Genomic DNA, 45,283 nt, shown 5'->3' with positions numbered 1-45,283 from the left:
TGGGGGCCACTTTTAGTTTAATTTACTGGGTTTTGTCCCAGCCTCTTTTATTTTAGTTGGATACCTTCAACTTCCTATGGCTTACTCCTTATAAGAGGCATAATATGGAAGGCGGCCCATCTTTTCTTCTGTTAAAGCACGGAAACATCCTCTTTTCCAGACCAAATAACTATTTATCTCGAATCCAAGCCTCCCATATCATGGGGCTTATCAAAAATAGGAAGAACTACAGTGTCTTTTTCTTAATCACAAGCTTGGATATTTGTTATACTATTCCAAACGAAAGGATGAGATTATATGTGGGATAAACTAATGCAAGATCTCGATGGATTGTATGAAGAAATGGTACATATTAGACGATATCTTCATCAATATCCCGAGCTTTCTTTTCACGAAACAGAAACCGCTAAGTACATTGCTTCGTTTTACGAAGAGTTAGGCATTCCTTATCAAAGCAACGTAGGTGGAAACGGAGTGGTCGCAAAGCTTGAGGGTGGTAAACCAGGGAAGACAGTTGCATTGCGAGCAGATTTTGATGCTCTTCCTATTCAAGATGCGAAAGACGCGCCATACAAATCAACCGTACCTGGCGTGATGCACGCTTGTGGTCATGATGGCCATACTGCTGCTCTTCTTTGCCTGGCAAAAGCACTTATCCCTTATAAGGAAGAAATACCTGGAACTGTCGTCTTCCTTCACCAGCATGCGGAAGAAATTACACCAGGTGGCGCAAAACCTATGATTGAAGCTGGAGCATTAGATGGTGTCGATGCAGTTTTTGGAACACATCTATGGATCAACACACCAGTAGGAGCTGTAGAAACAGCACCTGAATCGTTCTTCGCTGGTGCAGATGCTTTTGAGATCACCATTCAAGGAAAAGGTGGTCATGGGGCTCAGCCGCATCAAACAAAAGATGCGATTTTAATCGGTTCCCAGCTTGTTACCTCTCTTCAGCAAATTGTCAGCCGAAAGATTGATCCGTTGAACTCTGCCGTTGTAACAGTGGGTACGTTCGAAGCCGGGAAAGCATTTAACGTCATCGCTGACACAGCTACACTGAAAGGGACAGTTCGTACATTTAACCAAGAGATTCAAGAAACCGTTATTCAAGAAATGGAGAAACACATTAAAGGCGCTTGTGTCTCTCATGATGCTTCCTATGAATTTTATTATACAAGAGGCTATCCTCCTCTGGTGAACCATCCAAGAGAAGCTGATTTAGTGCTAAATGCCGCTGCGAACACGCCTGGCATTGAACGGGCTGAATATGTATCCCCTGTTATGACAGGAGAAGATTTCTCTTACTATATGCTTGAACGACCAGGAGCTTTCTACTTCACCGGTGCACAAAAAGAAGGTCACGTCTATCCCCACCACCATCCTAAATTTGACTTTGATGAACGTGCCTTACCTTTAAGTGCGAAAACTCTATTTCAATCGTATATAGCCTATCAGAACCAACATTAAGAAGAGAGCATACGGAGACGGTATCCGTTCATAGCCGTCTCCCCCAATTGCTCTAATAAGCGATAATTCCCCCATGCTCCTACTAGAGCTCCAATTCCAGGTATTAGCTGCATCATTTTCACAAAATCAATCGTATCTCGGTATTCCATTTGCAGCGTTTTCCAATCGACTTCTCTCCACTCAAGCTTTTCCTTCTCCCAATGTAGCACCGTTTCAAGCACTGACTTTTTCTGCTCATCACTTGAGAAAGCAAGAATAAACAAATGCAGTAAATACATTCTTTCCTCATATTTCGTTACATCGTATCCATATAGTTGACCGACATCAAACAAAAATTTCATTTTAATACTAAGCAAAAGTGGGAAATCTGCTGCACCTAGTAGAATTCCACCCGCACCTGTACCCGCTCCTTCTAGAGCGGCTGTTCGTTTATATTGTCTAAGTCTTTCTTTAATCATATTCTCTCTCTCTTCAAGCGTTGCATCTTCCTTAATTTCCACTTTGTAAATGTATTTTGAACTCGTTAAGGCTAGCTGAATCATCTGTTTCACACTCTCGGTGACAACACTATGAACTCGGTCTGGTACCTTTTTGTTAATGAGGGATTGAATGTGTTTGGATCTCCTTTGAATGATAGAGGATTTCTTCTCCATTTGCTTCACCCATCGATTTGCTTCCTCTAATACGTTAGCTTCATATTGTGCTTCTTCCAATGTCGATCCTCCCTGATATGAGTGTAAAAAAACTCGCCACGAATACGTGCCGAGTTTTGTCATCAATTCATGCGATGAACCAAATACTTATAAACCATTACATAACTAAAGATTGCTCCACCAATCCATACGATCGCAACTCCTATTAAGTTCCATAATAAAAGAAATACTATTCCTAATACGAACGTTTTCACTATCATTAATTGGAACAGCCATTTTAATAATGCTTGTTTCCTTCGTTCTAATGGTACTGGATATAAATCGAGCCACTCTAACTGTTTATGATGGTGCCAAAGGGTGACCATCTGAAAGCCACTCATGTATAAGAATAGGAAAGCAAATCCTAATTGGAACCAGAAATTTGGGACCCAATAAACAAGCGCTCCAGCAATGACTAACAGTCGAACATACATCCCTAAATAATCACTAGAACGTACAAAGGTTATACGATACATATAATCAAAAGTCTGGTCCTGCTGAAATGGGATTGGCGATTTTAATAATCCAACTAGCCAATGACGTTTCTTGATTGTTTTTTTCAAATGAGGAACATCTGTAAATAAATTGGCTATTCGGTAAAACGCCTGCATTCTTGCTTGTTCCTTTTCAATGAGTAAATCCCATGCTATACCTCTTCGCCTCTTTGCAAGTGTATAGTCATACATCATGACACCAAAGAAAAGGAGTGTAGTGATTACAGCAAACACCCATGCATTCCCAACCACAATAAAGTAAATAGTCAAGCCGTTTAGCAGTGTACGCAATATAGGGTCAATATACCCAGTCCATCCAACACGACTGTTGATTTCCCACCAATGGCTCAAAATATTCCAAGCTTTAAACACTACCACAACTATACCTAATACAAGAAAATCAGACCCACTACGTTCTGGATAAGTTGTAAAATATAAAGGGCCTAAAGCTACAAAAATGAACAAAAGTGTAAATAGGTGCGTGATATAGCTATAAATAATCCCATTTCGAAAAAAGGAGCCTAATTGAGCCTCTGCAGGCAAAAGAAAAACCAAGTCCGCTTCTTTTAACATCGTTCGAATGGGACTATACGTAAGAACCAAACCAAGAATAATGGCTATGACCAATGCAGATGGAAAACCCTCCGGTAAGTCTGCAAGCCACTGCTGATAGACATATGCTAATCCAGCTAAAAAGAAAAACATTGCAAAGGCAAAGTGATCATTAAACATGAGGCGTAAATATCGCCCCATTTCTTTTGAATGATGATTTAATCGATTCCTCCAAAGCTCTTGAGCATTAAGCATGTTCATCTTCCTTTGTGAGTTCTACATAGATGTCATCTAGAGTAGACCCTGGCATATTAAAGGAAGTTCGCAATTCTTCGAGCGTCCCTTTGGCACGAACCTCTCCATCATGAAGAATAACAAAACGATCACAATAACGTTCAGCAGTAGCTAAAATGTGGGTAGACATTAAAACCCCTGCACCCTGTGCCTTCATGTTGTTCATTAACTGAAGATAAGATTGAATCCCTAATGGGTCCAAACCCACGAAAGGTTCATCTACAATATACAAAGAAGGTTCTACTAAAAAGGCGCACATAATCATAACCTTTTGACGCATTCCTTTGGAGAAATGAACCGGGAACCAATTTAGCTTCTTTTCCATACGGAATTCTTTTAACAACGGCTGTAATCGCTCTTCAAACGTGTTTTCCGAGAGACCATATGCCATTGCTGTTAAACGTAAATGCTCTTTTAGAGTGAGTTCTTCATATAATACAGGCATCTCTGGTATATAAGAAAATTGGCTACGATACTGCTCTGGGTCTTGTTGAAACGTTTGACCGTTAATCTTAACCTTTCCTTCTTTTGGTTGCATAAGTCCAATGATATGTTTAATGGTTGTACTTTTTCCGGCTCCATTTAAGCCGATAAGTCCCATAATTTCCCCTGGCTGGATATCAAACGAAATCCCATGGAGAACGTTTTTATGTGTGTACCCACCCACAACATTTTCTATATGTAATAATGAATCCATTGTTCATCCCTCTTTCCATTCTTTCACTTCTTCAAATTTTACCATTCCCCTGCAACTTTGCCAAAAAAAGATGATTTTATTTCGGATAGAATTCAAATACTTGCACATAATACTATTGAAGGCGACAGGATGAACTGTCCAAAAGCAATCACTGTAACTTGTTTAAGGGTTATTAAGTTTAGGCTTAACAATCGAAATGAGGTGTCAGTGAAAGACCAAGCTGATTATGATCTCCACCACTCGGTTTGAGATTGATTCACACACATTTACTAATTAAATGAGGTGTAGACAGCAGGTATATTCGCAAGCTTTGTTCACGATCATTTGTTAAATCACTTATCGTTGATTTAACATCCTAGTGGCAACCCCACGCGTGGCAGAGTAGTCCCCGTACTATCCACTCATACTGGATAGATGTAGGACAGTTCATCCAAGTCTTCCCCCGCAGAGTACCTCTCCATGAGGTGCTCTGCTTTTTAATTGGAAGTGATACATATCTTTGGTAATATGAACTCAACAATACTGCAACATATTTGGTAGAGGAGGAAATAACATGAGTCAAGATTGTATATTTTGTAAAATCATTGATGGAGATATCCCATCCGCTAAAGTATATGAAGATGAGTATGTATATGCGTTCCTGGATATCAGTCAAACAACAAAAGGTCATACGCTAGTCATACCAAAACAGCACACAAGAAATATTTTTGAAACAGATGCAACTACTGCAGAGCAACTGTTCTCACGCGTACCAAAAGTTGCTAATGCAATTAAAGAAGCGTTTCATCCAGTAGGCTTAAACATGCTCAACAACAATGAAGAAGCTGCAGGACAATCTGTATTCCATCTTCATATTCACCTCATCCCTCGTTATGGAAGTGATGATGGCTTTGGAGCGAAATGGGAAACACATACTGAGGACTATTCTAATGAAGACCTCCAGTCAATTGCTTCATCTATCTCAGAACAAGTTAAGTAACGTTTACTTTTTTATATTATCTGTTAGAATGATACTAGACTTTCGCAACTGGTCACGAGGACACAGTTGGAGAGTAGACGAGTTTAGATTAGAAGAGGAGAGATAAACATGAATAATCGTTTGGACACACGTATCTTAGTATTGTTGTCATTGCTTGTAGGTATTGGAGCTGTTTTACACATATTTGCTCCACCGATTTTATTTGGTATGAAGCCGGATATGCTTCTTGTCATGATGTTTCTTGGAATTCTATTATTTCCTAAGCTTCCTTATGTATTGTTGCTATCCTTCGTAACAGGTGGAATTTCTGCTCTAACGACATCCGTACCAGGTGGACAAATTGCAAATGTAATAGATAAACCTATTACCGCTCTACTATTTTTTGGAGTATATGTTACTCTGAACAAAGTTATGAGCTCGAACAAACTAGCACCTATCCTGACAGCTTTTGGTACACTTGTAAGTGGTACAATCTTTTTATTTGTTGCTGTAATGCTTATTGGCCTTGTAGAAGGCACATTTAGTGCTCTGTTCTTAGCCGTTGTACTTCCAACTGCAGCCTTTAATACAGTCGCAATGATTGTCATTTACCCAATCGTCCAAAAGATCTATGCGCGCACAAGAATTGCGCAAGTTTCAACAAAAGCATCCTAATTTTACTTTTCCACCCCTGACAAGAAGTCAGGGGTTTTTATTTAATTCATATAGGGAATAATGATATAAGTAAGAGCCACCTGTAGTAAAAATGTATAATTCTTCATACATAAGCTTATAAAAACTTTGAATTTTCTAAAAGGAAATGACGTTTATACCTCTACAGGCACGTGAAAAACGGATATAATAGTAGCTAAGAAAGGAGTTTTGAATATGGCAAAAAGTAAATCATTAGTACTAGGATTTGTTGTAGGAGGCGTTGTAAGTGCAGCAGCAACACTACTCTCTACTCCTTCTTCAGGAAACCAAATCAGAAACCAGGCAAAAGATACTTCTTCACGTTTGAAAGATACGCTAACCAATTTAAAAGGGGAAGGTAAGGAACTTACCGAACAAATAGCTCAAACCTCGAAAGAAGGAGCTATTCTTCTAAAAGATCTTTCTTCTGACATTAAGCAGTCAATCGAAAGCTGGAAACAAACGATTGAGCCCCACCAACGTAATATTCAAAAACACCTTCAAGAAATTGAGGATAGCTTAAAAGAATTAGAAGAAAAAGCAAACCAAAACCAAAATGAAATCCAAGTCCAAGAGCATCCTCCAGCTCCTGCACCTACCGAAGAGGAAGAACAACACTAAAAACCAACGCAAAGCCTGCTACAATCTGTAGCAGGCTTTTTATTGCGGCCTACACGACGTGGGGTGGTTCAATGTTGATACACGTAACGTAGCGCCCTTATCGAACTTCCTCTTCCCCCGAATGAGATTTCCTATACGAAGAAAAAGCCCTACTCTTTAAACTGAGCAGGGCTTTTGTGTGCAATAATTATTCAGATTTTAAATCTTCGATAGAGTTGATATCCATGTATTTTGGAACAACTAGACCGATTTTTGCACCTTCAAGGTTTGCACCAAGATCTTCTAGGCTGTCTTTATTTGACTCATAAAGGTCGCCGTGAGTACCTGGTAACCATGCTGCTACCATACCATCAGCTTCGCCTTGAGCAACTGCTTGCCACATTGCAGCGTTTTGCAGTTGTGTAAGATCAACTTCGAAGCCTTGTTGACGAAGTACTTCGCCAATTACGTTTGTGGAAGCAATTTCAGAGTCCCAAGATACATAAACAAGTTTCGCTTTTGTACCATCTACTTTTTCAGTACCTTTCGTCCATTCGCTTACCTTATCAGAGTTCTCTTCAACCCAATTCTTTGCAGCTTCTTCAATTGGAGTTCCGTCTTTACGTGCAAGCATAACTTTACCCATTTCTTCTGCATTCCATTTGAACTGATCTAGAATTTTATAAAGGTTAGGCTTTTCTTCTTTAAGACCTGTTTTTACCATTGTCTTAATCTGCTCTTCTCCACCAAATACACCTTTTGGATCTTCTAGATATTTAAGGTCATACTTAGCAAATTTCCAGTGTGGAGTCCAGCCTGTTACAATGATTGGCTCTTCGTCTTCAATTGCGTTACCAAGTGCTTCTGTCATTGCACCACCTGAAGATGTTTGTACTTCCCAGTCTTCAAGTCCATATTCTTCTACTGCTTTTTCAGAAGATTTAACAACACCAGCACCAGCGTCAATGCCAGTGATTGTGTAGTCCATTTCTTCTCCAATAGCAGCTTTTGAGTCTCCACCTTCACTATCTCCATTAGATGAATCAGATGATCCTCCATCAGAAGAACCGCAACCTGCAGCTACGATTGAAAGTGACAAACCAGCCGCCAAACCTAGGCGTTTCCAGTTTAAGTTAAACATAATTGATACTCCCCTTTTTTTAAAATGTACTTCCCTATATTTTGACTTTTCCTAAAGAAGGAAAAGAGCAAAAACAATTCATTATTCACCCTTTTGCGTGTTAAGGCTTTGAGTGAAGCGGTCAATAATAATCGCTAGAATAACGATACTCACACCAGCTACGAAACCTAATCCTACGTTGTTACGGGATAAGGATTCAATTACTTTTTGACCTAGACCTTCTGCACCAATCATGGATGCAATTACAACCATGGATAGTGCAAGCATTACTGTTTGGTTAATACCTGCCATGATGGTTTTCTTCGCCATAGGCAGCTGTACTTTAAATAACTTCTGAAATCCTGTTGTACCAAAGGCTTCAGATGCCTCAATCAATTCTTTCGAAACTTGTCGAATACCTAAGTTCGTAAAACGAACAGTTGGAGGTACTGCGAAAATAACAGATGCAAACACCCCTGGAACCATTCCGATACCAAAGAAGGCAACGGCTGGAATTAAATAAACAAAGGCAGGCATTGTCTGCATAAAGTCAAGTACTGGCGTAATTATCGCCTCTACAACCCTACTCTTCGCCATCCAAATCCCAAATGGAACACCTACAACCACCGATATGATACTCGAGGTTATAACTAGTGAGAATGTATCCATTAAGTCTTGCCATAAATCTTGGTTAAATATAAACCATAAACCTATGAAAGCAAAAATTGCTAAACCAATACGTTTTCCTGTAATAAAGAATGCCAAAATTGCAATCAATGCAATAAATAACCATGGATTTATCCATTGTAGTGTTTCACTTAGCCATTCAATAAAGGCACCTAAGTTATCTTTGATTGGTTCGAATAAGAATTCAAAATTGTCGGTAATCCAGTCTGTTAAATTACTGATCCACTGTTTCATCGGAATCGTTTCGATGATCTTCATTCAATGACACCTCACTTCCAGCTAGCGCTCCTATTACAGCACCACGTACAATAACCCCTCGTAATTTCCCATCTTCTACAACAGCAATTGGTACTGGAGAATCATGAATCATGTCAAAAATCTCATTCATGGATGTTTCAAGAGAGGCTGTTGGTACTTCTGTTTCCATAATTTGATTTAGGTCAGTAATATTGTTTTGCTTCGCTTCAGAAGCTTTATCAGCTGTTACATACCCCTTAAGATTACGAGAACGATCCGTAACATAAATACTAGATAGACCTTCTTCTCTCATACGCTCTAAAGCAACGCGCGGGCCATGTTTCTCTATGTTCACCGTCTCTGGGCGCTTCATAATATGTTGTGCAGTTAAGACCTTGGAACGGTCTACATCTTCAACGAATTTCTCAACATAATCATTTGCAGGGTTTACTAAGATTTCTTCTGGGGAACCGATTTGTACAATCGATCCATCTTTCATTAATGCAATACGATCTCCTATACGTAACGCTTCATCCAAATCGTGCGTAATGAAGATAATTGTTTTTTGCATACGTTCCTGAATATCTAACAGTTCATCCTGCATTTCTTTACGAATTAGCGGGTCTAGCGCTGAGAAAGCCTCGTCCATTAACAGTACTTCTGGATCATTGGCTAATGCACGTGCTAAACCTACACGCTGGCGCATACCACCTGAGAGTTGACCAGGATACTGATTAATGAAGCTTCCTAGGCCTACTAACTCAAGTGCTTCTTTTGATTTATCAGCACGCTTGTTTTTATCAATACCTTGTACCTCTAGACCAAATTCAGCATTTTCCAAAACAGTACGGTATGGGAATAACGCGAAGCTCTGGAAAACCATACTCATTTTTTGACGACGAATATCTCTTAAATCTTTGCTACTCATTTTTGAAAGATTATCGTCATTAATATAAACACTGCCTTCTGTTGGTTCGATTAATCGATTAAGTAAACGAACCAGTGTAGATTTACCACTACCAGATAGCCCCATAATAACGAATATTTCGCCTTCTTCTACTTCAAAATTACACCGGTTTACACCGACCGTGTTTCCTGTTTTTTCTAGAATTTCTTCTTTTCCATAACCTTCATCAAGCAACTTTTGTGCTTGGGAAGGATTCTTACCGAAAATCTTTGATAAGTTTTCTACTTTGATGATCGGCACTAATGCTCACCCCTCTTACATTTTAACTAGTACTTTAGGACGTCTTTTAGTAACTACGTGTATCGTGCTTTGTTATCAACTACCTTTTATACTATATATGATAAATCACAAATGAACAAACTATAAATACTTTTAAATACGAATATTTTAAACGTACAGTTGAAACTGAACAAACTTTTGAATATAAATGCTCCATTTTGCTTCGTTTTACTACAAAATGCTACCCAATCTGTTATTTTCTATTTTTTTTCAATTATAGTAGGGTAGGAATAGTACGAGAGAAGGAGGACCTTCCAATGCCCAATATGGACAACAATACTGTACTAAGTGAAGTACAATATAATGCTGTCACAGAATTTTCAAAGACATTAGAAATGTTCAGTCTTACTCCTTCAGAAGCGAGACTATTTGTAACATTATACATAGAAGGCGAACCGATGACCCTTGATGAAATGAGCGAAGCGCTAGCGAAAAGCAAGACTTCCATGAGCACTGGAATTCGAACCCTTCTCGACCTAAACTTAGTCGAACGCGTTTGGAAAAAAGGAGTAAGAAAAGATTTGTATCAAGCGAATGATGACCTCTTCCCAAAGTTTATGTCCTCATATGTTCAACGCTGGCTTGATGCAGCTTGTAGGCAAAAGCAGTCATTAGAAGAAACAAAGACGCTTTTAGAAAGAGAACAAGGAAACATACAGCCTGAACATCTAAATGATCTTAAACAGCGTCTAGATGAAATGATTGAATTTCACTGTTTAATAACAAAAGCATTTGAAAAACTGGATCATTAAGCTTTCCTTACACATCTTTACTACTCTCTTTTATTTAATTATCCCCCCCATTTGAATTTTTAGTTGTGGGGGATTTTACCATTTCAAAAAATCAATTTATTTATGTACTTTCATATCAACTCTTACAGGATTTTAATAATTTATTATGTATTTTTTGCACATGATTATTTTCAACTTAGACGTTTTCCTGAGATAATATAAGTGAATAGTGTATAGGTAAGGTTATTTTTTTATGCGAGGGAGGGGTACTAGATGAGTCAAGAGGAGCATTCATCCATACATGAAGCCATCTTGTTCAGCCATAAAATGGCTCAACTAAGTAAGGCTCTATGGAAGACAATAGAAAAAGATTGGCAACAATGGATCAAGCCGTTTAATTTAAATATAAATGAACATCACATTCTTTGGATTGCGTATCACCTTAAAGGAGCAAGTGTTTCTGAGGTATCTAAATTTGGAGTTATGCACGTTTCCACTGCATTTAATTTCTCTAAAAAACTGGAGGAAAGAGAACTACTTACCTTTTCGAAAAGAGAGAATGATAAACGGAATACGTATATTCAACTAACAGAACAAGGAGAAGCCTTACTCCTGGAGACAATGAAAACATATAACCCAGAAAATAACTCCTTGTTAACAGGGACACAACCCCTAAAAGAGTTATATGGTAAATTTCCAGAATTCTTAGATTTAGTAGCACTTATAAGAGAGATTTATGGACCGGAGTACTTGGAGATATTAGAACGTTCAATGAAAAATATTGAAGAAGAATTCTATGACGAAGAAGATTTCTTCACAAATGCAAGTATTCTTAAACAGGAATAATCTCTTTTATTCCTGTTTTTTTGTTCTTCGCTTTATCTCGCCTTTACAGGAAATCGTGTTTCTACATATCTGTCTTTAATAATAATCTGCTTAAATTCCTCCATTAATTCCACATACATACCTTCTTTACGTAAAGCTTCTATTGTGTCATCTGGATGAAGTTTCATATTTAACATACCAGCAAAATGAATGAGTAGAGAAGTGTAATCTAATAATCCTTCCTCTTTTTGATCCTCGTACTTATTGTGTAATGTATGTAATAAGAACAGCACCTCTTGATACTCCTCTTCTTTTAACCCTTTCTCCAAAATCATTTTCATGAAAGGGTAGTGATCTGCTCTAGACATTTGCGATAGAAGTCTGACATGAAATGCTAGCATTTCTGTGTCGTACCCTTTATTCTCCACACCTATTCTCTCCTCTTTAGCACTACAATTTAACTGCTTACGACCCTCGTCACCACGCGTCTCAAGTCTTTTTTTAACTTTTTACAAAAACCCTATTGATTTCTTCTTCAAAACATCGTATCATTCCATAGGACTGATGATATTAAAAACAAATTGCGCACTTTGAAACTCTCTCTACGAAAGGAAATGCATCACTAAATTTCCTACTTATTTATGTACAAATAACATTAATATTCTACAAGATATTTTACTATAAATATGAATTGATTGTCACAATAAGGGGGTTGATGAGGATGAACTTAAACTGCTGGAAATCCTTTAACATCACTAAAGAATTTGGTTCGAATCGAATTTATTTACTAAGTCTTATACTTGGTACTTTTTCATTTATTCTCTTATATTTACCCGTTTCGATGCTCCATCAACATCAAGCAGTAAAAGATTATGGTTTATTTCCAATAGCAGTGGCGTTATTCTTACTTCCCACTATTCACAAGCTAATGCACATGATTCCACTTTTACTGCTAAACAAGCGTGTGCGTATACGCTGGAAGTTAAAACGTGGCATCTTACCGACATTCACTTATCGTACTTTTTCAACTTTATCAAAGAAAACGTCTATTCTAATGGCATTAGCACCAACGTTATTTTTGACGATTCCGGGAATCGTAACTAGTTACGTATTCCCGAATTATTACGCATATATCCTAGTATTTACTGCAGTAAACATTGGCATGTCTTTTACTGATTTCTTGTGTGTGAGACAATTCTTACTTGCACCAAAAAAATGCATTATTGAAAATGCAAAAGATGGATACGACATTTTGATTGACAGATACAAGCAATGATGAGAATGTAAATGTAATATCTAGGTTTTATTAGAACAAAAACACCCTGCTTAGGGTGTTTTTTTCAATAGTTAAAACTTTAATCTGTTCAACAGATGGAATTTTTGATACAGTAATTTCATAGGTGCAAAAGGAGGTTCTTAATCGTGACAGTATTTTTTGTACCATTTGCGCTGTTAATTTTATTTATGTTTAATTCACTTACCCATTCTTTGTGCCTGAAAACAGAGATGGCAACTGAAAAACAACCTAAAGTATTTCGAACCATCAATATTTTAATCACAATTTTACTCATTTCCTCTTACGTTGAAGTGCTGTACACATAACAAAAATGAAGGAATAGAGACCGATTAGAAAGCACGTGACTTTTCGTGCATACGAAAGAAGAACTACCTAATTAAAGGTAGTTCTTTTTTTGTCGCTGTATTTAGGAGGCTCCTAGTACAACCAAGATGCACCAACGATGATTAACAAGATGAACAATACAACAATCAAGGCAAATCCTCCGCCATAACCTTTACTCATAAGAACACCTCCTTTTCCAACTAACTAAGATATCTTATGCGTAAGAAAAAAACCTGAATAGGCGAATGACCCGATTTCTCAAAAGTTTTGTGTATGTGTATGTATCGTGCTGCTATTGATTTATTCCTTGATATGGTATAGTATTTTGATGAATTAGTTGTCCATAAAAGACAAGCACAAACAACTGTTCACCTTTTTAAAAATGTAAAATATGAAAATTAAACAATATATAGGAGTGTTTACGAATATGAAAAAAATCACTCTAGCTACTACTTTTGCAGCTAGCATTCTAGCCTTAACAGCCTGCTCTCAATCTGATGCTAATCAATCAGAGGTAGTTGTTGAGTCTGAAAATGGTAACATAACTAAAGAACAATTTTATGAGGAACTAAAAGATCGTTATGGCGAACAGGTTCTGCATGAAATGATTGTTAAAGAAGTACTAAATGATGATTTTGAGGTAACAAAGGAAGAAGTGGAAAAAGAGCTTGAAAAGTATAAGAGTCAGTACGGTGATCAATTTGACCAAGCTCTCCAACAGATGGGTTTCCAAAATGAAGAAGACTTCAAAACAGTATTAGAATACAGCTTACTGCAACAAAAAGCAGCTACAGCAAAAGTTGAAGTTAGTGACGAAGACATACAACAACGCTATGACCGTATGAAGACTGAGCTTCAAGCGAGCCATATCATTGTGGATTCAGAAGAGAAAGCTAAAGAAGTTGCCAAAAAAGTAAAAGAGGGAAATAAAAGTTTTGCTGAACTTGCCAAAGAATATTCAACTGGTCCTTCTGCTTCAAAAGGTGGAGACCTAGGTACATTTGGCCCAGGAAAAATGGACCCAGCCTTTGAAGATGCTGCATACGCACTAGAAGAAGGCGAAGTTAGTGAACCTGTTCAATCCTCATTTGGTTGGCACATCATTAAAGTAACAGGCAAAAAAGAAACAGATGTAAAACCTCTAGACGAAATGAGAGATCAAATTAAGTCAGAGCTTCAAAAGCAACAAATCAATAACGCAGATGCTAAAACATCTATAGACCAAATAATCGAAGATGCGAATGTAGACATTAAAATTAAAGAATTTAAAGATATATTCGAAAAGAAGAATGAATCAGCACAATAATGAGTAAGAGGATATCCACAGTTGGGATATCCTCTTTTGTGTTGTCCACATGTGGATTACTACAGACTTTAATCTTATTAAAGTTAAGCCCCATTCAGGCTATGTTTCGGTTCCTCCCAACAATAGCAAAGGTGGCCTGGGAACGACGAGACTCCCGCCGGAGAAAGAGGTAGGCGAGATCCCCTGAGGGCGTTTTCCCCGAAGGTAGCTTGCCAGCTCGCCGGCAGGACGCGAGTTGTTCCCAGGCCACCTTTATACTATCAAAAGCAACGGAAACATTCCTCTCACACATAATATCTCGAATCCAAGTATTCAAGATTATGCCTCTAATGTTGAATAAACCACTTTGCACCCTCCTTACACCACAAAAAAACAAGCGCTAAGTAGGCGCTTGTTTTTAGGATCCAGAAGCCATAGTATGCTCTTTGTCTTCGTCCTTTTGTTGTCTAGCTTCTTCAATACGTGCCATATACTTTTGACCCTCTTGCTCAATAAAGTGATTCTCCATTTTCTGTTCCTCACGCATAGCACGATAAGCCATATATCCACAGAAGATTATAAACAAGATGATAGCTAACACCCACCAAGGAAAACCGGCAATTACCATCATTTGTGTACCCCCTTGTCCACGTTTACTACATGTATATGCACATAAGTACGTCTTATGACTTAAGAGATTGTTTATTCCTTATTGTGAACATTTAAGATAGGCTTCTATTCTTTGTACTGATCCGCAAACAAAGGCTTATAAAAGCTACGATTATCCATAGCGAATAAACGTTCCGTAAATTCACCAGGCTGTACCTTATCTAATGAACGATTCAACATATTCATCTTCGCATCAACCAAATCGATTAAATGGAGCATTTCTGCTTCTCGAATAAGTGGAGGTTTAGGACTGCCCCACTCTGCTTTTCCGTGGTGACTTAGCACCATATGTTGTAGCATGGTTACCTCTTCACCTTCTATCCCAAGTTCATTCGCCACGCCGCCAATTTCCTCTACCATCATAGGGATGTGTCCAATTAATTTCCCTTCTAATGTATAAGATGGGGTCGCCGCTCCGGATAATTCTTTCAGCTTTCCGAGGTCATGCAAAATGATCCCAGCATAAAGAAGATCTTGATCTAAATCTGGATATAGCTCTTTCAATTGTTTGGCTAAATTTAACATTGATACAATATGATGAGCTAGACCAGATACATATTCGTGATGATTCTTTACTGCTGCAGGATAGGTCAGCAAAGCTTCTTGATACAATTTCACAAAGTGACGTGTAATTCGTTGAAGATTAGGGTTCTTCATTTCAAAAATAGCTTCTGTTATTCGTTCCATTAAGTCCTCTTGTGATACTGGGGCTTTCTCTACAAAATCCGAGGCCTTTACTCCATCTGTAGGTTGGGCAGGTCTAATAGACTGAATTTTTAATTGTGCTTTACCGCGAAACTGATTGACTTCTCCTGTAATTCGAGCTAATTCTTCCGCTACAAAGGTTTGCTCATCTTCTTTCGTAGCTTCCCACAGCTTTGCTTCAATTTCACCTGTTGCATCACGCAAAATTAAAGTTAAAAAAGGTTTCCCATTACTGGCAACCCCTTTGGTAGATGACTTGATTAACATAAAATCATCAAAAGCATCTCCTATTTGATGATTGGATATCCCCTTTTTCATATTGTTCCTCCTCTCGGACGTTAGAAATGTTTTTTATGTAAAATGAAATTACTTATTACTAATTACTTTTAGAGTAATGAAACTTTTCCTTTGTGTAAAGAAAAAAGATGTCCACTACATGGTATGCTTTATTGTCAATTCTTAATGGCATGTAACCTAAGCATATTCTTACTTCTCGATTTCACTAGTATAATGTAAAAAAAAGAAGAGCGTGTATGCCACGCTCTTTCTCTCATTAATCTTCTCTTGGAACATACTTGAAAATTTCACCGGATTCAACAACACGGATAAATTTCATAAGCCAGCGATAATAGCTTTGAGCATATTCAAGGCGATCAATGTCGCGTTGGATTTTACCAACTAGCTCTTCATCATCACAGTTATCCGCAATGGAACGCAGCTCCGAAATAGTTTCATTAGCTTCTTCCATATTTGTTTCCGTATGGTGTCTCCAGCGATTGCCGAATAATGCGGTGAACGCTTTATACCAATCTTCTTCAGACTTGTACAAATCCTTACGAATCCCTTTACGAAAAGCAGGTTCCACCATTTTCATTTCAGAAAGAGAACGAACTCCAGTGGACATACTCGTCTTGCTCATCTCTAGCGCATCACGCATGTCATCGAGCGTCATTGGGTAGTCGGAGAAATATAACGTTCCATATAAACGTCCTACAGAGGAAGTAATCCCATATAGGTTCATATTCTTCGCAATCACCTGGATAAACTTTTCTATTGTTTCTTCATATTCTGCCCATTCTTGTTTTTTATCTACCAATGGACGACCCTCCACTAGCTTTATTCGACATGTACCTAGAGTATTTTATCACTATTATTCCAAACATGCGAGGACATGACAAATAAAAACTTATTTTTTTATAGAAAAATAATCTGTTGTTTGTTCAGTATGTCTTGAATATACTGTCTGCATGATAACACAATTACTTGTTGTGTATGCGAAATATTTGTAAGTAAAGACAAAAATTCTTTTGTTCGATCCTCATCGAAATTAACAAATGCATCGTCAATAATGAATGGCATCCCATGTTGATCACTCATTACCTGACTTAGCGACAATCGTAATGCTACATACAATTGTTCCTTTGTACCTTGAGATAACTGATTCGCAGTGTAACGATCTCCAGATTGTGTTTGTACGACCAACCCTTCTTCTGAGGATGGAACAAAAACATGTACATATGTGTTATTGGTTAGGATGGAGAAAAACTGCTTACAATATTCAAGTACCATCGGCATACGTTCCTGTTGAAATTTAGATTTAGTGTTTCTTAACATAGAATAGGCAACTTTATAGACAGCCCACTCCATGGCTTGTTCCTTTAATAAACTTTTTTCAAACTCTAACTCATGTCGGTACTTGGATATCGATTCGTCTCCCTCTAACGTTCGTAAACGTGATACTATATCTGAAAGATGTTGTCTGGTGGAATCAATTTGTTCTGATAGCTCTTGTTTATGATTAGCCATCTCTTTTCTCTCTTGTTGAATAGACGAAGCATCTAAACAAGAACTCAATAATGATTCTACCATGTCATTATTTAGATATATGGAATAAAGTTGCTCATAGTATTGCTTTTTCTGATTCTTAATGTCATGTAGTCTTTTGACTTTATTGCCTTTGTGTATATAAACTTCCTCATCTTCAGCATTCGCAAACCTTAAAAGTTTACGAATTTCTTCCTCAAAAGGCTTTATCTTTTCTTGAACATCTTGTTTCTGTTGTTCGATTGTAACAAGCCATTCTGAATATGTTTCCTTTAATTCTAATTGCTTTTGAATAAAAGCTTTGTGTTGGAATAAACGATTTTCTTGTTCTTCTATAGAAACATTCTTGTCAACATCTACCTGATTAGCTAATGTTTCCACCTGTTGCTCGTATGAAGATATATAGGTGTTCAATTGTTGAACATCTTGTTCTTGCTGTCTAACATGTTCGATTGCTTCCTTAAGACTTATTACCTTTTGATACGCTTTAGGCCAATAATCTAAATCCACATGACGTAAAAAAGGATGCAACTCCATTTGTTCATCCACTTGTTGATAAAATCGTTGCCGCTGTCTATCTAATGAAGCAAAGCGCTCGTCTAGCTTCATCATCTCCCCCTGAAGTTGTTGAAGTTGATTGAAAACCTGATCAAGCTCTGTTTTAATCCTATCATGAGTTGCAAGCTGTTCCTTATACCAAGTTAAGGAAGTTGTTGATGGTTCATTCCTATCAACTATTTCCTCACCGATACTGGTATCCACACCAGGGAGAGATTTTCGAATTATAGTCACAGCCATTACTACAATTCCAAACAGTCCAACTGTTCCTCCCCCCAACCACCAATTATTCAAAAGAAAACTCATCGATATACCAATGACAGCGAATGCAAATACTCCTACCAATAGTTTATTTGTTAGTGTCATGGCTCGACGACGATAATCTTTCAGTGAATCTTGTTGTTGCTTATGCTGATTATCCACTTGTTGTTGAATTTCTTTTTGATATTGCCTATCTACTTCTTCTTGATAATCGTTATACTCTTGCTCAGATAAAAGAGATTGTTCGAGAGTCTCTTTTTCGGAAATGAGTTGATGTTCCCGTTCCTTATTCACCTGTTTTTGTTGCTGGTATTGTTCATCTTCTGAATCAATATCCCGCTGTTGCTTGGAAAGCATTTGCCAATGTTCCTCTATGTAAAACGGAAAATGTATGGTTGCTATCTCATCCATAGTAAGCTCAATACCTAGTGAGTCAACTTCCTCTTGCAACTTCTTTTTTCGTTGTTCAAGCTCTTGATTGATTTGATCTCTTTGCTCTTTTTTTACATCAAATCGCTGCTTCTCCTGTTCAAGCTCCTTTAATGATTCTAGAATACGTACATCAACTTCATCAAGTTCATTTTGCTTATCTCTGTAGGTTCTCTCATTTTGTTCAATGATTTCCAATTCACTTTTTAAGGGTAGGTATTGATCTTTTAGGTGATAATAACGTTCCACTCCATTCTCAGGAAACGTAAGATGTTCTCCTATATCTTTTTCCTCTTCTCGTAACTCCTGATAAGCCAATAAAGGTTGTACAGCTTGTTGCTTTCTCTCTAGTCGGTCAATGGATGCTTCTACATCCTTATAGCTATTCTGAAGTGAAGCTAGTTTATTTTGTAGTTCATCTTCTTGGTGTTTTAGATAGGCGTACTGCTCCTCTTCCTGTTTAGAAGCCTGATAAAGTTCTTCCTTTTCTTTTACAGATACCAATTGTTGATTCAGTTGTGGATTTTTACCTTGTTTTTTAAATCGTTGATCTAATTCCTTTTCAAGCTTCTTCTCAACATCATAGATTTCTCTGGAACCTGTCATACCAATTCCAAATAAAATATCTCCGATGTCATCTGAATGTAACTGCTGTACATGTTGAATATCATGAAGTCCGAATGAAAATATCGCCTCATATGTAGAACGATCTATACCATTTAGAATTTCTTTTAAAAAGGATTCTTGTTTTTCTTCCCCGTTCTCCAAAAAACAACGTGCTTCCCCGTCATATTTATCTGGTTGCCTTTCAATAGTGACTCGTCCCGAATCAAGAGTTTCAATGACAAGACTTCCTCCTACTGCTCCACCTTTTTGAGGTTTAAATACTTGAAGCTTTCTTGGAGGGAGTGAGAATAAGATATATAGAATGAATTGATGTAATGTGGATTTACCGGCTTCATTTTTACCGTACACATAAGAAAGTCCCTCATTAGAAAAAGGAATAGTTTCATTCACCCATTTTCCGAACCCATAGATGCGTACTTCTATTAGCTTCATGTCCTACTCCCCCTTCACAAGTTCCTGAAGCAACAGCTGTTCTGCTCTGTTTAATATGTCCTGTTTTTCTTCCTCTGAAAAGGGCTGCAGATATTTTCGCATATGCTTATGATATAACAATTCATGCACATATTCTTCGATATCCTGATAATTGTCAAATTGTCGAATTAATTCACCTATAAAATGAGCCCCATTTTTCAACTGTTCCCTATCCCAATCAGGAGTAATGGAAGTATGAACACGAGTAATCCATACCCAATCCGCCACTTCTTCTTCCTGTTCATTCCATATGTCCTTCAGCTCTTCTATCATTGAATTTTCTTGCTCTTTTGGAAAAGGTAATGACCCTTGAAACGTTACCTCTATAAATGCTTTCCCACATTCCATTCGTTTATCATTTTTCCACGATTGAACAATTGTCTCTAAGTCATGTAGGTTCGTTTGCTGCTCAATTTGAAGTGTTTCATCAATAAACTGGATGTTCTCTGTGGGGCAAAATGTAAGGGAAGTAGTGTTTTCGAAAAGATCTACAATATAACACCCTTTCTCTCCCTGTTCGTTTCTATGCCGTCCCTGAATATTACCTGGATAGACGATGTATGGGTCCTTATGTAGGATTTGTCTTTTGTGAATATGGCCTAAAGCCCAATAATCCATACCTCTTTGTAGAAGTTGCTCTACTGAAAACGGGGCATACACATCATGCTCAGTATTTGTAGATAAACTACCATGTAACATCCCTATGTTATAAATCTCTTCAGAGGATGGAATAAAGTCCTGATGTTTGGACTGGTGAACTGCTCGCTGTTCATAACTAAATCCATGTATATCGGCTAACCTCTCCCCATTTTTATAAAAAGGAATGGACTGCACTTCTTCTGTTTCAAATACATGTACATAATCAGGATAAGTCATTGGATAAAAAGTAGCGCTCATATAATCATGATTACCGTGACTGACGTATGTATGGATATGATGTTCCGCTAATCGTTCCAGACCTTTTTTAAAATGGAGTTGTGCTTTCAAGCTTCTGCCATCTTGATCAAAAATATCTCCTGCCATCAACACAAAGTCCACCTGCTGTTCAACAGCATGCTCAATTAGTTTATCGAATGCCTTAAACGTACTCTCTCTCACATCACGAAACAGTGGGCCAGGTAAATGATAATAGCCTTTAAAAGGACTATCTAAATGCAAGTCAGCACAATGCAAAAATCGAATGCTTCCCTTCATACAAAAGAAGCTCCTCTCTGTTCAATCTCATTGATTTGATTGTATCAAACGAAGCACACGAATGCACGTTCGCTTCATATATTTCTTATAACTGGTGAAGCTATTCCTGTGGAGGTGAAACGAATGGCTAAACGAAAAAAGAATCCATCTGAGCGTGGAAAGAGCGCAGCAAGTGTGAAAGGCTCCCCTAATAGTGGACCAGTAGAAAAGTTCCGTGATGAACCTGATCATCAAACCACCAACATGCAATATAAAAAAGAGAATACTGCAAAAGATTAATTTACATTCACATTCAATATGTAAAATATTACGGATAAGAAGAAGAGCAGAAATCCTATGTGGATTCTGCTCTTTTTCTCATGTTTCCTACTATTCTTTTTTAGATAATTGCATAGCCTTTTTCAAATCCTTCAACGATGATGAACGCCCATAGAGGAGTACACCTCCACGATAAACTCGGGCACCGATGACAGCTAATACAATAATAGTACCAATTAATAGTAAAATACCAAGGCTGGATTCCCAAAATGGAATCTCCAACATTCCTACACGAAGGAACATAAGCATTGGAGTAAAGAATGGAATGAATGAAGTCACGGTTACAAAAGTAGATTCTGGAACATTTAATCCGAACATAGCTAACATAAACGCAGCTACAATCAGCAATGTCATTGGTGTAATTACTTGTTGTGCATCTTCAATCCGACTCACAATAGACCCTAGCATGGCAGCCAACGTTGCATACAACAAATAGCCGAGTAAGAAAAAGACTATTGCATAGAGGAGTGTACTGATTTGAACATTAGAAAATCCGAAATAACTAGTAAACCCTCCACCACTCATCGATTCCATATTACTCTTAATGGATTGATATCCAACTAATAAAATTAAGCTGAATTGAGTAATACCTAATAACGCGATTCCGCAAATCTTACCGAACATCTGTGTTACAGGTGAAACACTAGAAATCAATATCTCCATAACTCGAGATGATTTTTCGGTAGCGACTTCCATTGCAATCATGTTGCCATACATTAATACACCAAAATAAAGCAAGAACAACATAATATACACAAGGCCTCGTGTCTCGTTAAGTTCTTCAAATGATTTTGAATCCTCTGCTAATGACACCTTTTCAAAGGAAACAGGGGAATAAATCTGCTGAATAGTTGATTGTTCAATACCTGCGTTTTCTGTTGCCACAGCGACTTTCAATTGCTGCAATCCTTGCTGAAGTTTCCCGCTAACACTCAATTCACTCATTTGATTTGAATAATACGTACCTTCAGGCAAATCATTCTCATTTATAGAGAGCGTTAGCAGACCTTTATATTCCCCTTCTTGTACAGCCGTTTTCGCTTCTTCTTCTGAGCCATCAAATTCAACAACTTCCATGACATCTTCTTGAGCTTTCACTTGTGACTGGAACCTAGAGAACAATGAATCTGTTTCATCAATAACCGCAACCTTATCTACTTGTTCCTCTTCACTGGTAAATGTATCGATGATGTTCTGGAAATTGGCAAGTCCTACAATAAGTAGAAGCGTGATAACAGTTGTGATTATAAACGCCTTGGATTTTAAACGGTTTAGATAAGTATGAGCTAATATAACAAAAAATTTATTATTCATAAGAAGCACCTACTTTCTCAATAAATATGTCATTTAAGGTAGGCTCTTCAAGATCAAAGGTACGTACAAAACCCTTTCCAGATAGAGCTTCAAATATGCGAGCTGCAACATCCTCACTCTCGATTTGCAGTTCACATCCTTCCGTGAAAGGTTTATAGCGAACAACTCCTGGGACATCCTTCAGATAATTCACATCAAAATCCGCACGTACCACTACATTTTTCTTCCCAAAGGACCGTTTCACTTCCTTAAGTCCTCCATGAACAACAGGTGTACCGTGATGCAGAATACATAAGTGCTCACATAGTTCCTCCACATGTTCCATTCTATGAGATGAAAATACGATGGAAGTTCCAGCTTCTTTTAACTCAACAACGGCTTTTTTGAGTTGTTCCACATTAACCGGGTCAAGACCTGAGAAGGGTTCATCTAAAATAAGTAGCTTTGGCTTATGTATCACAGCCGATATAAACTGTATCTTTTGTTGATTCCCTTTCGAAAGCTCTTCAACCTTTTTGTCACGATATTCAGGAACGTGAAATTTCTCAAGCCAAGCATCCATTTCAGAAATAATGTCATTCTTCTGCATTCCTCTTAATCTCCCAAGATAGACAAGCTGATCCTTAACGGTTAACTTTGGATATAGCCCTCTTTCTTCTGGAAGATAGCCAATCAGGTGGCTTTTACTATAATTAATGGAGTCATCGTTCCAAGAAATTGAGCCCTCTGTAAGATCCATCAATCCTAATATCATACGGAACGTTGTCGTTTTACCTGCCCCGTTTGCTCCTAAAAAGCCAAATATTTGTTTCTCTGGTATTTCTAGCGAAAGATTATCTACAGCAGTAGCTGAACCAAATCGCTTAGTTACGTTAGTTAACTTAAGTGTCATGACACACCCTCTCCTCTCCTACTTCACATACGTCTTACATAAGTGATTTGTTTCAAAATCTTTTTACTATTTAGGTTTATACTTTAAATGTATAAGGAAGAACATGTAAGAGCAACAAAAATATTATTTACGTTCATTGTAAATCAAGTCTATCTTTGTATATCTGAACAATTCCCACATTACATTTATCGACAAAAATCAAAAAATATGCAGGAATCATACAACCTAATGCGAAATAGTTAAGATGTACAAATATCAGGAGGGAATAAAAATTATGAAAGCATATGCATTAACTGTATTTGCACCAGATGGTACTCATTTATTAGATGAAACATTCGAAGCAGAGAATGATCAAGACGCAAGTAAAATTGGTAAACAAAAGCTTGAAGATCAAGGTTATGAAGAACATACCCATCGCTGCGTTGCCCCAGATGGACATATGGTATTGTTTCATCGATAAAATCTATAACTCAAAAGCGCAAGCGCCAGGTTAGCGACGTATGTGCTGCTGCCCACACGACGTGGCCGCATCACTTTTTTTAGTTATACACAAGCGTTTAATTTTATAATTTCCTGGACGACAAATAGATCCTGGCATATGCCAGGATCTTAATTTTGCTTATCTGCCTTTAAAATCAGGCTTGCGTTTTTGAAGAAATGCTTGAACTCCTTCTTGATGATCCTCTGTATTTTTTAAATCAAACTGCCATATACGCTCTTCTTGCAAAATTTTCGATAGTTTATCTATTTCATTGCGGTGGTACACTTGCTTTGTTCCGATCATAGCGTGAAGCGGACGTTGTTGCCATTGGTGAGCAAGTTTAAATGCTTCTTCTTCTACATCTTCAGAGGTAACAGCATCTACCAACCCTTCCTCAAATGCTTCTTGGCCAGTAAGAGTTTTACCTTCCCAAGCAAATAGCTTCGCTTGTTGTGTACCAAGACGTTCTTGTAACCAGAAATGGCCACCACCATCTGGAATTAAACCAATCCCTATAAAATTCATCGATAGTTTAGATGAGTCATGTGCTAAAACATAATCAGTTGATAAAGCAAGACTTAATCCTAAACCTACTACCGGTCCATGAACTGCAGAAATAACCATCTTTGGCATGAGATAAAACTGAGTCATCACATCCTCAATATCATCCATCACATGCTGAAAGGAGTGCTCCCCTCTCGTTTCTTCCATCATATTTATATCCCCGCCAGAGCAAAACCCTTTTCCTTCTGCAGAAATAACAACTAGTAAATCGTCATTTTCTTCAATATCACAAATATGATCTTTTAATTCTTGAAGACTTTCATGGTTAAGCGCATTCATTTTATCAGGACGAGTAAGCTTCAAGTGTGATATACCGTTCTCACTCTTTAACGTAAAATAACTCATGGTAACCCTCCTATTACATACTTACCAAAGCAAAACACTGGTATAAACTAACTTCTTTATTGCTTTCTATATTTCCTGCTGAGATAGGAAAACTAAGAGTAGATATGTTTATTCAGAAAAAGTTAATGATTAATAATGCTTGTTTAGTTAGAGTATTAAAAGAGTTTCTAACGTTAATTCACGGAATTTCTTTTTCCCCATTATCTTGAAGACTTGGGTTCGTGGTATTCACTAAGTGTGGGGTGATTAAGGAGACAAAGTGATGCTATGCTAACGGACATACAGTATCTTATTCTTCGATTTGAGGGGGATTTTCCATTCGCAACGGACATCCAGTACGCTATTCAGCTTAAATCACCATAATGAAGTGTGTTTTTTCACAAATAAGATACTATATGAAGCTGTCTATTAACTGTGGAAACCATCTACCGATATAATATTTGGAGTTAATAATGGTCAAAGCAACCCCACAATTAGGCTTTTTTAGAGTGATATATCTATTTTTTACCATGAAATTGGAGTGAGTTTGAATGAGACTCAAACTTATCCAGAGTTAATAGACACCTTCTATATGTCCGTTAGCCTCTCCAAAAGAGGGTTTTTACAGAAAATAAGAGATTATATGTCCGTCACAAAAATATGTCCAACGTATTGCCGATTCCGATAACAACATAGCATACTAGTCGCTGGGCGCTGGAGCTGGACGTGGCTACTTCAATTCTTCAGTTATACACAAGCTTGAATTTTATAGTACGCTAGACAATAAAAAAATCCTCCCAATAAGGGAGGATTTCAACTTGCTTTATTGTTGTCCTTCTTCGTCTGTACCATAAAGCTCTTCTAGAGGCTTAGTGATGATTTTGCTTACATCATTAATTGTTTGGTTTAGACGTTGCTCTTCTTCCATTAGCTTAGAGATTTGCTCATGCTGTTGTACTGTTTCCACAACTTTGCGAGCTTGTTCAACTTCTTCTTCAGAAATCTCTTGTCCTTGCATTTGTTTTTGTTGCAATTCGATTTGAGTATTACGGAAGTTGTCGAACATTTCTTTCGCTTGCTCATCCGCCATTACTGCTTCATAAGCCTGTTTAAGGCCTTGAAATTCGTCGCTTTCGCGGATTGCTTTTTCTAGGTCGTATGCGTAATCATAAATATTAGCCATGAGTGTTGCCTCCTAATTATTTGTCCTTTTAAGCTCATTCCCTAACACTATAACAAACGAAACGTAGTGTGTATAGGAATCCGATAAAATCGTTATCCAATAAGGATAGCGATAATTCCTTGAACAAGTCCAATGACTCCTCCAAGCAATGCGCCGAGGTAGGTAATCATCTTAAATTCTCGACGAGAAATATCTAATACCATCGTCTCTAAACGCTCTACAGAAAAAGATTCCACCTCTTGCTTCACGATATCAGAAAGGTGTAGCTTTTCCATAATTTCAGGTATTCGTTCAGATAAATAAACACCAATATGATTAACCATGCTCGGAACCATTGTGTCTAACACATATGGACGAAGGGTCTTAGTATGTTCCGCTATAGAACGATTCATCCATTCTTGAACAGGGACGGCATTTGTGACAACAGATGCCAACGTTTTTGCAATGACATCTGATCCTACCTTTTCTTCGTAGAAGCGCACATCCTTGTTTGTCCACTTATCCCATTCGCTTTCAAGTAGTGAAGTTAACCAGCTTTTCGTTTCGTTTGAATGAAGATAGTTACTAATAGCTGGCTGAATTTTATCGACAAGCCCTTCATTACCTAAGAAGTTTGAAATCATATTACCCAAAAATCCCTGGCCTTCCAAATACCGTTCAATAATATCCCCAAGTTTTCGTTTACCTTGCTCACTTGATATATATTGATCTAATTGATCAAGGATATACGAGCTAACCGTTTCCATACTCGCTTTTCCTTTTTGATCCAAATGGGATGGCATCAAATCTTTGATAGAGTCTTCTCGATATTGGTCCATTACTTGGTGATAACGTTTTTGCGTGAATTCATAAATGGATTGTTCCATCTTTTCTACATCTAAAGGAATATTGTAACTTGCTAACCAATCCTCAAGTGTTTGTTCAGAATGAAGAAAACGGTCCACCTCCGTTTTAGCCCATTCCTCCATTTGTTTTTGAAAAGTGGCGTCCAAGAACTTCCTTCTTAACCCTTCTGGAGTTAAAAGGTGTTCCACCACCATTTTCCCTAACTGATCAGCTAGTTCATTACGGCGTTTTGGAATTAAACCGGGTGTGAATGGTAGTTGTTTCTTGCCAATATATTTTGGATGAAAAGGTCTGAAGAGCATCTTAATTGCCAGGGAGTTTGTAACTCCACCAATTATAGCGCCAATTACCATCATTAATAATATAAGTAAGAAAATTTTCATAAGACCGACCTTCCTATCTTCAATTGTTCATAACGTTCAACTTCCTTAAACATATAGTATATCCAAAAGCTTGGATGAAGAAAAGGAAAAGCATGATTTCAAACAAGCGTTCATAGGATAGTTATGAAAAGGTAGAACAGGAGGAAAACATATGGAATCTTTCCACTTTCATCTACAATCCTATCGAAGTCATAAGAATCGTGTGATTGTCCCTAAACAAGTGTACCCTGCATTTAAACAAGCCCAAACGATAAAATATGGAATTAAACAAGCTTCTATTGAGATTATGACACATCAAAAAGATGACGACATTTTATATATTTCCGAAGACTTAGTTACGCAACTTCATCTTGTGCACCAGCGAACGATTTCTTGTTTTGTACAAGGTTCGCATATTCTTCTTCAACCTTTACTCGGTGTATTTACAGCCGGTTTTCAACAGGATGAAACCCAAGCGCTTGGGGAACGTACTCCTGTGTTTGAGTCGATGGCAATGACCGGACAATCTTATGGCTTTGATACAATTTTCTTTGGTTATCAGCATATAAACTGGGATAACCAAACGATTCATGGATTGGTTTTTAGTGATGGCGAATGGAAAGATTATACCTTCCCTATCCCTTATGTCATCTATGATCGAATTCCCAATCGTAAAGTTGAACACCATCCTTCTATAGAAGAAGCTAAACAAAAGCTTCAAGAACATACCATTTGGTTTAATTCAGGATTTTTTAATAAATGGAAAACCTATGATCAACTTATTCAAACAGGTCAGGTTGCACATTTACTACCTCCAACCGTTCTTCACCCATCAAAAGATAAAATTACTGAGATGCTCGACACTCATAAAAGTATTTATATTAAACCGATACATGGCAGCAAAGGTACAGGTATTAAAAAGTGCACCATTCACGCTGAGTCAACTGGAATCGAATGTATGTATTATGATCAAGATAAAAAGGTCCATCAGCGCTATCAACAAATTGACCAAATGCTGAAGCAGCAATTCCCTAATGGGCTCTATGGGTACATCGCTCAGCCAGAAATACCTCTAAAATCGAAACGATCTAGTCCAATGGATTATCGTGTTCATGCAAATAAGAATGAAAATAATGAATGGGAAGTTACAGCGATATGTACGAAATTCGCAGGTAAAGGAAGCCTCACTACTCACGTGAAACGAGGTGGTTCTTTGCACACACTTGATGAGTTATTCGATGATAAAGAAAGCCAGAATATATACAAAAAATTAGAACGTTCAGCACTTCTTGTCAGCAAGGCACTAGATCATAAATCATCTTCACCACTCGGTGAACTCGGATTCGATTTTGGAATCGATGAAGAAGGAAAAGTATGGCTGTTTGAAGCAAACTCTAAACCAGGCTATGCCCTCTATGACCACCCTGCTTTTCAAAAAGAACAATCCATGATTCTCTCGTATCCATACCGTTACGCAAAACATTTTTATTTATCTTTATTAGCGGAATAACATAGGTACTACCCTCAAGTAGTTCAGTTTTAGAGTATGTATTTCTAATTGAACTACTTTTTATTATGGGGATGGAATAATATGCTGATACTCCATTATCAGTATCATTATGTTGAAGACTTGTGTTCGAGATAATTTTGGTGTTTGCTTAGAAAGAGTGATGTTTCCGTAGCTTTTATTAGAATAAAGGTGGCCGTGGAACAACTCGCGTCCTGCCGGCGGCCCTACACGGTGTAGGGTCGTTCGATGTTGTCACACGATGTGACGGTTTTAGTCGAACCTCTCCTTCTCAAGCCTCCTCAAGCCCAAAAGCGGGGCTTTGCGGGATCTTGCCTACCTCTTTCTCCGGTGGGAGTCTCGTCGTTCCACGGCCACCTTTGCTTTTGTTGGGAGGAACGGAATCACGGCAAGGTTAGAGTGGGACTGTTTCGGAATCATGGTATTCACGAAGCGAGGAATCAATTATGACACAAGGTGATTCTATGCTAGCGGACATATAGTATCTTATTCTTCGATTTGAAGACTTTTTTGCATTCGCAACGGACATCCAGTACGCTATTTAGCCTAATTGACCTTAATGTAGTGTGTTTTTTCACAAATAAGATACTATATGTCCGTTAGCCTCTCCAAAATAGGGTTTTTACTGAAAATAAGAGATCATATGTCCGTCAAAAAGTTCTCCTACGTATTGCCGTTTCCTACCCACCCCAACTCTTCGGACCACTCCAATTATTTCGAGTCCAAGTACTCAACATTATGCCTCTTATATGAAAATAAAGAGCTATAAATCGCATAAGCAATTCATAGCTCTTATTCAAAAGATAGTGTTCCTACTATTTCATAACCAACAGTTCATCTACATGTTTATGCAAGAACCGGAAGTATCGGTCCATATCTTCAATGGATGTGTATGGTGATATACTAAAAAATTTGTGAGAAGTGATATTAACCTGCTCATTAGTATCTATTGCTCTTACAGTACATTGTTTTCTAGTACTGCCAAAATACAGATCCTTTCGATCCACACCCATTGATTCGATTAGTTTTTCATTTAACTCGTTTGTGGATTGAATCTGTTGTTGTGTAGATAAGCCATACTTCTCCTCTTCCCAATTCACTCCGTCTTGATAAAAACGAAAAGTGGTAATTGGGGATAGTTCATTCGTGATTGCTACGAATTTAAATTCAGTTTTCAACCTTTTACGAAATGCGAGGTTTATGGATAGATAATTAGCCAATAACCTTTGATACCCTTCCACACCAAACGTAAGTAATGAAGCATAAATAGGAATGGAGGTGCCTGCTCTAGAGCACTCTAATGTATAGCTAGTGTGATAATGACCAAATCCTTTATTTCCTACATAAGGAGTTTCTTCTGGATGTAAGTCTACTGCTTGTAAATCTGATTTATTTTGTAATAGAAATAAACTTGATACGTAAGGCGTCTGACCAAGTTTATGAAAATCAAATACCAGACTATCGGCAAGCTTCACGTGTTGGTATTTGTCATGAATGTTTGTTAATTGATCTAATACATCTTTTTCAATATTTAATGGGTTAGCGGAAAAATCATACTCATTGAAAAATGCAAACATACCTCCCATAGCTGTATCAGCATGAAGATAAATGTCATTTAACTTGTATTTATGTTCCAACTCAGTTAGCAGTTCTTTTACTTCTTTGATTGAATCAATCCCAAATGTATCTGTCGTTCCCATTGTAGTCAGTACATATAAAGGAACGCCACCATCTGCAATAACAGTTTCCATTTGTTTACGTAGATCATCAATATTTATGGAGTGATCAGCGTTTGCCTTAATCTTAATCAAGTGGTCTGTTCCAAGGCCTGTCGCTTCCATTGATTTATGCAAGCTATAGTGTGATAGTTCAGAACAGAAGCAGTATAGATTACGAGGTACTCCGCTTTTATTTGCCTCCGGATATCGTTTCGATATGGCTATGCGGAGTGATGTAAACGTTGCACCTTGTCCACCCCATGTTGTGTAGCCGCCACTTTTCTTTGCATCAAACCCTATTAGCTTTGATAACATGCTAACAATTTGAGTCTCCACATTTGCTGAAGTAGAACCTTCCACATCCCATAAATTATTTCCGTTCAATAAGGTCATCAGAAAATTAGCTACTAAACTCGCTGTATTAGGCATGGAAGAAGCATTGGCCAAGTAATTGCTATTTGATACTCGATGCCCTTCGCTTAATTTTATTAATTGATGTAAGGTCTGATCTATAGCATGACCTTTCTCTGGTATAAATGCTTGCTCTGCTAGCATGTGATAATATGTTTTACTGTCGCTATTTAATTGCTCTTCGCCAAGAATAAGACTATTAGGATCTTTCATCTTATCTAACTGTTCTAATACATACTGAAGATAGCTAACCATTTCATCACGACTAGCTTTGTTCCCATCAATACTAGGATATAAGGTATGTAAGGAATCCATAAAATCCCCCCTATTTGTTGATTACATAAAGAATAGCTAATTGCACCCGGTTAACGAGATATAAACTGCTGCCACAGTACATCGATTGGTTCTATATTGACTTATCGTAAAGAGTAAGTTTGTTAGTATCTGGGCGCTGGATCTAGTCACTTAAATGTCAGAACTCATGCATTCTTTATTCAAAAAAATGCTCCACTCTTCATTATACATCAACCTCCTGAAAATAGCTTAAAAATTTTTGAATTCGCTTACATATAATTAAATATGTATGAGATGAACGAGTAGCCGGAAAAATAAGTCTAGAAAGGAGGGCATGCTATATGGCAGATCCCAAAAAAGACCAACAAAAAGAAAGTCGAGAAGAATATGAAGTAGATGTAGATCGAATGATTAACGAAGGGCTTGCAGGTGGTACGGTGAACTCCTCATATAACCGCGGACAGATAGAGGAATCCCGCGATCTCCCTCACGAGAATGAACCCTATCCTGCCGAAACGAAAAGACTAAAACATAAATAAGTAAACATAAAACTTTCGTAAGAATAATAAACCAATACTTCAATGACTTATGGACTAATGAAAACACAACGTAGGTCAAAAAAGAGATAAGAGAACAAAATAAAAGGGGTGCATCCACTAATGGAACACCCCCTTTCTTAGCTTTATCGGCTTTTCACAATCATTTGTACAGCCTCTTGAATCAACTCGTCAGTAGGCTCTCCATTCTCCTCAGAACTACGGATACATGCTTCCAAGTTTTTGGCAACAATATACCCAATAGAACGATCGATGGCAGAGCGTGCTGCAGATAATTGAGTAATGACGTCTTTACAATCTTTCTCTTCTTCCATCATCTTCAGGACGCCACGTACCTGTCCTTCTATACGTTTTAAACGGTTTTTCATATCCTGAGAATATTGATTCATCTCTTGTGTTTCCAAGTTAGGTCCCCCCTTATCACGTTCTATCTATTAAAGGTAGAGCATTTTAGTATAAAATCCTTATATTTCATTATACAATACCAACGCTTGGAAAAAAAGTTTGAGTATTTAGTCGAAACACCACGATTGTTATAATGAAAGAAAAAACTCTAGGAAATCACTTAGGAATTTATTAGCTGCATTCACCAAGATGTAATGTATATTCATGATGCTTCCTACTGATTAAAGATTATTTAGGGGGAATTTATCGTCTTCATAAGGTAAGAGGCATACTATTTGCTAGGTACTGGAGCTTTAAAAAATAAGCCTTCATTTCACACTTCCATACTTTTAATAATAAAGCTATGTTAAAGTTTGGTGTTGATTTTGGAATCATCGAATCAAAATAGCTTATTCAAGATAAGAAGCATTCATCTGGAATAAGGAGTGTTGGTGGTGAGTGGTTGATTCGGTGGGAATTTACTCGCTTTCCGCGGAAAGCGAAGCATTTCACCGCAGCCCCTTCCTCACAAAAGTAACGGGTCCAGCTTCACCAATTATTCAAGATTATGGTGCTATTAACGAAGAACATAAAACTATTTCATTATTATATCAACAACAAACTTTAACACAGCCAATAATAAAAAGAGAAAGAGGTCTTCCTATGTTTAACCAATTAAAAGCACTATTTCCTGAAATACAACTCCTTACTCCACATTTAGACGTTGATACAAATGAATACATATGGTTTAAAACGGAAGACAATCAAGTATTAGGGCTTCCGCAAGACACTACTACAAATCGTGAAATTCAGTTGCTCTCCACTTTTCTACAGCCTTATGATATTCGTCATTCTACCCTTTCCACACGTGAACAATTATGGCAGAAATGGATTTATCATACCGATAATGAGGACTTAACGAATGTGAACGAAAAATTCCCACACAAATACCGATACGTATTCTTCTCCATTCGTGGAAAAGATGTTGATTTAGATGCTTTTCAAGAAGCCATTCAATCCTTATTCCCTTATAAAATGCCCTTACTTTGGGAGAGTCAGGATCAAGGCTTTATCATTGAAGAACACTTTGACCACTTTTCGGAACCCATTGCATACGAAGATATTATTGACGTTCTCATGAGTGACTTCTATATTACATTACAGTTATACATCACACCCTATTACTATGATAAATCAGACATACAAAATGGTTACAATTGGGGATCCAAATGCTTCGGAATGGTCCCTTTCAATCCGTCTAGGCCTGTCCTTTTATATACAGATGTCATGCCTTACCTATACACAAATAACTTAGATTACATGGACAAAGAGTATATTCATTCGACAATATTAAAACCTGTTATTGACGAACCCGATTTACTTCATACCATTCGAGTATTCCTAGCCTGCAATTCAAACGCTACACTCGCATCTAAAGAATTGTATATGCACCGTAATAGTCTTCAATATCGAGTGGATAAATTTATTGAAAAGACCGGTATTGATGTAAAGCAATTCCAAGGTGCTTTGATAACGTATCTTGCCCTTATTCAACACCACCATGATGAAATGTAGGTAGGATGCACAAAAGCGCTTTCATAGTTTTGTGCACACCTTCCATTTACCATGTCCACAATATTCGATAGACTTAAGTTAATTCAAAACGCTCTACATATTGGGGAGGAATTAAAATGGCTGAAATCGCTTTAAAGAATATCCAAAAAGTTTATGATAAAAATGTAACTGCTGTAGAAGATTTTAATTTAGATATTGATGATAAAGAATTTATTGTGTTTGTCGGTCCTTCTGGTTGTGGTAAGTCCACTACGCTTAGAATGATTGCTGGCTTAGAAGAGATTACAGATGGGGATTTCATGATTGATGACAAACGCATGAACGAGGTAGCTCCAAAAGACCGTGACATTGCGATGGTTTTCCAGAACTACGCTCTTTACCCACACATGAATGTATATGATAATATGGCTTTTGGTTTAAAGCTTCGTAAATTTAAAAAAGACGAAATCGATCGTCGTGTAAAAGATGCTGCTAAAATTTTAGGTCTAGAAGATTACCTAGATCGTAAACCAAAAGCACTTTCTGGTGGTCAGCGTCAGCGTGTTGCACTTGGACGTGCAATTGTACGTGATGCAAAAGTATTCTTAATGGATGAACCATTATCGAACCTTGATGCTAAGTTACGTGTACAAATGCGTGCTGAAATCCAAAAGCTTCACCAACGTCTACAAACGACTACCATTTATGTAACACACGACCAAACAGAAGCGATGACTATGGCTACTCGCCTTGTAGTTATGAAGGACGGTATTATTCAACAAGTAGGTCGTCCTAAAGACGTTTATGATCAACCAGAAAACGTATTTGTCGGCGGATTTATTGGTTCACCAGCTATGAACTTCTTATATGGCAGTCTTTCAGAAGGATATTTTGAACTTGAAAATTACAAGCTTAAAGTACCAGAAGGCCGTATGAAAATGCTTCGTGAGCAAAACTATGTAGGCAAAGAAATCATTCTTGGAATTCGACCAGAAGATATTCATGATGAACCTGTCTTCATTGAATCAAGTTCAGAAAGCAGCTTAAAAGCGACTATTGACGTAGCAGAATTGATGGGATCAGAATCCTACCTTTACTCGTCTGTAAGTGGTCAAGAATTTATCGCACGTGTAGATTCTCGCTCTGATATTGATGGCGGTCAGCAAATTGACCTTGCACTTGACATGAACAAAGCACATTTCTTTGATAAAGAATCCGAGCTACGAATTCGCTAAAGAAAAGCGCAAGCGCCCTGCTTGCGACGTATGAGCTGCGGCCCACACGACGTGGGTTGGTTCGATGTTGCTGCGTGATGCAGCAATCTTAATCGAACTTCCCCTGATACCGCAGGAGATAAAGAAAACACGAAGAACGAAGTGATTTGATGTTGACTTATCGGACGGAGGTGAGGGAAGCACACTAGTCGCTGGGCGCTGGAGCTAGACACGTAAGCGTCAGAAATTTATGCTTTCTTTACTCATAAAGAAAAGCGCAAGCTCCGAGATTCGCTTATTTGTAAATAAAATAATGCGCACGCAAAATAAAATGGTTAAACCGGGTACCCAAAGTGGATACCCGGTTTTTTACGTCCAAAATAATGTCCTCACTACAATCCTTACCTATGTAATTCATGTATTGGAACATGACGATCCTCATTACATTGAGAGCATTGATATAAATGAATACATTCATGTTCTTCTGTAGAGTTTTGATCTCCGTCAACTAATTTTAAACCTTCATCATCTAAGTAGGGGCTATAATCATCTAAAAAATCGACCACTCTTCCTTGCTCATTCATTTCCCCATTGCATGTGGGACAGTGAACGACAATTGTTTGGAGCCCATTGCATAAAGGACAGACAAACATCCTTTTCCCTCCTTATGTATATCTTGTTTCTCACTTACCCTTTGCCTTATATTACTAACCTTCCAGAATTCGTTGAAAAGAGGAATGGTTCCCCATCCCTCTTTATCCATTACGTATAAAATTATTTTGCTTGACCACCGTATTGTTGCTCAGCCATTTGAACTAAGCGTTTAGTGATTTCGCCTCCAACAGATCCGTTTTGACGGGAAGTGGAGTCTGGACCAAGTTGAACTCCGAACTCTTGAGCGATTTCGTATTTCATTTGGTCTAATGCTTGTTGTACACCAGGTACTACTAATTCATTAGAGTTGTTATAAGCCATGTGTTTTCACCTCCTGTGTATGAATATTGTCACCCAATCCTGATTATTATATGAGAAAATAATTTTGGTAATTTTTACACTCTGTTTTTTTATATAATCTGTTGTTTATTTTCTTCTTACACTATTCAAAAAAATTTAGATTTGCATTTTTATATGTGAAAGTGATTTTCGTTTTCCTACTTTATTCAAAAAACTTTCTACTTATTTATTATTATTTTTCATACTATCGTTTCTAGAAAAAGTGGAGATATTTACCTCTTATAATAAGAATGTTACTTCACATAATAGTAATACAAACTTATCAACCAAACATAATGCAAAGGGCTACTTAGTATTAGCTGGTGCAAATCCAGCAAGCCCACCAAAAACAAATAAAGAGGTGAATTGTTATGGCGAACAATAACTCTAACCAGCTTGTAGTTCCTGGTGTACAACAAGCTCTAGACCAAATGAAAACTGAAATCGCACAAGAATTTGGCGTAACTCTTGGTCCAGATTCAACTGCACGTCAAAACGGATCTGTTGGCGGAGAAATCACTAAGCGTCTTGTTCAGGCTGCTGAACAACAGTATGGCGGACAACAACAATAATTAAATAGCAATGGAAAAGCCCTCAAACAGTTGTTTGAGGGCTTGTTTTGTTTAGTTTACTTTGCATTTGGCTTCGTCATGGCTTTCGCATCAATGTACTCATCAAATTGCTCTTCCGTTAGAATTTCTGTTTCAATTGCAGCTTCTTTAAGCGTTAGACTATTTTCAAATGCATACTTTGCAATCTTTGCAGCTTTCTCATAACCAATGTGAGGATTTAATGCTGTAACAAGCATCAATGAATCCTTTAGATATTGTTCAATTTTCTCATGATTTGGTTCAAGTCCTTCCACACAACGCTCATTGAAGGAATTCATGCTATCAGCTAGTAGCTGACAGGATTGCAAGAAGTTGTATGCAATAACTGGCTTAAATACGTTAAGCTCAAAGTTTCCTTGACTTGCTGCAAAGCCAATTGTTGCGTCATTCCCCATAACTTGAGTCGCTACCATTGTAACTGCTTCACTTTGAGTTGGATTGACTTTACCAGGCATAATAGAGCTCCCTGGTTCATTTGCCGGAATGGTAATTTCACCAATTCCACAACGTGGTCCACTAGCTAACCAACGTACATCGTTTGCAATTTTCATTAAGTCCCCTGCTAGCGCTTTAAGAGCACCATGGGTATGAACAAGCTCGTCATGGCTTGTAAGCGCATGGAACTTATTCGGTGCAGAGATAAACGTTTCTGAAGTTACTTCATTAATAGCTTTGCATACTTGCTCTGAGAAATCAGGATGCGCATTCAATCCAGTCCCGACTGCAGTACCACCTATAGCTAACTCATATACGTATTCTAAACTTTGTTTCAGCATGCCTTCTGTCTTTTCTAACATACGATGCCAACCGCTAATTTCTTGTCCTAATGTAAGAGGCGTAGCATCCTGCAGATGAGTTCTACCTATTTTCACAATTTCCTCGTAGGCTTCCATCTTTTCTTTTAGTGTTCCTTTAAGATTGGCAAGTGCTGGGAGTACCTCTTGTTTCACCTTCATAACTGATGCAATATGCATAGCTGTAGGATAGGTATCATTAGAACTTTGTGATTTGTTTACATCATCATTCGGATGAAGTTTCATATCATAATTTTGTTCCGTTAACCATTCATTACCTACATACGCCATCACTTCATTGACGTTCATATTGGATTGGGTACCACTACCAGTTTGCCAAACGACTAATGGAAAATGTTCTTCTAGTTCATCACTCGTAATACGATCTGCCGCATGGGAGATTGCTTCTGCTTTCTCTTTTTCTAATAATCCAAGTGCATAATTGGCTTTTGCAGCACTTTTCTTTAAAATAGCGAATGCATGAACAACTTCTTTCGGCATCCGTTCATTACCAATTGGAAAGTTTTGAACACTTCGTTGTGTTTGGGCACCCCAATACTTATCAGCTGGAACCTTAATCTCACCTAGGGTATCTTTTTCAATACGATATTCCATAGTTATCCTCCCTTAATTAACACCGCTATTCCATGCTCCCTATATGTATAAAACGTTTTGTTCGCTTTTCTTTGTTAGGGATGCATTTTTGTAGGATGCGCTTTCAAAATATCTGTTTCATTTTTCTCACATTTCACTTTCGATGTCTATTATAACATTCCTTCCTTTTAATAGCAGTTTTCAAGTAATGAATCCATATTTTTAAAGAGGATTAGAAAATGAGAATTGTTCACAGGATGTTAGAGTTTTCATTCTCATTCGGCGGGAATTATCCATTATAATAAGGGTAATCAGGTCATCCTTACCTTAAGGAGGGAGCTAACTATGCCTAATATTTGGACTCACATTTTATTTTGCGAGGATCTTATAGATTCTATTGGAGCAACAGAGGAATGGACAGCCGTTCAACCTTACTTTAACTTAGGTGCCCAAGGACCTGATCCATTCTTTTATCATAATTTTTTGCCATGGAAAAAAGATGGTTCGGTTAATGAAATTGGTAATGTCCTTCACCATCACTATTGCGGACCCGTTTTATTATCAATGATTGAGCAAGCAAAGCGTTCATCTTCTTTATCTACGAAAGCTTATGTAGCTGGCTTTGTTACCCATCATATCTTGGACCGGAATACACATCCTTTCATTCATTACTTAGCAGGATACCATAAAAATAAACACCAAGAGCTCGAAGTTATCATCGATACAATCATGATGGAACGTTATCGAAACCTACAAACCTGGAAAACACCTGTATATAAGGAAATTAATGTTGGACGTTCGTTAGATGCTGAAATTGAATTATTACTTGATAAGTCCATAGAACTTTATTTTCCTAAGGAACGAAAAAACGTGCCTTCTCATTATATTCAAGCCGCTTATAAGGATATGAAGCGAGCCTTGCGTGTGCTGTACGATCCATATGGATGGAAAAACATATTACTCGGATCCATGATCTCATCCTTTTCTCATCAACCTGTAAAAACGGATAAAGACTATTTGAATGAACAGCAAAAGATGTGGAGGCATTCAGCAACAAACGAATCATTCACAGAAGGATTCTTGGATTTATATGAACACGCACGAGCCGAAGGAATTGAAGTGCTATCAGAGCTATTTAGCTACTGGGAATCACCTACAGAAGGGAAACGATATGCTTTACAAACAATATTGTCTAACATCTCGTATGATACTGGAAAACCTATAGACTTGCAGCTAACTAATCAATATTGTGATCCCATTGTATAACTAGAGAACACATTTTTTTGTGTTCTCTTTTAATTTGCTTTGTCCCAAAAAGCTTTTGGTGTATTTGATTCAAAATGGACCGTACTTTTGGATATCGGATGTATGAAGGTAATTTCCTTAGCATGAAGACCTAAACGTCCGATTGGATTTTGAGTCGCCCCATATTTCTTATCTCCAACAATGGGATGCCCCATATCTTGCATATGAACACGAATTTGATTTTTTCGACCAGTATCTAGCCTCAATTCTAAAAGGGAAAAACTAGTAGTAGATTGAAGTAATTTATAATGAGTAACAGCTTTTTTACCTTTATTAGGCTGGTTACTTGAATACATTACATGTGTCTTTGTTTCGTTTAACCATGATGTAATCGTTCCCTCTGTTTTTGTTACCTTTCCTTCTACAAGTGCAATATAGACTCGTTCCTTCACCATACTCTTCCAGTCTTCTTGGAATTTATATTTTACTTGTTCAGATTTCGCAAAAATCATGACTCCAGATGTATCACGATCGAGCCGATGAACAATATAAATTCGATTTTTAGGATGCTTCGTTTTTACATAATCGGAAAGCTGACGATAGGCTGTCATTGTTTTTTCTTGAGATGATGCCATAGATAATAATCCTGATTCTTTATTAATCACAATAAGATCTTTGTCTTCAAAAAGTATCGTCATTCCTTGTAATCCAGTACCTCTATTATGTTTAGATATCGTAAGTGTTTGCCCACTTTCTAACGGGTGATTATGCTGTGTAACAGTTTCACCATCAACAGCAACTTGCCCTCTCGACAAGATTGATTTAACTGCGTTTCGGCTCCGATTCGTCAATACTTTTTGTAAATACGGGAGTAGCGTCGTCTTTTCATGTACAGCATATTGTTTCGGCTCTGCTTTCCCGGTTTGTTTTTTATATTTATTTTTCATTTGTTTAACTCCATTCTATGAACCCTAATTGGTTATACTTTATCGCAGTAAGTACAGGAAGTACATACAAAATATTCCTACCACATTGTATTTCACAGATTACGAAAGCGTCTTTTTACATCTAAGAAGCTGGAGACTAATATGTACGTGCTATAATATATAATTAAATTCAATAAAAATCCCAGATCACCTTTTAAGGGGTAATCTAGGAAGATTTAATACATATTTTTCACGTATGAACATCTGTTGTATTGGCTTCAAATGTGGCTTCTTGTGCTTCTTTCTCTCCTTTTTCAACATCAACCTTTGTTAATAGGATAATGCCCGCAATAAAGAAGACAACAAGAGAGAATATACCAAGTCTACTTGACCCAGTAAGCGTGCCTACAAGAGCGAATAAAAAAGGACCAAATATAGCAGCAAATTTTGATGAGATACCATAGAAACCAAAAAACTCTGCGTGGCGATCATCTGGAACCATACGTCCAAAGAGAGACCTACTTAGCGCCTGTGCCCCACCCTGTACAAATCCTACACAGGTAGCAAGAGCATAGAAATGCAGAGCAGTGGTCATGAAGTAACCTAATATGACAATTCCAATGTAAATGTACAACGCTAACAATAGAGCTTTTTTGGCAGAGATTTTCGTAGCAAGCCATCCAAATAAGAACGAGAAAGGAATCCCGACAAATTGTGTAATCAGGAGAGCCATGATTAAATCAGATGTTCCAATCCCAATTGATGTTCCGTAGCTCGTTGCCATTTTGATGATGGTCGAAATACCATCATTGTATAACCAGAAAGCAAGAAGGAATAACAGCAATTGCTTATACTGATTAAGCTCTTTAAACGTAGAACCTACTCGTTGGAAACCAATTTTGATATAGGAGGTATTTTTACTAGGCGTCGTTTTTCGTTCTTCGTGAATGTTTTTAAATAAAGGAATCGAAAATATAAACCACCATACTCCTACCGAGACAAAAGAAATCTTTGTTCCAACATTCGTGGAAGGCAGACCAAACCATTCGTATTTTTGAATGAGAAGAAGGTTCACTGCCAAAAGAAGTCCTCCACCTATATAACCAAATGCAAATCCTTTTGAAGAAACTCGATCAATATCTTCTCCTTCCGCAATCTCAGGAAGGAAGGCATCGTAGAAAACATTTGCTCCAGAAAATCCAACTGTTCCAATAATCATAAGTAGAGAAGCAAATAAATATTCACCTGAATCTACAAATGCTAACATTACACTTGCAATCATCCCCATATACGCAAAGAAACGTAGAAATTTTTTCTTGGCAGCTGAATAGTCACTTATCGCTCCGAGTATTGGAGCTAAAATCGCAACAATAAGAACTGCAATTGATTGTGTGTACCCCCAATAACTAGTAGCCACTGCTCCATCTAAACCTGAAGCAGCTACTTGTGAATAGTAAATTGGTAAAACAGCAGCCATGATAGTAGTTGCAAAGGCGGAATTTGCCCAATCATAGAGAGCCCAACTTCGAACGAGTTTTTTATTCATATGTACCCACACTTTCGTAAGGTTGTATATCAAGAATAGCAAATGTATGGACAAACACCTATGTTTTTACGAAATTTTACAATAATTTAATGTTAATAGGGAGGAGAATAGAATGAAATTAACCATTTTTGGGGCAACAGGACGAGTAGGTCAAAAAATGGCCAAGTTAGCACATGATCAAGGATATCAAGTTCAGGCACTTGTGCGTGACAGCTCAAAGGCTAGAAAACTTATTCCTTTCGCTGAGCTTATAGAAGGGGATGCCACAAATTCACATGACATTCATAGAGCACTTATTGGCTCAAAAGGTGTATTATCTAGCCTTAACACAGATAAAACTACTACTCTAACTACAGCTTATCCTTTAATTATTGAGCACATGAATCAACTCGAACTCAAACGTATCGTGACAATTGGTACGGCTGGGATATTAAACAGCCGTTATGAAGAAGGAAAATTCCGCTTCCAGTCATCTGAATCCAAACGAACCAAAACCTTCGCCGCAGAGGAACATGCAGCTGTTTATAAGATGCTGGAACAGTCAAATCTAGATTGGACAATCATATGCCCTACCTATCTTCCAGAAGGAGAAGCTGAAGGGGAGATACGCTATGAACGGAACATGCTCCCTCTTGATGGCAAAAAAATAACAACAGAGGATACTGCTAGGTTTGCTTTTGAAACATTTCAAGAGCATCGTTTCTCACATAGCCGCGTTGGAATCTGTTATTAAAGCTCATAGTGCACTTTCTGTAAGCAATGCATATGTAATTTAATATGCTTCCCATTTTCATCTATGAAAGAATTATAAAGTTAAAAAAGGATGCCTTATTAATAAGGCATCCTTTTTACTGAAATTATTCTGGCACTAGACCAAAATATTCTTCGAGTGTTTGTTTGTTTTTGTATATTTCCGTTGCTGTTTCCTCGCCAATATAACGTAAGTGCCAAGGTTCGTAGCTATAACCTGTTATATCTTCTTTTCCTTTAGGATAACGAATAATAAATCCATAATTATGAGCATGATTGGCGAGCCAATCTCCTTCTTCTGTTTTTCCGAATTCCTGTACTAGTTTAAAAGATACTTGAGCTACAGTTACATCCATTGCTAATCCTGTTTGGTGTTCGCTATGGCCAGGTTGTGCTGAGAATTTATTGGCTTCTTCTCTACCATAAGCATCTACGTTACTTTGATAGATTTGTTTTTGGCGCTCATAAGAACGATAGCCTGAGGCAGCAACTAATTCTAATCCCTGTTCACTCGCAGCTGCAAATAGTTCTTCTAGATGAGTTGCCGCTTCTTCTCTCATTTGTTTTTTAGGTAAGAACTGTTCAAAATAAAATGGAACATCAGGAACCGTCAAATCTGAAGGTATATAGCCTTTAGGTAATTGACGTTGTTTATTGATGATAGCTTCCACACTAGTATGATCCTCTACTACGTCCTTAGGCGCAGAATTGGAACTATTGTTACTAGAATCACTATCTTCCTGATTTAAAGAATTAGAATCTTTTTGATTATCTAATTGATCCTGATCTTTATCCTCTGAAGATTGATTCTCATCTTCGGTATTATCTGGTGGTTGTTCTTCACTTTCTGGTTTTGCCTCAAAGTCTTCATCAGGCTTATTCTTCGCATCTGGCTGAGATTGACGTTCAGACGAAGATGTAGAATTTTTAGGATCTTCATCTCCACTGTCCCCTATGGCACAAGCAGAGAGTGGTATAACAAACATTATCATCATTATGGTTCGTAAGGTTTTTTTCATGTTGTAGTTCCTTTCATTTATACTCATCCTTTACAGAATATAACATGAGTCCTATCAGCCGCAAATGTTAAACACAAAGATGAAAACAGGAAAAAGTCTTAGCCCTTCATAGCTAAGACTCTATTTCACCACTGCATATATGACTCATAATCTATTTATTTAGACGTATTATATATACTATCCGTTTCACTGTTTGATTGTTTCTCCAAATTTTCCACTGACGACCTTGTACTATGAATGGATTGTAATAGAGCTTGCTGTTTTTCCGTTTGATCCGCTACCATCATTTGTAATTCCTGCATTGTAGCACTTGTTTGTTCAATTACTGAAGCCAGTTCATTAACAGAGTATTGAATCCCAGAAGAGGAATGTTGTATTTCGGTTGCTTGTTCACCAAATTTTTTAAGCTGCTCAATAAATAAGGCGATTTCATTTGTGATTAATGTAAAACCTTCTGAAACACGTTGAGTGATTTGTAGACTGTCTAATAACTTTTGTTCGTTTTCAATCACTTGTTTTCTAGTATCATCTGCGTCAGATTGAATGTTTAATAGATTTTCATTTATTTGCTCAGCTGTTTGACTAGAAGTTTCGGCAAGCTTCCTCACCTCTTCTGCAACCACAGCAAACCCTTTACCTGCATCACCAGCTCTAGCAGCTTCAATACTAGCATTTAAAGCCAATAAATTAGTTTGACCTGCGATGGTTTGTATTTGACTGGTAAATCCAGTGGATTCAGCAATCTTATTCCGTAATCCATCCATTTGCTTACTCATTGTATGAAAAGAATGCTTGAAGTCTGACATATTTATATTTAATTCTTTCACTGAATCTTGTCCTTCTTCTGCTTTAGTCTGTACATGCTGCCCACTATCTACTAGCTGGTCAAATGAATCAATCATATCTTGGAGCAACTTACTGGCTTGGTCAGTTGCGGTGGTAATATCCATAACGGAGGCTGATTGGTTATGTGAGGCTGCAGATATCTCTTTAAATGACTCATTCATGCTATGCATAGCATACGTATTATCAGAACTGTTTGTATGGATATGTGCCATATATGTATAGACTTTTTTCGCTGTTTCTTGAATATGAGAGGCTTGTTCATGCTGTTGTTGAAGTAAGAACTCACTTTTAGACAGCGACTCTCTTGCATCTGTAAGTAGTCGTTTAGATAAACGTACCTGGATGAATAATACAACGAACACTAGTACATAAAACACAAACGATATAGCCATTGCTCGCCCATCAAAACCAAGAGCACTACCTTTTTCTAATGCAAAAAAGATTAATAACACAGCTCCTAATACTCCACCTGTCACTAATACTACAATCGATAATGAAACAGCTGCTACAGCAAGCACATAGAAGGTGAACAGCATGTTTGTCACGTATTCAGATGCCATCATTACCACAAAAGCAATACCCGATAAACTAATAATGGATAGATATGGTATTACTTTTTGATACACATTTTTGTGATAAAGCCAAAACATTAAAAAAACACTTAGGCTCCCACCACCACCAACAGCAATCATATTAAGCATAGGTGCTTCCACCATATACTCAGCACCTAACCCTAACAAAACCGAAAAAGCTAGTATTTTCGCAATAACTCCATTTTGCTTAGTTTGTACTTGTTCCATTTTAGTATTTTCTCTCATTTCCCTACCTCCCCCAAGTGAATTTCCTCCATCAATTGTCAACATATACTTTTATTTTACATTTTTTCGCACTTTTTTCATAGGTTGATATTCCTAAAATTTTCAAGTTGCACCCATTATATTAAGTTCTATCTTTTAGATGAAACCTCTTTTATATAGGCTGTGTTAAAGTTTGGCGTTGATATAATAATGAAATAGTTTTATGTTTCTCCATAATAGCACCATTATGTTGAAGACTTGGATTCGAGATATTATGG

Annotated in this window: 45 protein-coding genes; 18 read left to right on the top strand and 27 right to left on the bottom strand. The window is 37.5% G+C overall.

Features of this window, described 5'->3' with window-relative positions; genetic code table 11:
- Positions 1-297: 297 nt before the first annotated feature.
- Positions 298-1,470: an amidohydrolase gene (locus N782_RS12730; protein ID WP_036820553.1), complete on the top strand. Its 1,173-nt coding sequence runs from the start codon at positions 298-300 to the stop codon at positions 1,468-1,470.
- Here N782_RS12730 and N782_RS12725 read toward each other — a convergent pair.
- From N782_RS12725 to N782_RS12715, 3 genes are all read right to left on the bottom strand, one after another.
- The gene (locus tag N782_RS12725) at positions 1,467-2,183 is read right to left on the bottom strand and encodes an EcsC family protein (protein ID WP_036820550.1); all 717 of its coding nucleotides are present in this window, start codon (positions 2,181-2,183) and stop codon (positions 1,467-1,469) included. The two genes, N782_RS12730 and N782_RS12725, sit on opposite strands and share 4 nt — an antisense overlap.
- A gap of 62 nt (positions 2,184-2,245) precedes the next feature.
- Entirely contained in the window at positions 2,246-3,463 is a 1,218-nt protein-coding gene (locus tag N782_RS12720; RefSeq protein ID WP_036820548.1) for an ABC transporter permease, read from the bottom strand.
- The gene (locus N782_RS12715; protein WP_036820545.1) at positions 3,456-4,199 is read right to left on the bottom strand and encodes an ABC transporter ATP-binding protein; all 744 of its coding nucleotides are present in this window, start codon (positions 4,197-4,199) and stop codon (positions 3,456-3,458) included. Before N782_RS12715 ends, N782_RS12720 begins: the two co-directional genes overlap by 8 nt.
- Positions 4,200-4,752: 553 nt before the next feature.
- Between N782_RS12715 and N782_RS12710 the strand changes: the two genes are divergently transcribed.
- The 3 genes from N782_RS12710 to N782_RS12700 all read left to right on the top strand — a co-directional run bounded on the left by N782_RS12710 (position 4,753) and on the right by N782_RS12700 (position 6,471).
- Positions 4,753-5,178, top strand: a complete 426-nt coding sequence (locus N782_RS12710) for an HIT family protein (RefSeq protein ID WP_036820542.1) — start codon at positions 4,753-4,755, stop codon at positions 5,176-5,178.
- A gap of 120 nt (positions 5,179-5,298) precedes the next feature.
- Positions 5,299-5,832, top strand: a complete 534-nt coding sequence (locus N782_RS12705; RefSeq protein ID WP_036820573.1) for a tryptophan transporter — start codon at positions 5,299-5,301, stop codon at positions 5,830-5,832.
- 213 nt (positions 5,833-6,045) lie between these two features.
- A complete protein-coding gene (locus N782_RS12700) occupies positions 6,046-6,471 on the top strand; it encodes a YtxH domain-containing protein (RefSeq protein ID WP_052111326.1) in 426 nt (141 codons plus the stop codon).
- Positions 6,472-6,658: 187 nt separating this feature from the next.
- On the opposite strand, the gene N782_RS12695 is transcribed toward N782_RS12700, so the two are convergent.
- The 3 genes from N782_RS12695 to N782_RS12685 form a co-directional block, all read right to left on the bottom strand.
- Positions 6,659-7,591 (bottom strand): glycine betaine ABC transporter substrate-binding protein, encoded by a 933-nt coding sequence (locus N782_RS12695; RefSeq protein WP_036820538.1) that lies wholly within the window; start codon positions 7,589-7,591, stop codon positions 6,659-6,661.
- An 81-nt stretch (positions 7,592-7,672) separates the two neighbouring features.
- Positions 7,673-8,515, bottom strand: a complete 843-nt coding sequence (locus N782_RS12690; RefSeq protein ID WP_036820535.1) for an ABC transporter permease — start codon at positions 8,513-8,515, stop codon at positions 7,673-7,675.
- The gene (locus N782_RS12685; RefSeq protein WP_036820533.1) at positions 8,472-9,701 is read right to left on the bottom strand and encodes a quaternary amine ABC transporter ATP-binding protein; all 1,230 of its coding nucleotides are present in this window, start codon (positions 9,699-9,701) and stop codon (positions 8,472-8,474) included. The genes N782_RS12690 and N782_RS12685 overlap by 44 nt, the downstream gene beginning before the upstream one ends.
- Before the next feature lie 296 nt (positions 9,702-9,997).
- On the opposite strand from N782_RS12685, the gene N782_RS12680 reads away from it, so the two are divergent.
- Both N782_RS12680 and N782_RS12675 read left to right on the top strand, forming a co-directional pair.
- Positions 9,998-10,492: a GbsR/MarR family transcriptional regulator gene (locus N782_RS12680; RefSeq protein WP_036820531.1), complete on the top strand. Its 495-nt coding sequence runs from the start codon at positions 9,998-10,000 to the stop codon at positions 10,490-10,492.
- 252 nt (positions 10,493-10,744) lie between these two features.
- Positions 10,745-11,317, top strand: coding sequence for an HTH-type transcriptional regulator Hpr (locus N782_RS12675; protein WP_036820528.1), 573 nt, complete (start codon positions 10,745-10,747; stop codon positions 11,315-11,317).
- Positions 11,318-11,349: 32 nt separating this feature from the next.
- On the opposite strand, the gene N782_RS12670 is transcribed toward N782_RS12675, so the two are convergent.
- Positions 11,350-11,724, bottom strand: a complete 375-nt coding sequence (locus N782_RS12670) for a DUF1878 family protein (protein ID WP_052111325.1) — start codon at positions 11,722-11,724, stop codon at positions 11,350-11,352.
- A 293-nt stretch (positions 11,725-12,017) separates the two neighbouring features.
- Here N782_RS12670 and N782_RS12665 point away from each other — a divergent pair, with 293 nt between their 5' ends.
- Complete coding sequence (locus N782_RS12665; RefSeq protein WP_036820525.1) at positions 12,018-12,572, top strand: DUF3267 domain-containing protein; 555 nt, start codon at positions 12,018-12,020, stop codon at positions 12,570-12,572.
- A gap of 146 nt (positions 12,573-12,718) precedes the next feature.
- Positions 12,719-12,898 (top strand): hypothetical protein, encoded by a 180-nt coding sequence (locus N782_RS12660; protein WP_036820523.1) that lies wholly within the window; start codon positions 12,719-12,721, stop codon positions 12,896-12,898.
- Positions 12,899-13,010: 112 nt separating this feature from the next.
- On the opposite strand, the gene N782_RS12655 is transcribed toward N782_RS12660, so the two are convergent.
- Positions 13,011-13,097 (bottom strand): YjcZ family sporulation protein, encoded by an 87-nt coding sequence (locus tag N782_RS12655; protein WP_036820520.1) that lies wholly within the window; start codon positions 13,095-13,097, stop codon positions 13,011-13,013.
- A gap of 247 nt (positions 13,098-13,344) precedes the next feature.
- On the opposite strand from N782_RS12655, the gene N782_RS12650 reads away from it, so the two are divergent.
- Positions 13,345-14,223: a peptidylprolyl isomerase gene (locus N782_RS12650; RefSeq protein WP_036820517.1), complete on the top strand. Its 879-nt coding sequence runs from the start codon at positions 13,345-13,347 to the stop codon at positions 14,221-14,223.
- A gap of 397 nt (positions 14,224-14,620) precedes the next feature.
- Here N782_RS12650 and N782_RS12640 read toward each other — a convergent pair whose 3' ends face one another.
- The 5 genes from N782_RS12640 to N782_RS12620 form a co-directional block, all read right to left on the bottom strand.
- Entirely contained in the window at positions 14,621-14,833 is a 213-nt protein-coding gene (locus tag N782_RS12640; RefSeq protein WP_237582655.1) for a sporulation YhaL family protein, read from the bottom strand.
- A gap of 104 nt (positions 14,834-14,937) precedes the next feature.
- Positions 14,938-15,894: a 3'-5' exoribonuclease YhaM gene (yhaM, locus tag N782_RS12635; RefSeq protein ID WP_036820511.1), complete on the bottom strand. Its 957-nt coding sequence runs from the start codon at positions 15,892-15,894 to the stop codon at positions 14,938-14,940.
- A 235-nt stretch (positions 15,895-16,129) separates the two neighbouring features.
- Positions 16,130-16,672, bottom strand: a complete 543-nt coding sequence (locus tag N782_RS12630; protein WP_036820508.1) for a GbsR/MarR family transcriptional regulator — start codon at positions 16,670-16,672, stop codon at positions 16,130-16,132.
- Positions 16,673-16,770: 98 nt separating this feature from the next.
- Positions 16,771-19,707: an ATP-binding protein gene (locus N782_RS12625; RefSeq protein ID WP_036820505.1), complete on the bottom strand. Its 2,937-nt coding sequence runs from the start codon at positions 19,705-19,707 to the stop codon at positions 16,771-16,773.
- A gap of 3 nt (positions 19,708-19,710) precedes the next feature.
- A complete protein-coding gene (locus tag N782_RS12620) occupies positions 19,711-20,940 on the bottom strand; it encodes a metallophosphoesterase family protein (protein WP_036820503.1) in 1,230 nt (409 codons plus the stop codon).
- A 123-nt stretch (positions 20,941-21,063) separates the two neighbouring features.
- Between N782_RS12620 and N782_RS21300 the strand changes: the two genes are divergently transcribed.
- Positions 21,064-21,219, top strand: coding sequence for a YuzL family protein (locus tag N782_RS21300; protein ID WP_152600770.1), 156 nt, complete (start codon positions 21,064-21,066; stop codon positions 21,217-21,219).
- 90 nt (positions 21,220-21,309) lie between these two features.
- On the opposite strand, the gene N782_RS12615 is transcribed toward N782_RS21300, so the two are convergent.
- Both N782_RS12615 and N782_RS12610 read right to left on the bottom strand, forming a co-directional pair.
- On the bottom strand, positions 21,310-22,572 hold the full coding sequence (locus tag N782_RS12615) for an ABC transporter permease (protein WP_036820500.1): 1,263 nt from the start codon (positions 22,570-22,572) through the stop codon (positions 21,310-21,312).
- The gene (locus tag N782_RS12610; protein ID WP_036820497.1) at positions 22,565-23,464 is read right to left on the bottom strand and encodes an ABC transporter ATP-binding protein; all 900 of its coding nucleotides are present in this window, start codon (positions 23,462-23,464) and stop codon (positions 22,565-22,567) included. Before N782_RS12610 ends, N782_RS12615 begins: the two co-directional genes overlap by 8 nt.
- 274 nt (positions 23,465-23,738) lie before the next feature.
- On the opposite strand from N782_RS12610, the gene N782_RS12605 reads away from it, so the two are divergent.
- Positions 23,739-23,924, top strand: a complete 186-nt coding sequence (locus N782_RS12605) for a YhzD family protein (protein WP_036820495.1) — start codon at positions 23,739-23,741, stop codon at positions 23,922-23,924.
- Between the two features lie 159 nt (positions 23,925-24,083).
- On the opposite strand, the gene N782_RS12600 is transcribed toward N782_RS12605, so the two are convergent.
- From N782_RS12600 to N782_RS12590, 3 genes are all read right to left on the bottom strand, one after another.
- Positions 24,084-24,854 (bottom strand): enoyl-CoA hydratase, encoded by a 771-nt coding sequence (locus tag N782_RS12600; RefSeq protein WP_036820493.1) that lies wholly within the window; start codon positions 24,852-24,854, stop codon positions 24,084-24,086.
- Positions 24,855-25,656: 802 nt separating this feature from the next.
- Positions 25,657-26,016, bottom strand: coding sequence for a YlbF/YmcA family competence regulator (locus N782_RS12595; RefSeq protein ID WP_036820490.1), 360 nt, complete (start codon positions 26,014-26,016; stop codon positions 25,657-25,659).
- Positions 26,017-26,108: 92 nt separating this feature from the next.
- Entirely contained in the window at positions 26,109-27,245 is a 1,137-nt protein-coding gene (locus N782_RS12590) for a DUF445 domain-containing protein (RefSeq protein ID WP_036820488.1), read from the bottom strand.
- Between the two features lie 151 nt (positions 27,246-27,396).
- Between N782_RS12590 and N782_RS12585 the strand changes: the two genes are divergently transcribed.
- Entirely contained in the window at positions 27,397-28,734 is a 1,338-nt protein-coding gene (locus tag N782_RS12585) for a YheC/YheD family endospore coat-associated protein (protein WP_036820485.1), read from the top strand.
- 833 nt (positions 28,735-29,567) lie between these two features.
- Here N782_RS12585 and N782_RS12580 read toward each other — a convergent pair.
- Entirely contained in the window at positions 29,568-31,196 is a 1,629-nt protein-coding gene (locus N782_RS12580; protein ID WP_036820481.1) for a pyridoxal phosphate-dependent decarboxylase family protein, read from the bottom strand.
- 320 nt (positions 31,197-31,516) lie between these two features.
- On the opposite strand from N782_RS12580, the gene N782_RS12575 reads away from it, so the two are divergent.
- Positions 31,517-31,714 carry a hypothetical protein gene (locus N782_RS12575; protein ID WP_036820478.1) on the top strand — a complete coding sequence of 66 codons (198 nt, stop codon included), beginning with the start codon at positions 31,517-31,519 and terminating at the stop codon, positions 31,712-31,714.
- A 143-nt stretch (positions 31,715-31,857) separates the two neighbouring features.
- On the opposite strand, the gene N782_RS12570 is transcribed toward N782_RS12575, so the two are convergent.
- Positions 31,858-32,121: a metal-sensitive transcriptional regulator gene (locus N782_RS12570; RefSeq protein WP_036820561.1), complete on the bottom strand. Its 264-nt coding sequence runs from the start codon at positions 32,119-32,121 to the stop codon at positions 31,858-31,860.
- Between the two features lie 454 nt (positions 32,122-32,575).
- Between N782_RS12570 and N782_RS12565 the strand changes: the two genes are divergently transcribed.
- Together N782_RS12565 and N782_RS12560 are read left to right on the top strand one after the other, a co-directional pair.
- Positions 32,576-33,691 carry a PucR family transcriptional regulator gene (locus N782_RS12565; protein ID WP_052111324.1) on the top strand — a complete coding sequence of 372 codons (1,116 nt, stop codon included), beginning with the start codon at positions 32,576-32,578 and terminating at the stop codon, positions 33,689-33,691.
- A gap of 116 nt (positions 33,692-33,807) precedes the next feature.
- Positions 33,808-34,905, top strand: a complete 1,098-nt coding sequence (locus N782_RS12560; protein WP_036820475.1) for an ABC transporter ATP-binding protein — start codon at positions 33,808-33,810, stop codon at positions 34,903-34,905.
- Between the two features lie 380 nt (positions 34,906-35,285).
- Here the strand turns inward: N782_RS12560 and N782_RS12555 are convergent, their stop codons facing one another.
- Positions 35,286-35,537 (bottom strand): hypothetical protein, encoded by a 252-nt coding sequence (locus N782_RS12555; protein WP_036820472.1) that lies wholly within the window; start codon positions 35,535-35,537, stop codon positions 35,286-35,288.
- 121 nt (positions 35,538-35,658) lie between these two features.
- Positions 35,659-35,859, bottom strand: a complete 201-nt coding sequence (locus N782_RS12550) for an alpha/beta-type small acid-soluble spore protein (protein WP_036820470.1) — start codon at positions 35,857-35,859, stop codon at positions 35,659-35,661.
- Between the two features lie 389 nt (positions 35,860-36,248).
- Between N782_RS12550 and N782_RS12545 the strand changes: the two genes are divergently transcribed.
- Positions 36,249-36,449 (top strand): alpha/beta-type small acid-soluble spore protein, encoded by a 201-nt coding sequence (locus tag N782_RS12545; RefSeq protein ID WP_036820467.1) that lies wholly within the window; start codon positions 36,249-36,251, stop codon positions 36,447-36,449.
- 56 nt (positions 36,450-36,505) lie between these two features.
- Here N782_RS12545 and fumC read toward each other — a convergent pair whose 3' ends face one another.
- Positions 36,506-37,897, bottom strand: coding sequence for a class II fumarate hydratase (gene fumC, locus N782_RS12540; RefSeq protein ID WP_036820464.1), 1,392 nt, complete (start codon positions 37,895-37,897; stop codon positions 36,506-36,508).
- Between the two features lie 324 nt (positions 37,898-38,221).
- On the opposite strand from fumC, the gene N782_RS12535 reads away from it, so the two are divergent.
- A complete protein-coding gene (locus tag N782_RS12535) occupies positions 38,222-39,142 on the top strand; it encodes a zinc dependent phospholipase C family protein (RefSeq protein ID WP_036820459.1) in 921 nt (306 codons plus the stop codon).
- Between the two features lie 29 nt (positions 39,143-39,171).
- On the opposite strand, the gene N782_RS12530 is transcribed toward N782_RS12535, so the two are convergent.
- Complete coding sequence (locus tag N782_RS12530) at positions 39,172-40,068, bottom strand: RluA family pseudouridine synthase (RefSeq protein ID WP_036820457.1); 897 nt, start codon at positions 40,066-40,068, stop codon at positions 39,172-39,174.
- A 229-nt stretch (positions 40,069-40,297) separates the two neighbouring features.
- Positions 40,298-41,593, bottom strand: a complete 1,296-nt coding sequence (locus tag N782_RS12525; protein ID WP_036820455.1) for an MFS transporter — start codon at positions 41,591-41,593, stop codon at positions 40,298-40,300.
- A 112-nt stretch (positions 41,594-41,705) separates the two neighbouring features.
- Here N782_RS12525 and N782_RS12520 point away from each other — a divergent pair, with 112 nt between their 5' ends.
- On the top strand, positions 41,706-42,326 hold the full coding sequence (locus N782_RS12520) for an NAD(P)-dependent oxidoreductase (protein ID WP_036820453.1): 621 nt from the start codon (positions 41,706-41,708) through the stop codon (positions 42,324-42,326).
- A 124-nt stretch (positions 42,327-42,450) separates the two neighbouring features.
- Here the strand turns inward: N782_RS12520 and N782_RS12515 are convergent, their stop codons facing one another.
- Positions 42,451-43,362: a M15 family metallopeptidase gene (locus N782_RS12515; protein WP_036820450.1), complete on the bottom strand. Its 912-nt coding sequence runs from the start codon at positions 43,360-43,362 to the stop codon at positions 42,451-42,453.
- Positions 43,363-43,517: 155 nt separating this feature from the next.
- A complete protein-coding gene (locus tag N782_RS12510) occupies positions 43,518-45,026 on the bottom strand; it encodes a methyl-accepting chemotaxis protein (RefSeq protein WP_052111323.1) in 1,509 nt (502 codons plus the stop codon).
- Positions 45,027-45,283: the final 257 nt, after the last annotated feature.

The sequence above is a fragment of the Pontibacillus yanchengensis Y32 genome, assembly GCF_000770635.1.
In the GTDB taxonomy this organism is placed as follows: domain Bacteria; phylum Bacillota; class Bacilli; order Bacillales; family BH030062; genus Pontibacillus; species Pontibacillus yanchengensis.
Note: the sequence above shows the minus strand (reverse complement) of the source record. Positions and strands in the feature narration are given on the sequence as shown.

Bases quoted from the DNA above. Each gene is read 5' to 3' on its own strand.
- N782_RS12730 (WP_036820553.1), top strand. From the start codon at position 298: ATGTGGGATAAACTAATGCAAGATCTCGATGGATTGTATGAAGAAATG.
- N782_RS12720 (WP_036820548.1), bottom strand. From the start codon at position 3,463: ATGCTTAATGCTCAAGAGCTTTGGAGGAATCGATTAAATCATCATTCA.
- N782_RS12715 (WP_036820545.1), bottom strand. From the start codon at position 4,199: ATGGATTCATTATTACATATAGAAAATGTTGTGGGTGGGTACACACAT.
- N782_RS12710 (WP_036820542.1), top strand. From the start codon at position 4,753: ATGAGTCAAGATTGTATATTTTGTAAAATCATTGATGGAGATATCCCA.
- N782_RS12700 (WP_052111326.1), top strand. From the start codon at position 6,046: ATGGCAAAAAGTAAATCATTAGTACTAGGATTTGTTGTAGGAGGCGTT.
- N782_RS12695 (WP_036820538.1), bottom strand. From the start codon at position 7,591: ATGTTTAACTTAAACTGGAAACGCCTAGGTTTGGCGGCTGGTTTGTCA.
- N782_RS12690 (WP_036820535.1), bottom strand. From the start codon at position 8,515: ATGAAGATCATCGAAACGATTCCGATGAAACAGTGGATCAGTAATTTA.
- N782_RS12680 (WP_036820531.1), top strand. From the start codon at position 9,998: ATGCCCAATATGGACAACAATACTGTACTAAGTGAAGTACAATATAAT.
- N782_RS12675 (WP_036820528.1), top strand. From the start codon at position 10,745: ATGAGTCAAGAGGAGCATTCATCCATACATGAAGCCATCTTGTTCAGC.
- N782_RS12665 (WP_036820525.1), top strand. From the start codon at position 12,018: ATGAACTTAAACTGCTGGAAATCCTTTAACATCACTAAAGAATTTGGT.
- N782_RS12655 (WP_036820520.1), bottom strand. From the start codon at position 13,097: ATGAGTAAAGGTTATGGCGGAGGATTTGCCTTGATTGTTGTATTGTTC.
- N782_RS12650 (WP_036820517.1), top strand. From the start codon at position 13,345: ATGAAAAAAATCACTCTAGCTACTACTTTTGCAGCTAGCATTCTAGCC.
- N782_RS12640 (WP_237582655.1), bottom strand. From the start codon at position 14,833: ATGATGGTAATTGCCGGTTTTCCTTGGTGGGTGTTAGCTATCATCTTG.
- yhaM (WP_036820511.1), bottom strand. From the start codon at position 15,894: ATGAAAAAGGGGATATCCAATCATCAAATAGGAGATGCTTTTGATGAT.
- N782_RS12625 (WP_036820505.1), bottom strand. From the start codon at position 19,707: ATGAAGCTAATAGAAGTACGCATCTATGGGTTCGGAAAATGGGTGAAT.
- N782_RS12620 (WP_036820503.1), bottom strand. From the start codon at position 20,940: ATGAAGGGAAGCATTCGATTTTTGCATTGTGCTGACTTGCATTTAGAT.
- N782_RS21300 (WP_152600770.1), top strand. From the start codon at position 21,064: ATGGCTAAACGAAAAAAGAATCCATCTGAGCGTGGAAAGAGCGCAGCA.
- N782_RS12615 (WP_036820500.1), bottom strand. From the start codon at position 22,572: ATGAATAATAAATTTTTTGTTATATTAGCTCATACTTATCTAAACCGT.
- N782_RS12610 (WP_036820497.1), bottom strand. From the start codon at position 23,464: ATGACACTTAAGTTAACTAACGTAACTAAGCGATTTGGTTCAGCTACT.
- N782_RS12605 (WP_036820495.1), top strand. From the start codon at position 23,739: ATGAAAGCATATGCATTAACTGTATTTGCACCAGATGGTACTCATTTA.
- N782_RS12600 (WP_036820493.1), bottom strand. From the start codon at position 24,854: ATGAGTTATTTTACGTTAAAGAGTGAGAACGGTATATCACACTTGAAG.
- N782_RS12595 (WP_036820490.1), bottom strand. From the start codon at position 26,016: ATGGCTAATATTTATGATTACGCATACGACCTAGAAAAAGCAATCCGC.
- N782_RS12590 (WP_036820488.1), bottom strand. From the start codon at position 27,245: ATGAAAATTTTCTTACTTATATTATTAATGATGGTAATTGGCGCTATA.
- N782_RS12585 (WP_036820485.1), top strand. From the start codon at position 27,397: ATGGAATCTTTCCACTTTCATCTACAATCCTATCGAAGTCATAAGAAT.
- N782_RS12580 (WP_036820481.1), bottom strand. From the start codon at position 31,196: ATGGATTCCTTACATACCTTATATCCTAGTATTGATGGGAACAAAGCT.
- N782_RS12575 (WP_036820478.1), top strand. From the start codon at position 31,517: ATGGCAGATCCCAAAAAAGACCAACAAAAAGAAAGTCGAGAAGAATAT.
- N782_RS12570 (WP_036820561.1), bottom strand. From the start codon at position 32,121: ATGAATCAATATTCTCAGGATATGAAAAACCGTTTAAAACGTATAGAA.
- N782_RS12560 (WP_036820475.1), top strand. From the start codon at position 33,808: ATGGCTGAAATCGCTTTAAAGAATATCCAAAAAGTTTATGATAAAAAT.
- N782_RS12555 (WP_036820472.1), bottom strand. From the start codon at position 35,537: ATGTTTGTCTGTCCTTTATGCAATGGGCTCCAAACAATTGTCGTTCAC.
- N782_RS12550 (WP_036820470.1), bottom strand. From the start codon at position 35,859: ATGGCTTATAACAACTCTAATGAATTAGTAGTACCTGGTGTACAACAA.
- N782_RS12545 (WP_036820467.1), top strand. From the start codon at position 36,249: ATGGCGAACAATAACTCTAACCAGCTTGTAGTTCCTGGTGTACAACAA.
- fumC (WP_036820464.1), bottom strand. From the start codon at position 37,897: ATGGAATATCGTATTGAAAAAGATACCCTAGGTGAGATTAAGGTTCCA.
- N782_RS12535 (WP_036820459.1), top strand. From the start codon at position 38,222: ATGCCTAATATTTGGACTCACATTTTATTTTGCGAGGATCTTATAGAT.
- N782_RS12530 (WP_036820457.1), bottom strand. From the start codon at position 40,068: ATGAAAAATAAATATAAAAAACAAACCGGGAAAGCAGAGCCGAAACAA.
- N782_RS12525 (WP_036820455.1), bottom strand. From the start codon at position 41,593: ATGAATAAAAAACTCGTTCGAAGTTGGGCTCTCTATGATTGGGCAAAT.
- N782_RS12520 (WP_036820453.1), top strand. From the start codon at position 41,706: ATGAAATTAACCATTTTTGGGGCAACAGGACGAGTAGGTCAAAAAATG.
- N782_RS12515 (WP_036820450.1), bottom strand. From the start codon at position 43,362: ATGAAAAAAACCTTACGAACCATAATGATGATAATGTTTGTTATACCA.
- N782_RS12510 (WP_052111323.1), bottom strand. From the start codon at position 45,026: ATGAGAGAAAATACTAAAATGGAACAAGTACAAACTAAGCAAAATGGA.